The sequence below is a fragment of the Streptomyces vulcanius genome, from assembly GCF_042653945.1.
Lineage (GTDB): Bacteria > Actinomycetota > Actinomycetes > Streptomycetales > Streptomycetaceae > Streptomyces > Streptomyces mangrovi.
Genome location: NZ_JBHSFK010000055.1, coordinates 1 through 57671, shown reverse-complemented (window position 1 = coordinate 57671; position 57671 = coordinate 1). Strand labels below are relative to the sequence as shown.

General features: G+C 70.6%; 48 protein-coding genes and 3 pseudogenes (1 of these 51 running past the window's edge). 29 read left to right on the top strand and 22 right to left on the bottom strand.

Annotation, left to right across the window (positions count from 1 at the left end):
* The 4 genes in view from ACFPIH_RS49740 to cas7g are tightly spaced (at most 5 nt apart) and all read right to left on the bottom strand, a layout consistent with a single transcriptional unit that may run on beyond the window.
* A protein-coding gene (locus ACFPIH_RS49740) for a type I-G CRISPR-associated protein, Cas3-extension family (RefSeq protein ID WP_381185816.1) crosses the window boundary here: on the bottom strand, positions 1-49 show its beginning. It extends 986 nt beyond the left edge of the window; 49 of the gene's 1035 nt are visible here — the first part of the coding sequence; it begins with the start codon at positions 47-49; its stop codon lies off the left edge, out of view.
* Positions 46-3081 carry a type I-G CRISPR-associated helicase/endonuclease Cas3g gene (cas3g, locus tag ACFPIH_RS49735; protein ID WP_381185819.1) on the bottom strand — a complete coding sequence of 1012 codons (3036 nt, stop codon included), beginning with the start codon at positions 3079-3081 and terminating at the stop codon, positions 46-48. Before cas3g ends, ACFPIH_RS49740 begins: the two co-directional genes overlap by 4 nt.
* Positions 3078-4547, bottom strand: a complete 1470-nt coding sequence (gene csb2, locus ACFPIH_RS49730; protein WP_381185822.1) for a type I-G CRISPR-associated protein Csb2 — start codon at positions 4545-4547, stop codon at positions 3078-3080. Before csb2 ends, cas3g begins: the two co-directional genes overlap by 4 nt.
* Before the next feature lie 5 nt (positions 4548-4552).
* On the bottom strand, positions 4553-5674 hold the full coding sequence (cas7g, locus tag ACFPIH_RS49725; RefSeq protein WP_385879082.1) for a type I-G CRISPR-associated RAMP protein Csb1/Cas7g: 1122 nt from the start codon (positions 5672-5674) through the stop codon (positions 4553-4555).
* Between the two features lie 2848 nt (positions 5675-8522).
* Between cas7g and ACFPIH_RS49720 the strand changes: the two genes are divergently transcribed.
* Positions 8523-9218, top strand: a complete 696-nt coding sequence (locus tag ACFPIH_RS49720; RefSeq protein WP_381185828.1) for an HNH endonuclease — start codon at positions 8523-8525, stop codon at positions 9216-9218.
* A 126-nt stretch (positions 9219-9344) separates the two neighbouring features.
* Here the strand turns inward: ACFPIH_RS49720 and ACFPIH_RS49715 are convergent, their stop codons facing one another.
* On the bottom strand, positions 9345-10274 hold the full coding sequence (locus ACFPIH_RS49715) for a hypothetical protein (protein ID WP_381185830.1): 930 nt from the start codon (positions 10272-10274) through the stop codon (positions 9345-9347).
* 140 nt (positions 10275-10414) lie between these two features.
* On the opposite strand from ACFPIH_RS49715, the pseudogene ACFPIH_RS49710 reads away from it, so the two are divergent.
* The 4 genes and pseudogenes from ACFPIH_RS49710 to ACFPIH_RS49695 form a co-directional block, all read left to right on the top strand.
* A pseudogene (locus ACFPIH_RS49710) lies at positions 10415-11800 on the top strand (YifB family Mg chelatase-like AAA ATPase); the annotation flags it as partial.
* Positions 11797-12993: a DNA-processing protein DprA gene (gene dprA / locus ACFPIH_RS49705; protein ID WP_381185833.1), complete on the top strand. Its 1197-nt coding sequence runs from the start codon at positions 11797-11799 to the stop codon at positions 12991-12993. The pseudogene ACFPIH_RS49710 and the gene dprA, both read left to right, overlap by 4 nt.
* Positions 12994-13218: 225 nt before the next feature.
* Positions 13219-14061: an RNA polymerase sigma factor WhiG gene (whiG, locus tag ACFPIH_RS49700; protein WP_381185835.1), complete on the top strand. Its 843-nt coding sequence runs from the start codon at positions 13219-13221 to the stop codon at positions 14059-14061.
* Positions 14062-14155: 94 nt separating this feature from the next.
* Positions 14156-14713, top strand: a complete 558-nt coding sequence (locus ACFPIH_RS49695) for a TetR/AcrR family transcriptional regulator (protein WP_381185943.1) — start codon at positions 14156-14158, stop codon at positions 14711-14713.
* A gap of 115 nt (positions 14714-14828) precedes the next feature.
* On the opposite strand, the gene ACFPIH_RS49690 is transcribed toward ACFPIH_RS49695, so the two are convergent.
* Entirely contained in the window at positions 14829-15296 is a 468-nt protein-coding gene (locus ACFPIH_RS49690; RefSeq protein ID WP_381185837.1) for a murein hydrolase activator EnvC family protein, read from the bottom strand.
* Between the two features lie 270 nt (positions 15297-15566).
* On the opposite strand from ACFPIH_RS49690, the gene rpsB reads away from it, so the two are divergent.
* From rpsB to ACFPIH_RS49635, 11 genes are all read left to right on the top strand, one after another.
* On the top strand, positions 15567-16547 hold the full coding sequence (gene rpsB, locus ACFPIH_RS49685) for a 30S ribosomal protein S2 (RefSeq protein ID WP_381185839.1): 981 nt from the start codon (positions 15567-15569) through the stop codon (positions 16545-16547).
* A gap of 161 nt (positions 16548-16708) precedes the next feature.
* Entirely contained in the window at positions 16709-17545 is an 837-nt protein-coding gene (gene tsf, locus ACFPIH_RS49680) for a translation elongation factor Ts (RefSeq protein WP_381185842.1), read from the top strand.
* Between the two features lie 157 nt (positions 17546-17702).
* A complete protein-coding gene (gene pyrH, locus ACFPIH_RS49675; RefSeq protein ID WP_381185845.1) occupies positions 17703-18461 on the top strand; it encodes a UMP kinase in 759 nt (252 codons plus the stop codon).
* A gap of 146 nt (positions 18462-18607) precedes the next feature.
* Positions 18608-19165 carry a ribosome recycling factor gene (gene frr / locus ACFPIH_RS49670; RefSeq protein WP_381185848.1) on the top strand — a complete coding sequence of 186 codons (558 nt, stop codon included), beginning with the start codon at positions 18608-18610 and terminating at the stop codon, positions 19163-19165.
* Positions 19165-20427 carry a phosphatidate cytidylyltransferase gene (locus ACFPIH_RS49665; RefSeq protein ID WP_381185851.1) on the top strand — a complete coding sequence of 421 codons (1263 nt, stop codon included), beginning with the start codon at positions 19165-19167 and terminating at the stop codon, positions 20425-20427. The genes frr and ACFPIH_RS49665 overlap by 1 nt, the downstream gene beginning before the upstream one ends.
* A gap of 116 nt (positions 20428-20543) precedes the next feature.
* Positions 20544-20996: an SRPBCC family protein gene (locus tag ACFPIH_RS49660; RefSeq protein ID WP_381185854.1), complete on the top strand. Its 453-nt coding sequence runs from the start codon at positions 20544-20546 to the stop codon at positions 20994-20996.
* 58 nt (positions 20997-21054) lie between these two features.
* A complete protein-coding gene (gene rlmN, locus ACFPIH_RS49655; protein ID WP_381185857.1) occupies positions 21055-22161 on the top strand; it encodes a dual-specificity RNA methyltransferase RlmN in 1107 nt (368 codons plus the stop codon).
* Positions 22162-22381: 220 nt separating this feature from the next.
* Positions 22382-23467 carry a thiamine ABC transporter substrate-binding protein gene (locus ACFPIH_RS49650; RefSeq protein ID WP_381185860.1) on the top strand — a complete coding sequence of 362 codons (1086 nt, stop codon included), beginning with the start codon at positions 22382-22384 and terminating at the stop codon, positions 23465-23467.
* The gene (locus ACFPIH_RS49645) at positions 23443-25113 is read left to right on the top strand and encodes an ABC transporter permease (RefSeq protein ID WP_381185863.1); all 1671 of its coding nucleotides are present in this window, start codon (positions 23443-23445) and stop codon (positions 25111-25113) included. The genes ACFPIH_RS49650 and ACFPIH_RS49645 overlap by 25 nt, the downstream gene beginning before the upstream one ends.
* Positions 25113-26150 (top strand): ABC transporter ATP-binding protein, encoded by a 1038-nt coding sequence (locus ACFPIH_RS49640; protein WP_381185866.1) that lies wholly within the window; start codon positions 25113-25115, stop codon positions 26148-26150. Before ACFPIH_RS49645 ends, ACFPIH_RS49640 begins: the two co-directional genes overlap by 1 nt.
* 10 nt (positions 26151-26160) lie before the next feature.
* Positions 26161-26958 carry a maleylpyruvate isomerase N-terminal domain-containing protein gene (locus tag ACFPIH_RS49635; protein ID WP_381185869.1) on the top strand — a complete coding sequence of 266 codons (798 nt, stop codon included), beginning with the start codon at positions 26161-26163 and terminating at the stop codon, positions 26956-26958.
* Between the two features lie 47 nt (positions 26959-27005).
* Here ACFPIH_RS49635 and ACFPIH_RS49630 read toward each other — a convergent pair whose 3' ends face one another.
* The 7 genes from ACFPIH_RS49630 to ACFPIH_RS49600 form a co-directional block, all read right to left on the bottom strand.
* Positions 27006-27731: an LAETG motif-containing sortase-dependent surface protein gene (locus tag ACFPIH_RS49630; RefSeq protein ID WP_381185872.1), complete on the bottom strand. Its 726-nt coding sequence runs from the start codon at positions 27729-27731 to the stop codon at positions 27006-27008.
* Positions 27732-27893: 162 nt separating this feature from the next.
* Positions 27894-28538 carry an LOG family protein gene (locus ACFPIH_RS49625; RefSeq protein ID WP_385879080.1) on the bottom strand — a complete coding sequence of 215 codons (645 nt, stop codon included), beginning with the start codon at positions 28536-28538 and terminating at the stop codon, positions 27894-27896.
* Between the two features lie 560 nt (positions 28539-29098).
* Positions 29099-29518 carry a VOC family protein gene (locus tag ACFPIH_RS49620; protein WP_381185874.1) on the bottom strand — a complete coding sequence of 140 codons (420 nt, stop codon included), beginning with the start codon at positions 29516-29518 and terminating at the stop codon, positions 29099-29101.
* 100 nt (positions 29519-29618) lie between these two features.
* Positions 29619-30938, bottom strand: a complete 1320-nt coding sequence (locus tag ACFPIH_RS49615; RefSeq protein WP_381185877.1) for a hypothetical protein — start codon at positions 30936-30938, stop codon at positions 29619-29621.
* Positions 30920-31699 (bottom strand): ABC transporter ATP-binding protein, encoded by a 780-nt coding sequence (locus ACFPIH_RS49610; protein WP_381185880.1) that lies wholly within the window; start codon positions 31697-31699, stop codon positions 30920-30922. The genes ACFPIH_RS49615 and ACFPIH_RS49610 overlap by 19 nt, the downstream gene beginning before the upstream one ends.
* 200 nt (positions 31700-31899) lie before the next feature.
* Positions 31900-33282, bottom strand: coding sequence for an aspartate aminotransferase family protein (locus ACFPIH_RS49605; RefSeq protein WP_381185883.1), 1383 nt, complete (start codon positions 33280-33282; stop codon positions 31900-31902).
* Positions 33267-33785 carry an Lrp/AsnC family transcriptional regulator gene (locus ACFPIH_RS49600; protein ID WP_381185886.1) on the bottom strand — a complete coding sequence of 173 codons (519 nt, stop codon included), beginning with the start codon at positions 33783-33785 and terminating at the stop codon, positions 33267-33269. Before ACFPIH_RS49600 ends, ACFPIH_RS49605 begins: the two co-directional genes overlap by 16 nt.
* A 170-nt stretch (positions 33786-33955) precedes the next feature.
* Here ACFPIH_RS49600 and ACFPIH_RS49595 point away from each other — a divergent pair, with 170 nt between their 5' ends.
* The 6 genes from ACFPIH_RS49595 to ACFPIH_RS49570 all read left to right on the top strand — a co-directional run bounded on the left by ACFPIH_RS49595 (position 33956) and on the right by ACFPIH_RS49570 (position 40543).
* Positions 33956-35395 carry a gamma-aminobutyraldehyde dehydrogenase gene (locus ACFPIH_RS49595; protein WP_381185888.1) on the top strand — a complete coding sequence of 480 codons (1440 nt, stop codon included), beginning with the start codon at positions 33956-33958 and terminating at the stop codon, positions 35393-35395.
* Positions 35396-36613, top strand: a complete 1218-nt coding sequence (locus ACFPIH_RS49590) for a polyamine ABC transporter substrate-binding protein (protein ID WP_381185891.1) — start codon at positions 35396-35398, stop codon at positions 36611-36613.
* Positions 36614-36776: 163 nt separating this feature from the next.
* A complete protein-coding gene (locus tag ACFPIH_RS49585) occupies positions 36777-37697 on the top strand; it encodes an ABC transporter ATP-binding protein (RefSeq protein WP_381185894.1) in 921 nt (306 codons plus the stop codon).
* The gene (locus ACFPIH_RS49580; RefSeq protein ID WP_381185897.1) at positions 37697-38521 is read left to right on the top strand and encodes an ABC transporter permease; all 825 of its coding nucleotides are present in this window, start codon (positions 37697-37699) and stop codon (positions 38519-38521) included. The genes ACFPIH_RS49585 and ACFPIH_RS49580 overlap by 1 nt, the downstream gene beginning before the upstream one ends.
* Before the next feature lie 25 nt (positions 38522-38546).
* On the top strand, positions 38547-39881 hold the full coding sequence (locus ACFPIH_RS49575) for a sensor histidine kinase (protein ID WP_381185900.1): 1335 nt from the start codon (positions 38547-38549) through the stop codon (positions 39879-39881).
* Positions 39878-40543: a response regulator gene (locus ACFPIH_RS49570; protein ID WP_381185902.1), complete on the top strand. Its 666-nt coding sequence runs from the start codon at positions 39878-39880 to the stop codon at positions 40541-40543. The genes ACFPIH_RS49575 and ACFPIH_RS49570 overlap by 4 nt, the downstream gene beginning before the upstream one ends.
* A 7-nt stretch (positions 40544-40550) precedes the next feature.
* Here ACFPIH_RS49570 and ACFPIH_RS49565 read toward each other — a convergent pair whose 3' ends face one another.
* Positions 40551-41903 carry a sialidase family protein gene (locus ACFPIH_RS49565; RefSeq protein WP_381185905.1) on the bottom strand — a complete coding sequence of 451 codons (1353 nt, stop codon included), beginning with the start codon at positions 41901-41903 and terminating at the stop codon, positions 40551-40553.
* 415 nt (positions 41904-42318) lie between these two features.
* Between ACFPIH_RS49565 and ACFPIH_RS49560 the strand changes: the two are divergent.
* Positions 42319-42714: pseudogene (locus tag ACFPIH_RS49560) on the top strand (GtrA family protein); the annotation flags it as partial.
* A 137-nt stretch (positions 42715-42851) separates the two neighbouring features.
* Here ACFPIH_RS49560 and ACFPIH_RS49555 read toward each other — a convergent pair.
* Entirely contained in the window at positions 42852-43544 is a 693-nt protein-coding gene (locus ACFPIH_RS49555; RefSeq protein ID WP_381185908.1) for a TetR/AcrR family transcriptional regulator, read from the bottom strand.
* A 310-nt stretch (positions 43545-43854) separates the two neighbouring features.
* Here ACFPIH_RS49555 and ACFPIH_RS49550 point away from each other — a divergent pair, with 310 nt between their 5' ends.
* The 5 genes from ACFPIH_RS49550 to ACFPIH_RS49530 all read left to right on the top strand — a co-directional run bounded on the left by ACFPIH_RS49550 (position 43855) and on the right by ACFPIH_RS49530 (position 50197).
* Positions 43855-45495 carry a GMC oxidoreductase gene (locus ACFPIH_RS49550; protein ID WP_381185910.1) on the top strand — a complete coding sequence of 547 codons (1641 nt, stop codon included), beginning with the start codon at positions 43855-43857 and terminating at the stop codon, positions 45493-45495.
* Positions 45496-45689: 194 nt separating this feature from the next.
* Positions 45690-46169 carry a MarR family winged helix-turn-helix transcriptional regulator gene (locus tag ACFPIH_RS49545; protein WP_381185913.1) on the top strand — a complete coding sequence of 160 codons (480 nt, stop codon included), beginning with the start codon at positions 45690-45692 and terminating at the stop codon, positions 46167-46169.
* An 83-nt stretch (positions 46170-46252) separates the two neighbouring features.
* Positions 46253-47320 (top strand): alkene reductase, encoded by a 1068-nt coding sequence (locus ACFPIH_RS49540; RefSeq protein WP_381185917.1) that lies wholly within the window; start codon positions 46253-46255, stop codon positions 47318-47320.
* 161 nt (positions 47321-47481) lie between these two features.
* Complete coding sequence (locus tag ACFPIH_RS49535) at positions 47482-48315, top strand: GntR family transcriptional regulator (RefSeq protein ID WP_381185920.1); 834 nt, start codon at positions 47482-47484, stop codon at positions 48313-48315.
* Positions 48316-48463: 148 nt separating this feature from the next.
* Complete coding sequence (locus ACFPIH_RS49530; protein ID WP_381185923.1) at positions 48464-50197, top strand: glycosyltransferase 87 family protein; 1734 nt, start codon at positions 48464-48466, stop codon at positions 50195-50197.
* Between the two features lie 298 nt (positions 50198-50495).
* Here the strand turns inward: ACFPIH_RS49530 and ACFPIH_RS49525 are convergent, their stop codons facing one another.
* Positions 50496-51191 carry a LuxR C-terminal-related transcriptional regulator gene (locus tag ACFPIH_RS49525; protein ID WP_381185949.1) on the bottom strand — a complete coding sequence of 232 codons (696 nt, stop codon included), beginning with the start codon at positions 51189-51191 and terminating at the stop codon, positions 50496-50498.
* 141 nt (positions 51192-51332) lie between these two features.
* Here ACFPIH_RS49525 and ACFPIH_RS49520 point away from each other — a divergent pair, with 141 nt between their 5' ends.
* Positions 51333-52550, top strand: coding sequence for a 4-hydroxybenzoate 3-monooxygenase (locus ACFPIH_RS49520; RefSeq protein WP_381185925.1), 1218 nt, complete (start codon positions 51333-51335; stop codon positions 52548-52550).
* A gap of 8 nt (positions 52551-52558) precedes the next feature.
* Here ACFPIH_RS49520 and ACFPIH_RS49515 read toward each other — a convergent pair.
* The 6 genes and pseudogenes from ACFPIH_RS49515 to ACFPIH_RS49490 form a co-directional block, all read right to left on the bottom strand.
* Positions 52559-52725 (bottom strand): annotated as a pseudogene (locus tag ACFPIH_RS49515) (YceI family protein); the annotation flags it as partial.
* Positions 52713-53921, bottom strand: a complete 1209-nt coding sequence (locus ACFPIH_RS49510) for a hypothetical protein (protein WP_381185928.1) — start codon at positions 53919-53921, stop codon at positions 52713-52715. The pseudogene ACFPIH_RS49515 and the gene ACFPIH_RS49510, both read right to left, overlap by 13 nt.
* A 20-nt stretch (positions 53922-53941) precedes the next feature.
* Entirely contained in the window at positions 53942-54757 is an 816-nt protein-coding gene (locus tag ACFPIH_RS49505; RefSeq protein WP_381185931.1) for an IclR family transcriptional regulator, read from the bottom strand.
* A complete protein-coding gene (locus tag ACFPIH_RS49500; protein WP_381185934.1) occupies positions 54754-55470 on the bottom strand; it encodes an MBL fold metallo-hydrolase in 717 nt (238 codons plus the stop codon). The genes ACFPIH_RS49505 and ACFPIH_RS49500 overlap by 4 nt, the downstream gene beginning before the upstream one ends.
* On the bottom strand, positions 55461-56603 hold the full coding sequence (locus ACFPIH_RS49495; protein ID WP_381185937.1) for a M20 family metallopeptidase: 1143 nt from the start codon (positions 56601-56603) through the stop codon (positions 55461-55463). The genes ACFPIH_RS49500 and ACFPIH_RS49495 overlap by 10 nt, the downstream gene beginning before the upstream one ends.
* Positions 56600-57544: an ABC transporter permease gene (locus ACFPIH_RS49490; protein WP_381185940.1), complete on the bottom strand. Its 945-nt coding sequence runs from the start codon at positions 57542-57544 to the stop codon at positions 56600-56602. The genes ACFPIH_RS49495 and ACFPIH_RS49490 overlap by 4 nt, the downstream gene beginning before the upstream one ends.
* Between the last annotated feature and the right edge of the window lie 127 nt (positions 57545-57671).

Sequence of the window (57671 nt, the reverse complement as noted above, 5' to 3'; positions counted from 1 at the left end):
GCGGGTCGCTGCTGTTGAGAGCCGGGAGCTCTAGTTGGTGCGTGTTCAACTGCCCTCCTCGGAGACGGACATGTCGGCGAGCCGCACGATGCTCTCCAGCATTGCCGTGCCCCACGGGCCGTATTGGTCCGTCAGGGTGGCAAAGCGGTCGGGGCCGCCCCAGTCGACTCCCATGGCTGCGCTGCTTAGGGTGATCTGCTGCCCGTCGGGCATGGTGCACTCGACTTCGACGGGATCTGGATCAGCGACCGGCGGAAGCAAGGGGCGGCCACGGCCGTGGTGGGCCGCGACGAGGTGGATGATCAGGTTCTTGTCCAGCCCGGTGGCCATCTGAGGCTCGTTGTTCAGCCAGTGCTGGACGGCTGCAGCGCTGAGGGCCTCGTGGCGCAGGCCTGGACTCCAGTCGGCCAAGCGTGCGGCGGTCCGGCGCCCAGCGAGGTCAGCGGGGTCCAGGCCGGACTTTGCGAGCGGTTCGGGCAGGGCTTCGGCGAGCAGGGCGTCGCCTCCGCACAGCATGGTCTGGAATCGAGGGTGCTGCTTGCCGCAGTCGTGGGCCTGTCCGGCGATCGCCGTTGCGGCAATGGCTGGGTGAGGCAGGCCGGCGCGCTGAGCGAAGCTGGCCGCGCGGGCCCCGACAGCCTTGCCGTGCTGAGCCAGCCCGACAGGCCGGGTCAGCGAACTGGAGTCTGCCTCTTCGTCGCTCACTCCTGGGACGCGCTCCAGAAGGCCGCTCCGGGTGCGTGGAGGGATCAGCAGCAGGCGCAGGTCGTCGGCTGTGTCGCCTATCACTACATGTCCGACTCCGCGGCGAGTCGACGTAGACGTGTCCCACTGAGCGACGCCGCCCCGCAGGAGCACGAGTCGGCCGAGCAGGTACTGCGTGAAGCGATCGGTCCCGGTTGGTTCCGGAAGATCTGTGGGCAGCAAGTCGATGACAGCGGTGAGCAGATCGCGCACGACCTCAGTGGCGGGTTCCTGGTCGTCACCGGACTGCAGACGTCCGATTGCGCTACCAATAAGTGCGCGCAGCGTGGCCGCCTGGTCCGCTTGGCCTGTCAGGCTTGTGATGACTTCAGCGTCCAAACGGGTCGCTGCGATTGCCCCGCCAAGCAAGAAGTCGCCGAGATCCGGAACGACTACCGTGCTCGCGGCGCCCGTCCAACCGAATGCATCGTGGCCACCGACTGCGGAGGGAAGGACAACAGTGCAACCAGGCCGGATGTCGCCGGGAGAAAGAGCTGGGGTCCAGTCGCCCGGCCCGTTTAAGCGCAGAGCGGGCAGCAGCTGAGACCATGCCAGACTTCGCTTGCTTGGGGCTTGCTCGGGGTCGGGGGCACCTTCAAGGTCTCCACAGGCGTCGGCCTCGGCCTGACGTGTCAGGAATCGGCGCAGGCGGCGGACAGGCACCGTAACGGTCTCACCAGCGTGAGGCGGGGTTTGGGCCAGCCGCGATGCCCACACCTCCCAGGGAGGCGTGATGCCATCCTCCCAAGGAAGATCGGCTCTCCAGACCACCTGCACGTCTGCAGGGGAGGTATCCAGACCATGGAGGAATGGGGCCGGAACCTGATCGGGCACCGGAGCGGGGTCGGTGCGAGCCCACGAGTCGAGCACGGTCCGGTGCACAACTGGGATACGCGGGCTCGGCGCGGTCAACGCCGAGAGATCGATGTCGGTCCGCAGTTTGGGGAGAGTGGAAGGGTTGAGAAGCAGGCCATTGGCCAGTGCTAGCTGCAGCTCTTCCGTAGCCCCAGGCCGGTCAAGGACGAGGGTGTGGGAGGCGAGCCAGTCCCAGGTGTAGGCGGCGGCTTCTCCGTAGACGGGGATGGTCCGGGTGTCGTCAGGCGCATGAGTCCTGACGACAACGGCCGGGGCCAGGGCGAGATCGCCGGTGCGGTCCAAGCGGCCTAGACGTTGGAGTACGGCATCCCATGCGGCGGCCTCGATGCACATGCCGGCCACGCTGACATCGAGGCCAACTTCGATGGTCTGGGTTGCCACGACGACCAGCGGCCTGGGCCGGTCGGGGGCAACTCCGTTCAGCAGTTCCGAAAGGGGCCCATCAACGAGGTTGGACCGCTCCGTGTCTCGGCAGCGCCCAGTGAGCAACAGCACGTCCAGGTCGTCGCGGGCTGACAGCGTTTGAAAGGCGGCGCGGGCCGACGCGATGGTGTTGGCAACGACGGCCATCACGGGGCGTTCGATGATGGGCAGCAGAGCGTCCACTGCGGCGCTGGCCCCGTGGGCGAACGCTTCGGTGGAGGTCTTGGCCCATGCGGACACGTCGAGCAAGGTCACGTGGCGATTGGCATGCAGTCGTCTTCCTGCCACCGGATGGCCGCGGTCTTCTGGGCCGACTCCCAAACGCGGTCGACCTGAGTCGTCGGCTGTGGCGGAAAGGCTGACGACCTTCAGCGCACGGGCAGCGAAATACGGATCGGTGGCGGTGGCCTGGTAGGCGGCGCAGTCACGGGCTGTGGTGAGCAGTGCCTGCGACAGGTGTGCTTCGTCGAGAGCCAGCAGTGCATCGAAGCCGGTCAGAGCGGCATCAATGGGGCGCATCCGTGGCGTGGTGTGATAGCCGCGGAACAACAGTCGGCTGCCGTACTGGTCCACCGTGCTGACCACCACGGCCGGCTGCGCGGGGCTGCGCAACCAACGGGCCGCCCAGTCCACACCGCCGCGCATCCGCACCACGCTGAGCGGCTCGTCGGCCCCGCCCAACTGCGACAGCGCGGCGGCGACGCGTTCGCACACGCTCCCTGGCTCGGCCTCCCTGAGAACGTCAGCCAGGCGCTCGGCGTGCTCGTGGGCCTGGTCGACCACCAGACGACGATCCACGGCGAAGAAGAGGCGTAGCGGTATCGTGCGGTCGCTGCCCTGGGCGGCCTGCCAGGCCAGGAGGAAGACCCAGATGTCGATCAAAGAAGTCTTGCCCAACGCGGTGGGTACATCCAGGTCTGGCCAGTCCGCTCCAGCGGCGACCGCCCGCATATATGCCTCCTGCCAGGGAAATGGCAGGTAGCCGAAGGCTTCGTGCACGAAGGCGGGGAACTCGTCGAGACCGATTGGGTCGCTCATGAGGCGATCTCCGTCCTGGCAGGGCCGGGCAGGCACAGGCCCAGGCCGAAGGTCTTCTTGCTCCCCAGCACTACCGGCCCGTCCAGCGGTCGCGCGAAGTGCAGCCGTACATGGCAGCTCGGCAGCGGCGGTTCGCCCGCCTTACGGCGCAGCTGGTGGCCGGCGAAATCCCGTGTGCCTGGCAGTAGTCCCCCTCGGCGGACCACCTCGACGTGCTCCGGGACCGGTAGTCCGGCCATACGGCAACTCTTTACCACCGAGTCGTCCAGCCCCCGGCCGCCGCGCTTGGGAAAGTGGTCGAGGACCATCGGTAGCGCCGTGGTCCAGATGCGTGACGGCCTCGTCCAGTTGTGGGGTTGCACTGTCTTCAGCATGGATGCCGTCGGCTTGACGTACGACAGGTTCAGCGGAGCACCCATCTTGGGCACGGTCAACTTGCGCAGGCCACCGTCGAAGTGGAGCAAAATGCCGAGCAGAGCTCGCCTGTGCAGCACTGGGAGGTCGTGCGGCAGGGCGATGGCCACGCCTCGCAGCATGCCGTCAGCGTGCGTGTGCCCGACGAACGGCAATCCCAGGTAGGCGCACAACCGGCCCTGATCGTTCTTGTCCTTGTGCCCATGTACCTGTGGCATCGCACGCACGTCGTGGCCGGCTTTCTCCAACCTGCTCATCACCGCAGCCCGAAGCGCGGCCGTGACCGCGAGGGTGTAGCCGGGATCCACTGCAATACCCGGTGAGAAGGCGAACGTCACCAAGTCCCTGTAGGGTCCTCGGTCCTGTCCCGACTCCGTGGGAGACTCACTGCTGCGCACTCGGTAGCGCAGCGATTGGGCATGCTGCCAGGCTGGCTGCTGGGCTTCGAAGGCGGCACGCAACCGCTGCAGGTATCCCGGATAAGGCACTCGCAGCGTGCTTCCCACCTTCACCGGATCGTCCGGCTGGAGTGGCTGCCACTCCTTGAAGTCCGCGTCCCCTTCGCCCTGGTCCTCATGTGCAGGCGAAGTCTGGGTGCCGAGCAGAGCGTGACCCGTGGCACGCCCGAAATACGGCACTCGGGTAGCGATGGCTTCCAGCACCGTCCGCACACTCGGCGGCGGCTCCACTTCCCACACGAACGCCACTTCAGGGTGCCGAAGTACACGCTGCGGCCAGCTCTTCGGGGAGCCGCCGTTTGTCCGGCCCGGCAACGCGGCATGACCGGGCTCCTTCGCCACCGCATTCGTCGGCACCCAGGCGTTCCGTGCGGTCACCGCCTCTGTTGTCTGCGCCGGTACTCGGATCCACGGAGCAGGCTGACACTCCAGCCAACGCAAAGCCGCCTCTTCCACCGGATCATCAAGATCAGCGACGGACACCAGGGCACAGAACAACCGAGCAGGGTGCGGTGGCCACTCGGCTCGTCCAGGCTGCGGTCCCGACGCCTGGTACAGCGGCTCCAGTAGGTGAACTCGTACAGTGAACGGCACGACTGCTACTCGCTCTCTGCCTCACCGATGCCGGTCACCTCGAACGACCGGCGGATCGCCTCTTGCAGGCCTGCGGCCGGTTGAAGTTCAACGGGCTTCTTGGGCCAGTCGAGTCCGGCCTGTTCCGCGCGGGTCACCGCGACCTCGAAGAGAGCGCGTGCCTGCTCTGGAGATGCCAGCTCCAGCGATTCCGTAGCCGGGCGGCCGTCCACTCCGCGGCCCACCCACTCGATTCGCTCCGATACGACCATCAGATCGCAGCCAGAACGCAGGTGGAGCGCCGGGGCCGAGAATGCCAACCGATCCCCCAGCAGCGCGATTGCCCCTACAAGTGCCCGCCCTGCCGCGCAGAAGTCTGGGCTGTGATCGCCGAAGCGGAGGCTCGCCAGCTGGGCCATGCTCAGCGTCGCTGTGCGTTGCACAGCCTTGGCCACAACCCCACCGTGTCCCTCGGACGGCGGAATCATTCCGTGCCCCAGCTCAGACAGTTTCGCCTGTGACTTGTCTTTAGTCTTCTTCGCGCCCTCAGTGAACTGCCAGCCGGAGGAGGTCACCTGGACCACCTCACCAGGCAGGTTCAACGGATCCATCCGACCTGCCGCTCGCTTTCCCGCCAGCGGGGCCACCCCGATCATCTCCGAGGAGTACGCGCGGGGGATCTTGACCTGGATCCGGCGCTTGCGGTGTGAGTCCCAAACGCCGTACACCAAGTCGCTGGGCACCCAGCGGAGGTAGGCGCTCACGTCCTTGGCGCTAGCCGACTGCAGTCCAGCGCCCGCTTCGGTCTTGTCGAATGGCTGGTCCTCGGCGTCCATTGCGTCACGGAAGTAGGCATCCCTGGATCGGTGAGGTGCTTCCAAGCTCGTCACCCGCACGCCCACACCAGCCGCCTTCGTACTCAGCGCCAAGTGCGGGATGAAAGTCTCCTCACGCTCGATTGCTGCGAGTAGAGCCGTCTCACATCGATTCGCTTGGGACTGCCGCTGGTCCAGTAGCACGACGTCCGTCTGCTGCCCGTCCACCCAACGCGGCTCCACCAGGTACCCGGCTGCGTCCGTGGCCTTAACCTTCACGGTGGGCGGGAAGATCGGTGAGCCGGAGCCACCTAGCGGCTCATATTCCGCCACCACTCGCACGGCCCCATCCCCCGACTGCAAGCTCGCCGCAGCCCGCAGCCGCTCGTACAACGCCTCCACAACCCCTCCTCGACGCCGAACATTCAGGTAGCAAGGATTGAAGCACCTGTCACTGACAATCCATCATGAGAACGATGAGTAGGTATGGTTCGGTCCTCATAGGTCCCCTGGGGGACATAGGGTGTACTGCAGGCCATTGCCCACCTCGCTGGCATTGGTCCTCCGTATCCCGGACTGCGGCACCATTGCGGCACCTGCTCCCGGAACGCCCGCACGTCCCCCGCCAGTGTCTCCGCAGCCATGGCTGCGGCATCATTGCGGGTACGTCGAGTTCCCGCGCTGCTATAACGCCATGGACGTATCTCCGCAGCCCGCCCGCTGCGGCATCATTGCGGATACCTGATCGGTGACCGGCAGGCCACGCAGGCTGAGCGTCTCCGCGGCTGACGGCTGCGGCACCATGGCGGTTACCGGATGAAAGAACTCGCGAGCCGTAACGCTCCTCTCTCCGCAGCCTGCCGACTGCGGCAACATTGCGGACCTGTCTTGTCGACGGCGATCACCCGCACGTATCGGGTGTCTCCGCAGCCGGCAGTTGCGGACCATGGCAGTAAGTGGATGGGTGGGGGTATCGCGGCTAGTGTCTCCGCAGCTCAGGACTGCGGCACTATTGCGCCAAGCAGGCACTGCAGGGCAGCGTGGACTCCCCGATCGTGTCTCCGCAGCCCCCGGCTGCGGCACTATTGCGGCCAGGCTCGCTACAAGCCGACCGGATTTGCTGGCACGGATTCCTCCGCAGCCCTCGACAGCGGCACCATGACAGCGGTTGGATTGGAACGATCATGCAGAGGCCGAGTCGCTACCTCTCCGCAGTCAGCGGCTGCGGCACCATTGCGGCTTCAGGATCGGCTCGGCGTGCTTGCGATCCAGGAAGGTTTCTCCGCAGCCAAAGCTACGGTTTGTGGCCTGCAGACGTCTCTCCGCGGCCGACAGTTGCGGCACCATTGCGACCCGTTCTGCCGCGCGACGATCTCGTCGCAATCGAGCGCCGCCGCGGCCCACGGCTGCGGCCCCATTGCGGCCATGGTCAGGCCCGCTACGTGCTGGTCGTCCTCGTGACTCCGCAGTCCTGCGGCTGCGGCTCCATTCTGGTTACTTGATCGGTGACCGGCGGGCCATGCAGGCCGAGCGTCTCTGCAGCCTCTGGCAGCAGCACCATTGCGGCTCGGTGAAGTAGACCGGTCGGCCGAGGATGGTGACTGCCTCTCCGCAGCCCACAGCTGCGGCACCGTTGTGGTGGTCTGGGCGCCCAGCTCTATGACCACGAGAACCTAGTGTCCCCCGCAGCTGGCGCTGCTGCATCATTCCGGTATTGCCTAGTAGATGTCGATCATGTCGCCACTCGCGGGCACCTCCGCAGCCTGATGCTGCGGCACCATTGTGGCTGTTCACACCAGTGCCGCTGGTAGTCGGGCCAGAGGCAGCCTCTCCGTAGCCCGCGGCTGCGGCATCATCGCGGTTCCCGTACTGCCGTGTCGAAGGCAAGGTGTACGCCAGTATGTCCGCAGCCACGGTTGCGGCACATGAGGCACGAGCCCCTCAGCCGCATAGATGCCAGCTTTGTAGTATCTCCGTATCTGTAGGCTGCGGCACCGTTGGAGCTACGCGGGGCAGGCTGGGACCAAGAAAGAACCGACCGTCTCTCCGCAGTCCACGGGCTGCGGCACCATTGCGGCCACTTGCGTAGGCACGTTGGGCAGCCGGCCATGCCAGCGCCGCCGCAGCCGACCGCTGCGGCACCATTGCGGCAACTTCAGGCAGTCTTCGGTGGTCAGGCCGACGGCTGTGTCTCCGCAGTCCATGGCTGCGGCACCATTGCGGCACAACCGGCACTACCAAGCTGTCCTCGTGGAAGGATGTCTCCCCGACTCGAAGACTGGCCCCCATTTCGGCCCCTTATAGTCCCGATAATCGCAAGTCGCCCATCTGTCATCTCCGCAGCCCACAGCTGCGGCACCATTGGGGCAACACGCCGTTCAGCGTCATGCTGCCGTCGGCGAGGAGCGTCTCCGCAGCCAGCTGGCTGCGGCACCATTCCGGCCCGTAGTCGTTGAGCGGGATCGTGACCGTTTTGGGGCATCTCCGCAGCAACGGCTGGGGCGGCATCATTGCGACTCGATGACGGCGAAGTCGATGTCCGCCTGGGTGTTCTTGTCTCCGCAGCCCACAGCCGCGGCACCATGATGGCGACTATGCGGCAAACGAGGTTGTGTTCTCCGAACACCGTCTCCGCAGCGCGAGGCTGTGGCACCATTTCGGCACGGCCGAAGGTGCTTCGAAGGTCATCAAGGCGTCAGCATGTCCCCGCAGCCTACGGCTGCGGCACCACTGCGGCTACAGGACTGGAACGGCGGTCTGGCAGACGCTAACCGGGCCTCTCCGTAGTGCACGCTGCGGCACCATCCCGGCACGCCGTCCTGGGGGCCACCGACATCGGTCCAGGGGTGTCTCCGCATCCCGGGATGCGGCCACATGACGGCCATCAGGTCCAGTTGGAGCGGGCCTACCCCACTACTAACCTTTCCGCAACGTGCGGTTTGCGGCACCATTGCGGCGACGGTCCGACCACGACGCCCCGGGACATCACCGCCCGCCTCTCCGTAGCACCGGCTGCGGCACCATTGCGGTTACGGCGAGGACATGATCGGCCCGGCCCCGCTACCCCTGAGGCACCTCCGCAGCCTGACGCTGCAGAATATTTCCGATCCGTCCGCCGTCCGACTGTCAGTGCCTCCTCGTACGATCCCCGTGATCGGCTAGAGAGGGGACGGGAGGTGTGATGGACAAGATCCGTCGCGGTGAGAGGGGCGAGCAGAAGACCTGGCAGTGGCTCATGGTCCTGACGGCGCAGCGGGGCCTGTGTGTCTACTGCGGTCGTTCCGCCGCTACCACGATTGACCATGAGAGGCCCATCGTCGCCGCCGGAGCGGACGTCTGGTGGAATTTCGTTCCAGCTTGTGAAGACTGCAATCGCTGGAAGAAAGGCCGTACTGCGAGGCGGTGGGTGGCCGACATGGATCTGCATCACAGGTATCCGGAGGCGGGCTTCGCGACCCGAGGTATGCCCCCCAGGGTGTACGCCGGCATCACAAGACGTGTGGAACGCGTACAGCGAGAGATCGCCGACATGGACCGGCGCGAGTGGTTCCAACTGCACTACGGGGACGAGAAGCACCGGAACAAGGCCGAGCTGTTCGACATCCTCGATCGTTGCAAGGCGAGGTTGCGAGGGTACCCCCACTATCCCTGGCGCACGCCGAAGCTAGGGACTTCGCGAGTGGTCTGTACGCGCTTGATCTGCTGCGGTTACCAGCATCCGAAGGCGAAGCATTTGGTGGCCTTCCTGGAAACCGAGGAGCGCGCCGCCTTCAAGCGAGCTGTGTTCAACGAGCGCATGCATGAGGGCGACGTGCTCGGCCGGCTCATCCGTGAGTACCTCGCGGCCAGAGAGCGCGACCGCGATAACGTGGCGTAGTCGTCCGGGCCAATGAAGGGCCCTATCCTCTGCCAGCGCGCTGCCCGCTGCCCGCTGCAGAAAAGAATTAGGGGGCCATCAGTCGGAGCCCGGCATCGGACCTCGCTGGACGTGCGCAGGGGACGGTCACAGGTATCCGGCTGCCTTGGAGCGCTCACGGCGGACAGTGGCGCCGACGGAGTACAGATTGGCGTCGGGGCGAACCTGGAGGATGTTCGCGACAGCCACGGAGTTGCTGACACCGGAGCGCAGCTGTTCGCGAGCGAGGTGCGCGATGCTCGGGGTTGTTTCGGAGTGTTCGCGGGTGTTGGAGCTGTTCAGGGGCACATCGGTCGGCCGCTGGGGTTCCTCGTTCCCATCCTGTTCGGTGACGATGTTCGGCTGTTCGGCAGCCGTGTTCGCCGGAGACGCAAACACCCTGTGTGGCGAGCCGGAGAGGTAGGTGTGGATCTGCTCGGCGGCGAGGCTTTCCACGGCAGCCCGGTCCTCCGCACGCGCAACCTGGCGGCGGACATCCGCGACGGCGAGAGCGGCGTTCGCCCGGGACATCTCCTGCTGTACCCACGCGGCGTCGGCCTCAGACAGATCCCGGTCGATGAAGCGCATGACCCCGAACCAGAGGGTCTTCGCGAACAGGCTCACCCCGGCTCCGACGACACCGAGGGCCGGGCTGCCCAGGGACAGGCCGTGCCAGAGAATCGCACCCATGGTCGCAGCCAGCAATGCCCAGCTGAGACGCTTGGAGAAGCTGCGCTTGGCGGGGGCAAGGCGGCTCAGCCACTCCAGGAGGATGTTGACGATCCAGGCCAAGTCGAAGACCACTGCGGCGGCGAACCCGATCCCACGCCCTAGCAGGACGCCGATGCTGTAGGTGGACCAGATGACGGAGACCAGTGTGAGAGCGAGGACCAGGCTCGCGGCGGCCCGCAGGGCAATCCGGTCCCAGTCGCGGGGCAGGACAGGGACGGTGACTGAGTGGCGCTCGGGGACATCGTGGGTCACACCGTCGATGGTGTGCGGCACATGGCGGACGTGCGTCTCAGTCCGAAACTTCACGAGAGTCCTCACTTGAGCTCGGTGCGATGCCGGCCAGAGTCAGATGTGCGCTGGCGTGACACCGGCTTGCGGCCGCAGGTCATGCCCAGTGGGGGAGTCCAGCGCCGCAGCCGGGCAGTTAGAAGAGTCTCAAACAAATATTCGACCTCGCCGTTGCCTGCGCGGTGCTCGGCGCGGCCGAGCGGATCGACCCGCGGGTCCTCGCCGACATCGTGATGATCGGAGAGCTGGGGCTTGACGGACGGGTGCGCCCGGTCCGGGGCATCCTGCCCGCCGTACTGGCCGCGGCCGACGCGGGCTACGAGCAGGTGGTCGTTCCGGAGTGCGCGGCGGCCGAGGCCTCGCTGGTGCCGGGCGTCTCCGTGCTCGGGGTGCGCAGCCTGCGCCAGCTGATCGCCGTCCTCGCGGACGAACCCGTGCCCGAGGAGGAACCCGTCGACCTGGGCCGCCCGGACCCGCTCCTCGCCGGCCTGCGGATGCCCGGCACGGGCGCGGCCACCGGCGTGCACAGCATCGGCGCCGCCCAGCACGACCAGGGGCACGACCTGGCGGACGTGGTGGGGCAGCGTTCGGCGCGGACGGCGGTGGAGGTGGCCGCGGCGGGAGGCCACCATCTGTTCCTGGAAGGTCCGCCGGGCGCGGGCAAGACCATGCTCGCGGAACGGCTGCCCGCCGTGCTGCCCCTGCTGACCAGGCAGGAGTCGCTGGAGGTCACGGCAGTGCACTCGGTGGCCGGGCTGCTCCCTCCGGGCAAGCCCCTGATCGACATCGCCCCCTACTGCGCCCCGCACCACTCGGCCACGATGCAGTCGCTGGTCGGCGGCGGCCCGGGGATCGCCCGGCCCGGTGCCGTCTCGCTCGCTCATCGGGGAGTGCTCTTTCTGGACGAGACTCCCGAGTTCAGCAGCCATACCCTCGACGCCCTTCGCCAGCCCCTGGAGGCCGGTCATGTCGTGATCGCCCGCAGTGCGGGAGTGGTGCGGTTCCCGGCGCGGTTCCTGATGGTGCTCGCGGCGAACCCGTGCCCCTGCGGCCGGTTCTCCCAACGGGACAGCCTGTGCGAGTGCGCCCCCTCGGCGATCCGTCGCTATCAGGCCCGGCTCTCCGGCCCCCTGCTCGACCGGGTCGACCTGCGGGTCGAGGTGGATCCGGTTGGCCGCCACGAACTCGCCCACCGGGGCCCCGGGGGTGAATCCACGGCGACGGTCGCGGACCGGGTCAGGGCGGCACGGGAGCGCGCGGCGGCACGGCTCGCGGGCACGCCGTGGCGGACGAACAGCGAGGTGCCGGGACGGGAGCTCCGCAGCCGCTGGCACGCGGTGTCCGGCGCGATGGACGAGGCCGAGCGGAACCTGGAGCGGGGCGTGCTGACCGCCCGGGGCCTCGACCGTGTCCTGCGCGTCGCCTGGACCGTCGCCGACCTCGTCGGCCACGACCGGCCCGACGCGGGGGACGTCGCCCTGGCCCTGCAACTGCGCACCGGTGTGCCGCGCGGTGTGCCGATGGCCCTCGGGGCCCTCACATGAACAGCACCGGCGAGCCGGACCAGGTCCGGCTCGCCCGGGTCTTCCTCACCCGTGTCATCGAGCCCGGCGACGAGGTCGGGGGCCGGTGGGTGCGGGAGTGGGGGGCCGTGGCGGTGGTGCGCGGGCTCAGCGGGGACGGGGAGGCGTTGCCCGGGGTGAGTGCGAAGCGGTGGGAGGGGCTGCGGGCCCGGGCCGGGCGGGCGGAGCCCGAGCGGGACCTGGAGGCGGCGGCTGCTGCCGGGGTGCGGTTCGTGTGCCCGGGGGACGTGGAGTGGCCCGGGACGCTGGACGACCTGGGGGACGCCCGGCCGCTGGGACTGTGGGTACGGGGGCTGCCCAGCCTGCGGATGTGGGCGCTGCGGTCCGTCGCCGTCGTCGGCGCCCGAGCCTGCACCGAATACGGCGCCCACATGGCCGCCACGCTCGCCGCAGGCCTCGCCGAACGGGGGTGGGTGGTCGTCTCCGGCGGGGCCTACGGGGTCGACGGCGCCGCACATCGCGGTGCGCTGGGCGCGGGCGGAGCCACCGTCGCCGTTCTCGCCTGCGGGGTCGACCGGCCCTACCCGAGCGGCCACACCGGGCTGATCAACAGGATCGCCGAACAGGGGCTGGTCGTCGGGGAACTGCCGCCGGGCGAGCATCCGACGCCGAGCCGCTTCATCCTGCGGAACCGGGTGATCGCCGCGCTCACCCGGGGCACGGTGGTCGTCGAGGCGGCCTATCGGAGTGGGTCGCTGGTCACCGCCCGGGCGGCGCAGAGGCTCGGCAGACACACCATGGGCGTGCCCGGGCCCGCCACCAGTGGGCTCTCCGCCGGGGTGCACGAGCTGTTGCGCGGGGAGGAAGCGGCGCTCGTCACCGATGCCTCCGAGGTCGTCGAGCTGGTCGGTGACATGGGTGAGCTCGCTCCGGAGCGGCGCGGGCCGGTGCTTCCGCGCGATCTGCTGGAGCCGGGCGCCCGGCGTGTGCTGGCCGCGCTGCCCGGCCGACGGGCCGCCGAGGCCGCGGAGATCGCCCGCGAGGCCGGGACCGCGCCGGACGACGCGATCGCGAGGCTGTACGAACTTAGAGCACTTGGTTACGTCGAACGACACGGCGACGGCTGGAAGTTGACACGCCAGGCGATGGTGTCCGTCCGAGGGGGCCGGCACCCCGGTCGGCCGAGTGAGTTCGGCCGTCCGGGGGACGACTAAGCCCTTGCGAATTCCCGTAGTTGACCCACACCGGCGGTCACCCGGAGCGACCGCGGCGCCTCGGCGGGGCGGTCAGAGGAACGTATCTGCGCACGACTGGGGGCACGCACTTCGCGCACCGCGACACTCCAGTCACGCTACGCTCACGAGGATTGCGTACAGAACGGCACCTCTGCACCACTCGCGACTTCCCGTACTTCACGGCAGAACGGCACAAGGCGACGAATGCCCCAGCACACCTCCGGGTCCGACCGGGCGGCGGTCCCCCCAGCCGCCCGGGACGGTGGCAGCGTGCGGCCGCCCGCTCCCTCGACGCTCGACGAGCTGTGGCGCTCGTACAAGACGACCGGGGACGAGCGGCTGCGGGAGCAGCTGATCCTGCACTACTCGCCGCTGGTGAAGTACGTGGCGGGGCGGGTGAGCGTCGGGCTGCCGCCGAACGTGGAGCAGGCCGACTTCGTCTCCTCGGGGGTCTTCGGGCTCATCGACGCGATCGAGAAGTTCGACATCGACCGGGAGATCAAGTTCGAGACGTACGCGATCACCCGGATCCGGGGCGCGATGATCGACGAGCTGCGCGCGCTGGACTGGATCCCGAGGTCGGTACGGCAGAAGGCGCGCAACGTCGAGCGGGCTTACGCGACCCTCGAGGCACGGCTGCGGCGGACGCCGAACGAGGGAGAGGTGGCCACCGAGCTGGGCATCGGGGTCGACGAACTCCACGCCGTGTTCAGCCAGTTGTCGCTGGCGAACGTGGTGGCGCTGGAGGAGCTGCTGCATGTGGGGGGTGAGGGCGGCGACCGGCTGAGTCTGATGGACACCCTGGAGGACACCGCCGCGGACAACCCCGTGGAGGTGGCCGAGGACCGGGAGCTGCGGCGGTTCCTCGCGCGGGCCATCAACACACTGCCCGACCGGGAGAAGACCGTCGTCACGCTGTACTACTACGAGGGACTGACGCTCGCCGAGATCGGGAACGTGCTGGGGGTGACCGAGAGCCGGGTCAGCCAGATCCACACCAAGTCCGTGCTCCAGCTGCGCGCGAAACTGGCGAGCTTCGGTCGTTGACCTGGCCGGATACGGAAAGTGCGGGTTCAGTCACTCCCGTCCGGGGGGTCGCGTCCGTAAAGTGGTGGGCGTGCCAAGGATTCGAGCGGCCTCCGTGGCCGAGCACCGGTCGATGCAGCGTGCCTCCCTGCTGGACGCGGCTCGCTCCCTGCTGTCCGAGGGCGGGACGGAGGCGTTGACCTTCCCCGCGCTCGCCGAGCGAACGGGGCTCGCGCGATCGTCCGTGTACGAGTACTTCCGGTCGCGGGCGGCCGTGGTCGAGGAGCTGTGCGCGGTCGACTTCCCCGTGTGGGCGGCGGAGGTCGAGGCGGCGATGGACGCGGCGGACGGCGGCGAGGCCAAGGTCGAGGCGTATGTGCGGCGGCAGCTGGCGCTGGTCGGGGACCGGCGGCACCGGGCTGTCGTGGCGATCTCGGCGAGCGAGCTGGACGCGGGGGCGCGGGAGAAGATCCGGGCGGCGCACGGCGGGCTGGTCGCGATGATCGTGGCGGCGTTGGGGGAGATGGGACACGCGGAGCCTCGGCTGGCGGCGATGCTGGTGCAGGGGGTTGTGGACGCGGCTGTGCGGAGGATTGAGCTGGGGGTGGCGGAGGAGCCGTCGGTTGTGACGGAGGCGGCCGTCGGGATGGTGCTGCGGGGGGTTCTGGGCTGAGGTCGGCTTCGGCCGGGCGGGGGTGGGAGTGCTTGCCCGCGCTCGCGGGGTGCCGCCTGCGCCCACCCGTGCCGCCTGGGGGTCCCCCCTCTGGGGGAGGCACGATGGCCCGCAGCTATGGCGGTAGGAGTCTTGATGGGCCTCGCCTCAGCAGGGTCAGTGGGTTCAGGTACGTTCTGCCGTTCAGCAGGCCCCAGTGCAGGCACGTTGTCGTGCAATGGGAACCCGTTGGTTCCACCACGCCCAGGGTCTGGCCCGCAGCCACCTCGTCGCCCTTCTTCACCAGCGCGCGTACCGGTTCGTAGGTCGTTCTGAGGGTGGTGCCGGTGAGTTGGACCGAGATCACTCCTCGGCCGGCCACCCGGCCCGCGTACGAGACCCGGCCGGGTGCCGCCGCACGCACCGGTGCGCCGGGCGGCGCCGCCAGATCCACGCCTCGGTGGCCGGGGGCGTACGGCGTGGGCGGGGGGTTCCAGGGGCGCAGCACCGGCGGGTGCGTTCCCACCGGCCAGGTGGCGGTGGGCGGGGGCAGGAGCAGGGACAACAGCAGGAAGAGGGACGGCAGCGTCGGCAGTGCGTACATGGGAGAAGCGTCCCGGAGCGCGGTGATCTCGGCCCGGGGCTGTGGACAACTCTCCGTCTGTGGACAGCGGCGTCACCCGCTGCCCCGCCGGTCCCGTACACTTCTTCTGGCGATCCGGGTCACCGGGTCGACTTCGCACGCCCCGACACCAGGCCCTCACCGGTCGGAGTCAGCGCCCCTCGGTCCCTCGTGGCACGGCGCATGCGGGCGTCAGGCGCGAGTGCCGTCCCGGTACCCGCGGCACAACCGAGAACACCAAGGAGAACGGCCATGGCCGTCGTCACGATGCGGGAGCTGCTGGAAAGCGGCGTCCACTTCGGTCACCAGACCCGTCGTTGGAACCCGAAGATGAAGCGGTTCATCTTCACGGAGCGCAACGGCATCTACATCATCGACCTGCTCCAGTCGCTGTCGTACATCGACCGCGCCTACGAGTTCGTCAAGGAGACCGTCGCCCACGGCGGCACGGTCATGTTCGTCGGCACGAAGAAGCAGGCGCAGGAGGCCATCGCCGAGCAGGCCACCCGCGTCGGCATGCCCTACGTCAACCAGCGCTGGCTGGGCGGCATGCTCACCAACTTCTCGACCGTCTACAAGCGTCTGCAGCGCCTCAAGGAACTCGAGCTCATCGACTTCGAGGACGTCGCCGCGTCCGGTCTCACCAAGAAGGAGCTTCTCGTGCTCTCGCGCGAGAAGGCCAAGCTGGAGAAGACCCTCGGTGGTATCCGCGAGATGTCCAAGGTTCCCAGCGCCGTCTGGATCGTGGACACCAAGAAGGAGCACATCGCGGTCGGTGAGGCCCGGAAGCTGAACATCCCGGTCGTCGCCATCCTCGACACCAACTGCGACCCCGACGAGGTCGACTACAAGATCCCGGGCAACGACGACGCGATCCGCTCCGTCACCCTGCTCACCCGCGTGATCGCCGACGCCGTCGCCGAGGGCCTCATCTCCCGTTCCGGCGTCGCCACCGGCGACAAGGGCGACAAGGCCGCCGGCGAGCCGCTGGCCGCGTGGGAGCGCGACCTGCTCGAGGGCGAGAAGAAGGCCGACGAGGCTCCTGCCGCTGAGGCCCCGGCCGCCGCCGAGGCCCCCGCTGCCGAGGCCCCCGCCGCCGAAGCCCCGGCCGCCGAAGCCCCGGCCGTCGAGGCCGAAGCCGCCGAGGCCCCGGCCGCGGACGAGGCTCCCGCCGCTGAGGCTCCCGCCACCGAGACCGTCGAGGCCCCGGCCGCGGACGCCGAGCAGGCCTGAGCCTGACCCGTCAGCGTGAGTGACGGCGGGAGCGGCGACATGAAGTCCGCTCCCGCCGTTCACCCGTAGGTCGGCGGATGGTCAGCGGTCACCGTGTACATGGGGAACGCAGACTCCGCAGATCTTCGATCTTCCAGACTTCGAGAAAGATTCACAGACTCATGGCGAACTACACCGCCGCCGACGTCAAGAAGCTCCGCGAGCTCACCGGCGCAGGCATGATGGACTGCAAGAAGGCGCTGGACGAGGCCGAGGGCAACGTCGACAAGGCCGTCGAGGCGCTCCGTATCAAGGGCCAGAAGGGCGTCGCCAAGCGCGAGGGCCGCTCCGCCGAGAACGGCGCCGTGGTCGCGATCATCGCCGACGACAACACCTCCGGCGTCCTGGTCGAGCTGAAGTGCGAGACGGACTTCGTCGCCAAGGGCGAGAAGTTCCAGTCCGTCGCCAACGCCATCGCCGAGCACGTCGCCAAGACCTCCCCGGCCGACCTCGAGGCGCTGCTCGCGTCCGAGATCGAGGCCGGCAAGACCGTCCAGGCGTACGTCGACGAGGCCAACGCCAACCTCGGCGAGAAGATCGTCCTGGACCGCTTCGCGCAGTTCTCCGGCGGCTTCGTCTCCGCGTACCTGCACCGCACGATGCCCGACCTGCCGCCGCAGATCGGTGTCCTGGTCGAGCTGGACAAGCCCAACGCCGAGGTCGCCAAGGGCGTCGCCCAGCACATCGCCGCCTTCGCGCCGAAGTACCTCGCCAAGGAGGACGTGCCGGCCGAGGTCGTCGAGTCCGAGCGCCGCATCGCCGAGGAGACCACCCGTGCCGAGGGCAAGCCCGAGGCCGCGATCGCCAAGATCGTCGAGGGTCGACTGAACGGCTTCTTCAAGGACGCCACGGTGCTCGGTCAGCCGTACGCGCTCGACAACAAGAAGTCGGTCCAGAAGGTCCTGGACGAGGCCGGTGTCACCCTGAAGCGCTTCTCGCGCATCAAGGTCGGCATCTGAGTCCGTACCGCGACGGACGCCCGGCCCCGGTAGGGTCGGCAGCAGCAGATCTGACGAGGAGGCCATTGCCGCGCATGGGTTGCCCACCACACCCCACCGGCAGTGGCCTTCTTCGTATGCGCAGCATGTGCACCACGTGAAAGAGGCGGGATCTCCCATGACCACCAAGGCCCAGAAGAGCGACGACGGCAAAGTACGCGGCCGGTTTCTGCTGAAGCTGTCCGGTGAGGCATTCTCCGGCGGCGGAGGCCTGGGCGTGGACCCCGACGTGGTGCACAAGATCGCCCGCGAGATCGCCGCCGTGGTGCGGGACGGCGCGCAGATCGCGGTCGTCATCGGCGGCGGCAACTTCTTCCGCGGCGCCGAACTCCAGCAGCGCGGCATGGACCGGGCCCGCTCCGACTACATGGGCATGCTCGGCACGGTCATGAACTGCCTCGCCCTCCAGGACTTCCTGGAGAACGAGGGCATCGACAGCCGCGTCCAGACCGCCATCACCATGGGCCAGGTCGCCGAGCCCTACATCCCGCTGCGCGCCGTGCGCCACCTGGAGAAGGGGCGCGTCGTGATCTTCGGCGCCGGTATGGGCATGCCGTACTTCTCCACCGACACCACCGCCGCCCAGCGCGCCCTGGAGATCGACGCCGAGGCGCTGCTGATGGGCAAGAACGGGGTGGACGGCGTCTACGACTCCGACCCCAAGACCAACCCCGAGGCCGTCAAGTTCGACGCCCTCGGCTACGGCGAGGTCATCACGCGCGATCTGAAGGTCGCCGACGCCACCGCCGTCACGCTGTGCCGCGACAACAAGCTTCCGATCCTCGTCTTCGAGCTTCTGCGGGAGGGCAATATCGCCCGCGCCGTCAAGGGTGAGAAGATCGGCACGCTTGTGGGTGAGCAGGACAGCCGGGCCTGACCGCAAACCCCCGACCGACCCTGGTCGGGGGATGGACAATGTCCTGACGGTCGGGAACCGTGCAGGAAGAAGACGCGACGCAGCCGGCCGCCGCCACCGACAGGGAACCGCAGCCGGGCCTTACTCAAGACACGCAGGAGCAAGTGGTGATCGAAGAGACCCTCCTCGAGGCCGAGGAGAAGATGGAGAAGGCCGTCGTGGTCGCCAAGGAGGACTTCGCCGCGATCCGCACCGGCCGTGCGCACCCGGCGATGTTCAACAAGATCGTGGCCGACTACTACGGCGCGCCTACGCCGATCAACCAGCTGGCTTCGTTCTCCGTGCCGGAGCCCCGCATGGCGGTAGTGACCCCGTTCGACAAGACGGCCCTGCGCAACATCGAGCAGGCCATCCGCGACTCCGACCTGGGCGTCAACCCGAGCAACGACGGCAACATCATCCGAGTGGTGTTCCCGGAGCTCACCGAGGAGCGCCGCCGGGACTACATCAAGGTCGCCAAGACCAAGGCGGAGGACGCCAAGGTGTCGATCCGCGCCGTGCGCCGCAAGGCCAAGGACGCGATCGACAAGCTCGTCAAGGACGGCGAGGTCGGCGAGGACGAGGGCCGGCGCGCGGAGAAGGAGCTCGACGACACCACCGCGAAGTACGTCGCCCAGGTGGACGAGCTCCTCAAGCACAAGGAAGCCGAGCTGCTCGAAGTCTGATGAACGACTCTTCCTGGGGCTCTCCGCCGCGAGCCGGGTCGCATGCCGGGGCACAGTCCGGGCCGCACTCCGGGGCATCGTCCGGGTACTGGGGGCCCACCGAGCAGGGGCCTGTACAGGGGGCTGCCCCGGCGGGTCCCGCGTACGATGCGCCTGAGGCGCAGCAGACTCGCCCCATGCCCATCGTCCCCGACGTACCCGCACACGGCGGAAACCAGGATGACGACCGGGGGGCCACTCGGCCGGGCGGCCCCCCGTTCCGCGACGACACGTACCGCGACGAGGAGTTTCGTCACGAAGCGTTTCGTCACGAGGCGTACGGCAACGAGGCGCCTCGTGCGGAGACGTTCCGCCACGACACCCCGTCGGCACAGCCCCATGCGGCGGTGCCGCAGAATCCGGAGCCCATGCCCGACGCCCCGCAGCCGGCGCCCGCACCTCAGAAGAAGAGTGCGGGCCGAGACCTGGGTGCGGCCATAGGGGTCGCGATCGGGCTCGGAGTCGTGATCGTCGCGTCGCTGCTCGTCGTCAAGGCCGTGTTCGTCGGGGTGATAGCGGTCGCCGTCGTCGTCGGCCTCTGGGAGCTGACCAGCAGGCTGCAGGAGCGCAAGGGCATCAAGGCGCCGCTCGTGCCGCTCGCGGTCGGCGGTGCGGCGATGGTCGTCGCCGGGTACGCCCGGGGGCCCGACGGCGCCTGGGTCGCCACGGCGCTGACCGGCCTCGCGGTCCTGGTCTGGCGGATGACGGAACCGCCGGAGGGATACCTCAAGGACGTCACGGCCGGTGTCTTCGCCGTTTTCTACGTGCCGTTCCTCGCCACGTTCGTCGCGCTGATGCTCACCGCGGACGACGGTGCGCAGCGCGTTCTGACGTTCCTGCTGCTCACGGTCGTCAGCGACACCGGCGCGTACGCCGTCGGCTGGCGCTTCGGCCGGCACAAGCTCGCCCCGCGCATCAGCCCCGGCAAGACCCGCGAGGGCCTGCTGGGCGCGCTGTCGTTCGCGATGGTCGTGGGCGCGCTGTGCATGCAGTTCCTGATCGACGACGGCACCTGGTGGCAGGGTCTGCTGCTCGGCCTCGCGGTCGCCGCGAGCGCCACGCTGGGCGACCTCGGCGAGTCCATGATCAAGCGCGACCTCGGCATCAAGGACATGGGCACCCTGCTCCCGGGCCATGGCGGCATCATGGACCGGCTGGACAGCCTTCTGCCTACGGCGCCGGTGGTGTGGGCGCTGTTCGTGTTGTTCGTCGGGTCCGCCTGACAGACGTAAGCCGGTGGGCCCCGTCCTGTTCCAGGGCGGGGCCCACTGGCGTGGAAGCCCGGGTGGCGTGGTGGGAGCATGGCAGGCAGAGCACCTCGTGGAAGGGGGCGGGCACCATGTCCGGCTTCCGTGAAACGATCGTCGTCGACCGCAGTCCCGAGGACGTGTGGGCGTACGCCGTCGACCCCGCCCGGCTGCCCGAGTGGCAGGCCAGTGCGGTCTCGGCCGAACCGCTCGACGACGGGCCGCCCCATGTCGGCTCCCGGCTGCGCGTCACCCGGCACGTCGGCCGCCGGGAGGTACCGACGACGATGGAGTACACCGAGTACGACCCCCCGCACGCCTGGGCCATGCAGGGCGTCGACGGCCCCGTCCGCGGCCGGTTCCACGGCGAGATCACCCCGCTCGACGAAGGCCGCCGCTCCCGCGTGACCATGGAACTCGACTTCGAGGGCAAGGGCATCGGCAAGGTCCTCGTCTCCCTGGTCGTCCGCTCCCAGGCCCGCAGGGAACTGCCGGTCAACGAGCGGATGCTGAAGCGACGGCTGGAGCACGAGGGGACGGCCTAGGACAGGTCCCAACCGTCGGGCGGGGGCACCCGGGTGGATCTGCGACACTGGTACGGCCATGCCTAAGCCCGGAGAATTGACGTTCATAGCCCCCCGCGGAGCCAAGAAGCCGCCGCGGCATCTTGCCGATCTTTCGCCTGTCGAGCGGAAGGAGGCCGTCGCGGAGATCGGTGAGAAGCCGTTCCGTGCCAAGCAGCTGTCGCAGCACTACTTCGCGCGGTACGCGCACGACCCGGCGGAGTGGACGGACATTCCCGCCGGGTCGCGCGACAAGCTGCGCGATGCGCTGCTGCCCGAGCTGATGACCGTCGTACGGCATCTGTCGACCGACGAGGGCACCACCCGCAAGACGCTGTGGCGGCTGTTCGACGGCACGCTCGTGGAGTCGGTGCTGATGCGCTACCCGGACCGGGTGACGATGTGCATCAGCTCGCAGGCGGGGTGCGGGATGAACTGCCCGTTCTGTGCCACCGGGCAGGCCGGGCTGGACCGGAATCTGTCGACGGCCGAGATCGTGCACCAGATCGTCGACGGGATGCGCGCGCTGCGGGACGGGGATGTCCCGGGCGGGCCGGCGCGGCTGTCGAACATCGTCTTCATGGGGATGGGCGAGCCGCTCGCCAACTACAAGCGGGTCGTCACCGCCATCCGCGCGCTCACCGATCCCGCGCCGGACGGACTGGGGCTTTCGCAGCGCGGGATCACGGTGTCGACCGTGGGGCTCGTGCCCGCCATCCACCGGTTCGCCGACGAGGGCTTCAAGTGCCGGCTCGCGATCTCCCTGCACGCGCCGGACGACGAGCTGCGCGACACCCTCGTCCCCGTGAACACGCGGTGGAAGGTGCGCGAGGTGCTCGACGCCGGGTTCGACTACGTGGAGAGGTCCGGGCGGCGGCTGTCGATCGAGTACGCGCTGATCAGGGACATCAACGACCAGGCGTGGCGTGGGGACCGGCTCGGGCGGCTGCTCAAGGGCAAGCCCGTGCACGTCAATCTCATCCCGCTGAACCCGACGCCCGGCTCCAAGTGGACCGCCTCCCGGCCCGAGGACGAGAAGGCGTTCGTCGAGGCCATCGCCGCCCACGGGGTACCGGTGACCGTCCGGGACACCCGCGGTCAGGAGATCGACGGGGCCTGTGGACAGCTCGCGGCCACCGAGAGGTAGTCTGACCTCAGGACCAGTACATCCATAGATCTGTACATCTTCATATTCCGACAGGGGAGCGCCACAGCGCTGAGAGTGCGGCACCAGGCCGCAGACCCTCTGAACCTTGCCCAGGTCATTCTGGGTAGGAAGTTCGGTCACCGCTCAAGCTGTTGTGCCCCGCCCGGGGAGTCCGGGCGGGGCCGCGTCTCTTCCTGGTCAACTCCAGGAGGACAATCCAGTGCACACCAAGACGTTCGTGGCCGTGGCCGCGGGGCTCGGCCTCGTCGCGCTGTCCGCGTGCGGATCGTCGAACGATTCCACCACCGACGCGGGCTCCAAGAGCTCCAAGACCGTCACCCTCGTCAGCCACGACTCGTGGGCCGTCTCCAAGAACGTGCTCGCCGACTTCGAGAAGTCGTCCGGGTACAAGGTCAAGGTCCTCACGGACGGCGACGCCGGGCAGGCCGTCAACAAGGCCATCCTCACCAAGGACAACCCCCAGGGCGACGTCTTCTTCGGCGTCGACAACACCCTTCTGTCCCGCGCCCTCGACAACGGCCTGTTCCAGCCGTACGAGGCCAAGGGGCTCGACCAGGTCGGCAGCGCGTACCAGCTCGACGCCGGCAAGCACCGGGTGACCCCCATCGACTACGGCGACATCTGCGTCAACTACGACAAGAAGTACTTCGCCGACCACAAGCTGGCCCCGCCCACGTCCTACGACGATCTGATCAAGCCCGCCTACAAGAACCTCCTCGTCACGGAGAACGCCGCCACCTCCTCGCCCGGCCTCGGCTTCCTGCTCGGCACGGCGGCCAAGTACGGCGACGGCGGCTGGGAGGGCTACTGGAAGAAGCTCAAGGCCAACGGCGTGAAGGTGGTCGACGGCTGGGAGCAGGCCTACAACGAGGAGTTCAGCGGATCGGCCGGGGGCAAGAAGGCCAAGGCCGACCGGCCGCTCGTCGTGTCGTACGCCTCCTCCCCGCCCGCCGAGGTGATCTACGGCGACCCGAAGCCCAGCACGGCCCCGACCGGGGTCGCCGACGGCACCTGCTTCCGGCAGATCGAGTTCGCCGGGCTGCTCAGCAACGCGCGCAACAGCGCGGGCGGCAAGGCGCTGATCGACTTCCTGATCGGCAAGGAGTTCCAGGAGGACATGCCGCTCAACATGTTCGTCTACCCGGTGATCGAGGGCGCCGCCGTGCCCGCCGAGTTCACCGAGTACGGTCCCGCCGCCAAGGATCCCGAGACCATGGACCCGGCGAAGATCGCCGCCGACCGCGACCAGTGGGTCAAGTCGTGGACCTCGCTCGTACTCAAGTAGCCACCCGCCGGCACGGGCCCGGGAACGCGGCGCGGCTGGGGCTCCTCGTCCTGCCCGTCGCGTTCTTCGGGATCTTCTTCGCCTACCCCGTCGCCGCGATCGTCGCGCGCGGGCTGAAGATCGACGGGGTGTGGCGGCTCGGGCGGCTGTGGGAGGTGGTGGCGCAGTCCGACATCCGGCACGTGCTGTGGTTCACCACCTGGCAGGCGCTCGCCTCCACCGCGCTCACGCTGCTGGTCGCGCTCCCGGGGGCGTATGTCCTCGCGCGGCTGGACTTCCCGGGCAGGCAGGTGCTGCGGGCCGTGGTCACCGTGCCGTTCGTGCTGCCGACGGTCGTCGTCGGGACGGCGTTCCTCGCGCTCGTCGGGCGCGGCGGGCTCCTCGACGAGCTGTGGGGCGTACGCCTTGACACCACCGTGTGGGCGATCCTGCTGGCGCATGTCTTCTTCAACTACGCGGTCGTGGTGCGGACCGTGGGCGGGCTGTGGGCGCAGCTCGATCCCCGGCAGGAGGAGGCCGCGCGGATGCTGGGCGCGTCACGGCTGAGGGCCTGGACGTCCGTCACGCTGCCCGCGCTCGGGCCCGCCGTGGCCGCCGCCGCGCTGATGGTGTTCCTGTTCACCTTCACCTCCTTCGGTGTGGTGCAGATCCTCGGCGGGCCCACCTTCTCCACCCTCGAAGTGGAGATCTACCGGCAGACCACCGAGACCTTCGACCTGTCCACGGCCGCCGTGCTGACCATCGTCCAGTTCGTGGCCGTCGGCGCGATCCTCGCCGTCCACGCGTGGACCGTACGGCGGCGGGAGGCCGCGCTGCGGCTGGTCGACGCGGGCGTCACGGCGCGGCGACCGCGCGGGGCCGGGCAGTGGGCGCTGCTGGCCGGGGTGCTGGCGAGCATCGCCGTGCTGCTGGTGCTGCCGCTCGCGGTACTGGTGCGGCGCTCCCTCGACGCGCCGGACTTCGCCTACTACCGGGCGCTGACCAGTGACGACGGCAATGTCTTCCTCGTCCCGCCGATCGAGGCGATCGGCAACTCCCTGGAGTACGCCCTTGCCGCCACCGGAATCGCGGTGGTGATCGGCGGGCTCGCCGCGACCGCCCTCGCCCGGCGGGACGCGGGCCGGCTCGTGCGCGGCTTCGACGCGCTGCTGATGCTGCCGCTGGGAGTGTCGGCGGTGACCGTCGGCTTCGGGTTCCTGATCGCTCTCGACGAGCCGCCGCTGAACCTGCGCAGCAGCTGGATCCTCGTTCCGCTCGCCCAGGCGCTGGTCGGGGTCCCCTTCGTCGTACGGACCATGCTGCCCGTGCTGCGGGCGGTGGACGGGCGGCTGCGGGAGGCGGCGGCGGTGCTGGGGGCGTCGCCGTGGCGGGTGTGGCGGGAGGTGGACCTGCCGATGGTGCGGCGGGCGCTGCTCGTCGCGGCGGGGTTCGCCTTCGCCGTGTCGCTGGGGGAGTTCGGGGCGACGGTGTTCATCGCGCGGCCCGACAACCCGACGCTGCCGGTCGCGGTGGCGAAGCTGCTCGGGCGGGCCGGGGAGCTCAACTACGGGCAGGCGATGGCTCTGTCGACGATTCTGATGCTGGTGTGCGCGGTGGCCCTGCTGGTGCTCGAGCGGCTGCGGACCGACCGGACGGGGGAGTTCTGATGCCGCTTCTCGAACTGGACTGCGCCACCGTGCGCTTCGGCGGGCGGGCCGTGCTCGACGCCGTCGATCTGGGCGTCGCCGAGCACGAGGTGGTGTGTGTGCTCGGGCCCAGCGGCAGCGGCAAGTCGACGTTGTTGCGGGCGGTCGCCGGGCTGCAAGTCATGGACTCCGGGCGGGTGTTGCTCGACGGGCGCGACCAGGCGCGGGTGCCCGCGCACAAACGGGAGCTCGGGCTGATGTTCCAGGACCATCAGCTGTTCCCGCAGCGGGACGTGGGCGGCAATGTCGCCTTCGGGCTGCGTATGCGCGGGGTCGCCAGAGCACAACAGGGAGAGCGCGTACGGGAGTTGCTGGAGCTCGTCGGGCTGCCGGGCGCCGAGCGGCGGGCCGTCGCCGCGCTGTCCGGCGGTGAGCAGCAGCGGGTCGCGCTGGCCCGCGCCCTCGCGCCCCGGCCCCGGCTGCTGATGCTCGACGAGCCGCTCGGACAGCTCGACCGCTCGCTGCGGGAGCGGCTGGTCGTCGAACTGCGGGAGCTGTTCGGGCGGTTGGGCACCACCGTGCTCGCCGTCACCCACGACCAGGGTGAGGCGTTCGCGCTGGCCGACCGGGTGGTGGTGATGCGGGACGGGCGGATCGCCCAGTCCGGTACGCCACTTGAGGTGTGGCAGCGCCCCGCGGACGCCTTCGTGGCCCGCTTCCTCGGCTTCGACAACGTGGTGGAGGCGACCGTGACCGACGGGGTCGCGATCACCCCGTGGGGCAAGGTGCCGGTGCCGGACGGCTCCCCGCAGGGCCCGCGCGCGCTGCTGGTGAGGCCCGCCGGCGTACGCCTGGCCGCCCCCGACGAGGGCCTGCGCTGCACGGTCGCCGCCCGCACCTTCAAGGGCACCCATGTCGCCGTCCAGCTCCAGCCGCAGAGCGCGCCGAGGCTGGAGGCGGCCTGCGCGCTGCGGGACGCGCCGGAGGTGGGGGACACGGTCGGGGTGGCCTTCGACGCGGCGGAAATCGTCGTGCTGGATGGCCCGGTACAGCCCTAGGGTGCTCGGCATGACCCTTCTCGCGCATGACCGGTACTGCGACGAAATCGCCGACCAGGTGGGCAGGTTGAGGACGCTCGTGACCTCCGGGACGGACCTGTCGGCCACCGTGCCGACCTGCCCGGACTGGACGCTGGAGCAGCTGGTGCGGCATCAAGGGGGAGCCCTGCGCTGGGTGGAGGCCCTGGTCAGGACCCGGGGCCAGCAGATGCTCCCGGACGGGGACGTGCCCGGCCACGCCGGTCCGGACGGCGAGGGGGACCCGGCCGCGCTGGATGCCTGGCTCGCGGAGACCGGCCGTATGCTCGTCGGCACGCTGCGGGAGGCGGGGCCCGACACCAAGGTGTGGTCGTGGGCGGAGCGGTCCGACTCCGGCTTCTGGGCCCGTCGGATGACCCACGAGATCACCGTCCACCGCGCGGACGCCGAACTCGCCGCGGGAGTGCCGTACGACGTGGCGGCGGACGTGGCCGCCGACGCGGTGGACGAGTGGCTGGAGATCGTGGAGCTGGCCCAGCGCCGGCGGATGACCGAGCGGGCGGACCGGCTGCGGGGGCCGTACCGCAGCATTCATCTGCACGCCACGGACGCGCCCGACGGGATCGAGGCCGAGTGGCTCGTCGAGATCGGCGAGGAGGGGGTCGGCTGGCGGCGGGGGCACGAGAAGGCGACGGTCGCGCTGCGCGGGCCGCTCACCTCCGTCATGCTCGCCTTCTACCGCCGGCTGCCGGTGGACGCCCCGGGCCTGGAGGTCCTGGGTGAGCGCGCGGTGCTGGAGGAATGGCTGGACACGACGGTCTTCGGCTGACGCGTGAGTGGCCCACCCCCGGGTGGGGGCGGGCCACTCACCGCGGGTCAGCGGTTGCTGGAGCCGCGGCGGCGCATGCCGAAGAACACCGCGCCGCCGCCGATGACGACGAGCAGGGCGGCGAGGCCGGCGATCAGACCGGTGCTGGAGCCGGCGCCGGTCTCGGCGAGGTTGGACTCCTGGACAGCGGGCGACGGGGCGTTGTCGCTCGAGGCCGGCGCGGGCGTGGAGTCGCTGCCGCTGTCGTCGGAGGTGCTGGTCGGGGCCGGCGAGGTGGACTCGTCGGACGGGGTGGAGGCGTCGTCGGTCGGGGTCTGCGAGTCCGACGCAGGGGCGGACGGGGTGACCGTCTCGACGTCGGTCGTGCAGGCCGCGGACGGGGTGGTCAGGTTGGGCTCGATGTCGGCGTCGACGAGGGTCTTCTTGCCCTTGGTGGCCGTGATGTGGATCCGGTAGACGGCGTTCGGCTCCCAGTCCTCGGAGAAGGTGACGACGGCACCGTCCTTGGTGCCCTCGACCGTCTCCTCACCGACCTTGCGCAGGTCGGCGCCGTTGTTCTCGAGGAAGACGCTTATGACCGCGGGGACGCCGGTCACGTCGGTGTCTTTGACGGTGATGACGCCCTTGGCGCCGTCGCAGGCAGCAGCGGCGGAGAAGTCACCTATCTCGCAGGCCAGCGCGGTGCCGGAGGCACTGAACGCGAGGGCGGCGGAGGCGGCGATGACACCGAGGACGCGCACCGGACGGGCGGCGGTACGGCGGGAAAGGGACACGTTTGTCCTTACGGGGTGCGCAACTGCGGGGGGTTGAGGGGAAGATGGCGCCCCCGGTGACGCGGAGGGTGACACCATCCCCAGCAGGCTCACAGGTCTATAAGCGTTCCATAAGCAGTGTCAATGCGAGGACGCATCCTGGACCTTGACTTTACCTCCTCGTTAACCACCGAGACGTTTCAATGCCTCCGGCGCCTCCTCGATCCGGTCAACGAGGGCGATACGGGACTCCATCGACCGCTCTCGGGCGAGTGACCGCAAGAGCGGCCAGGCGGGCAGCCGTTCGGTCCAGTGCTCCCGGTCCACGAGCACCATCGGCGTCGGCTCACCGCGCGACCGGTAGTAGTTCGGCGTCGCGTTGTCGAAGATCTCCTGTACGGTCCCGGCGGCGCCCGGCAGGAACACCACACCGGCGTTGCAGCGGGCCAGCAGGCCGTCCTCGCGGGTGGCGTTGGAGAAGTACTTGGCGAGGTGCGCGGCGAACGGGTTCGGCGGCTCGTGGCCGTAGAACCAGGTGGGGATGCCCACGGACGGGCTGCCGCCGGGCCACCGGCCGCGCACCTCGAAGGCGGCCCGCGCCCAGTCGGTGATCGACGGGGTGAAACCGGGCGCCTTCGCGAGGATGTCCAGGGCCTTGGTCAGCATCTCGTCGTCGAACGGGGCGGCGTACGCGCCGAGGTTGGCCGCCTCCATCGCGCCGGGTCCGCCGCCGGTCGCCACCATGAGCCCCGCGCGGGCGAGTTCACGGCCGAGCCGGGCGGCGCCGGCGTACGCCTCCGTGCCGCGCGCCATCGCGTGGCCGCCCATGACGCCCACCACCCGGGCACCGGCGAGGAGTTCGTCCAGGGCGTCGGAGACGGCGTCGTCGTGGATCGCGCGGAGCATCGAGCCGAATATGTCGCCGTCGGACTTGGTCTGCTGGAACCACGCGTAGGTCCGGGCGTCGGGGGTCGCCGGGTAGCCCTCGTCCTCGTCGAGGGAGGCGAACAACTCGTCCGGGGTGTAGACGTAGCCGCGGTACGGGTCGAAGGACAGGCCCGGTACGGGCGGCAGGACCAGCGCGCCGGAGGCCCGGGACTTGGCGGCGGCCTCCGGGGTCATCGGGCAGCCGAGGAAGACGGCTCCCGAGGTGTCCAGGGCGCGGAGGGCGTCCGTACGGTCCGTCAGGTCGACGGACTGGACGCGGAAGTGGGAGAGCGTGCCGTGGTCGCGGACCACCTCGTCGAACTCGGCGAGGCACTCGATCTCACGGTCGTGGTGACGGCCGTGTTCATGGCCGTGTTCATGGCCGTGGGAACCGTCGAACGGCTGGGCGGGTGTCGTCGGATGCACCCGCCCATGCTAGGCACCCGTGGGTCGGGGGTGTGTCAGCTCTCGACGGCCGACGGATCCATCCAGATGACCTCCCAGGTGTGGCCGTCGAGGTCGTTGAACGAGCGGCCGTACATGAAGCCCATGTCCTGCGTCTGGCCGGCGGTCGAGCCGCCGAGGGCGAGGGCGCGGTCGACCAGCTCGTCGACCTTCTCGCGGCTCTCCGCGCTCAGGGCGATCAGGACCTCGCTGGTCTTCGTGGCGTCCGCGATCTCCTTCTTGGTGAAGGTCGCGTAGAACGGCTTCGTGAGCAGCATCGCGACGATCGTGTCGCTGATCACGACCGAGGCCGCGTTGTCGTCGCTGAACTGGGGGTTGAGCGTGTAGCCGAGCTCCGTGAAAAACTTCTTCGAGGCGTCGAGGTCGTTCACGGGGAGGTTGACGAAGATCATCTGCTGGTGGGCGGGGGTGGTCATCGGGGTCTCCCATCGGGTGGTGTCGTGCTGTTCGGTGGGGTAGACCGGGGGGCCGCGCGGAAGTCATCGGTGGCCGTGGATCTTTTTTCGTACGGCTGTGTCAGCGGCTGAGGGGGAGCGCGGCGAGCTCGGCCACCACCAGGGTCAGCGGGACGAACAGGGTGAGGAGCGCGCCGGTGCGCAGTGCGGCGGCCGTGCGCAGGGTGCGACCGGGGGCGCCCAGGCGGAGCAGCGCGGCGGTGGTGCCGGCGCGGGCCTGCCTCGCCTCCACGGCGGCGGTGAGGAGCGTGGCCACCGTGCAGCCGGCGACGACCACGGCGCCGAGGGTGGTGAGGGGGCCGGAGGAGGGGTCGTTCGTGTCGTACAGGGCGGCCACCGTGTACGCGCCCGACGCCACCGCGCAGACCACGCCCAGGGGGCGGCCGACGCGGGACGCCTCCTCCATCAGGCCGCGCCCCGCGAGGAGGCGGAGGGCGCCGGGGCGGACTGCTTGCAGCAGACGGCCGCAGAGGTGGGTGAGGCCGGGGCCGGCCAGGGCGAGGCCGAGGGCGGTGAGGATCCAGCCGAGGAGGACGGCGGTGGGGGCGGTGGGAAGGCCGGTGGGGAGGGTGACGGTGCCTCCGGCGGGGGTGGGCGCTGTTCGGCTGGCGTAGCCCTCCACGGCGAGGCCGGTGGCCAGGAGGGCGGCTCCCCAGGGGAGGGCGGTGGGGTTGGGGCGGTGCGGCTGTGTTTCTGGCGCGCTGTCGGCCGGGGCGGTGGGCTCGCTCGTCTGCGCTTGCGGGGTGCCTCCCCCAGAGGGGGGACCCCCAGCGCCCACCCGTGCCGCCCGGGGGTCCCCCGATGCCTTTCGGGCACTGGGGGAGGCACGATTGCCCGCGGGCCGGGGGGCCGTCCTGTCTGCCAGGCGGGCGTCTCTCGGGCGGAGCATCAGGGCGACGCCGGTCGATGCCGTCACCGGGACCAGGGCGAGCAGGGTCAGGGCGGCCGGGAGGGGGAGGGGGTGGTCGGCTGCCAGGAAGTCCTCCGCGGCGCCGTCGAAGGGCATGCCCGTCAGGTCGCCGCGGAGATGGAGGAAGAGGAGGAGGGAGAGGGCGGAGCCGAGGAGGGTCGAGAGGGCTGTCGTCATCGCCGATACGGCCATCAGGCGGGCCGGGCCCAGGCCGATCGCCGCCAGGCCGGGGCGGGGGCGGGTGCCCGGGTCGGTGCGGGCGACGGCGAGGGCGAGGTGGACCGTCGCCGCGAGGGGGACCGCGCACCAGATGAGGCGGAGGACGGAGGCCGTCGAGGACTCCGGGTGGGCCAGGGCGTGGCCGAGGGTGGAGAGCAGGAGGAACCCGGTGGCCGCCGAGGCGGTCGCCACCGCGAGGCGGCGCAGCTGGACGGCCGGGTGGGCGCTGCGGGTCAGACGGAGAGCGAGCATGCGGTCCCCTGGCTTTCCGCTTGGCCTTCCGGTTCGTTTTCCCCTGGGCCTTCCGGCTCGACGACCGGCGGGAGGTGGACGGTGTTGACGCGGCGGCCGTCCAGGAGCTCCACCTTGCGGTCGGCGAGGGCCGCCGTCTCCGCCTCGTGGGTGGCCAGGACGACGGTGATGCCGTGGGAGCGGGCGGCCGTGGTCAGGGTGCGCAGGACATGGGCACGGTCGGCGCGGTGCAGGGGGGCCGTCGGCTCGTCGGCGAAGAGGATGGAGGGGGCGGGGGCCAGCGCACGTGTGATGCAGACCCGCTGGCGTTCCGCCTGGGTGAGCTCGTGCGGGCGGCTGTGGGCCCTGTCGCCGACGTCGAGGCGCTCCAGCCACTCCATCGCGGCGGCCTTGGCCCGGCGGCGGCTGGTGCCCCGCAGCATCAGGGGGAGGGCCGCGTTCTCCCAGACGTTCAGCTCAGGGACCAGCACCGGGACCGGGTCGATCCAGCCGAAGCGGTTCCGGCGCAGCCGCTCGCGGGCCGCCGGACCCATGGTGTGGACGGGCATGCTGTTGAACCAGACCTCGCCGTGCTGGGCGGGCACCAGTCCGGACAGACAGTGCAGCAGGGTCGTCTTGCCGCTGCCGCGCGGGCCGCTGACGGCGAGGATCTCGCTCTCCCGTACGCCCAGCGAGACACCGCCGAGCGCGGGGGAGCCGTCGCGGTGCGTGAAGTGCAGGGAGCGTGCCCAGAGCACGTTGTTGTCCGGCGGGGCCTCCATTGGCGTACACCTCGGTTCAGATCCGTGAGTTCCTTGCCGGTCCCCCGTCCGGGGGAACGAAGGGGGAACGAAGGCAGGGCCGATCGGTCACGAGCACGCTAAGGAGGTCGCGGCGGGCATCCGCACAGCACACGGCCCCGGGCCGCCGTTTCTCACTCGAACGGCGGCCCGGGGCCGGTGTTGATCACAGATTCAGCTGATCACAGCTTCGTCCACGCCTCCGTCAGCGTCGCACGCAGGATCTCCTCGATCTCGTCGAAGGTGCCCTGGTCGGAGATCAGCGGCGGGGCGAGCTGGACGACCGGGTCGCCGCGGTCGTCGGCACGGCAGTACAGGCCGTTGTCGAAGAGGGCCTTGGACAGGAAGCCGTACAGGACGCGCTCGGTCTCCTCGGCGTCGAAGGACTCCTTCGTCGCCTTGTCCTTGACGAGTTCGATGCCGTAGAAGAAGCCGTTGCCGCGGACGTCGCCGACGATCGGCAGGTCGTGCAGCTTCTCCAGCGTCGCGCGGAACGCGCCCTCGTTGTCGAGGACGTGCTGGTTGAGGCCCTCGCGCTCGAACAGGTCGAGGTTGGCGAGGCCGACCGCCGCGGAGACCGGGTGGCCGCCGAAGGTGTAGCCGTGCAGGAAGGTGTTGTCACCCTTGTAGAACGGCTCGGCGAGCCGGTCGGAGATGACGCAGGCGCCGATGGGGGAGTAGCCCGAGGTCATGCCCTTGGCGCAGGTGATCATGTCCGGGACGTAGTCGAACTTGTCGCAGGCGAACATCGTGCCGAGGCGGCCGAAGGCGCAGATGACCTCGTCGGAGACGAGCAGGACGTCGTACTGGTCGCAGATCTCGCGGACGCGCCGGAAGTAGCCGGGCGGCGGCGGGAAGCAGCCGCCGGCGTTCTGCACCGGCTCCAGGAAGACCGCGGCGACCGTGTCCGGGCCCTCGAAGAGGATCTGCTGCTCGATCTGGTCGGCGGCCCAGCGGCCGAAGGCCTCGGGGTCGTCGCCGAAGATCGGCGCGCGGTAGATGTTGGTGTTCGGGACCTTGTGGGCGCCGGGGACCAGCGGCTCGAAGGGAGCCTTGAGGGCCGGCAGGCCGGTGATCGACAGGGCGCCCTGCGGGGTGCCGTGGTAGGCGACCGCGCGGGAGATGACCTTGTACTTGGTGGGCTTGCCGGTCAGCTTGAAGTACTGCTTGGCGAGCTTCCAGGCGGTCTCGACGGCCTCGCCGCCGCCGGTGGTGAAGAAGACCTTGTTGAGGTCGCCCGGCGCGTGGTGGGCGAGACGTTCCGCCAGCTCGACGGCCTTGGGGTGGGCGTAGGACCACACCGGGAAGAACGCCAGCTCCTGGGCCTGCTTGAAGGCGGTCTCGGCGAGTTCCGTGCGGCCGTGGCCGGCCTGGACCACGAACAGACCCGCGAGACCGTCGAGGTAGCGCTTGCCCTTGTCGTCGTAGATGTAGGTGCCCTCGCCCCGGACGATGGTCGGAACCGGGGCGTTCTCGTACGACGACATGCGGGTGAAGTGCATCCACAGGTGGTCGTAGGCGGTCCTGCTGAGGTCCTTCTGGCTCACGGTTATCGGGTTCCCCACATGTAGGTCTGCTTCTTGAGCTTCAGATAAACGAAACTCTCGGTGGAGCGCACGCCGGGCAGCGCCCGTATGCGTTTGTTGATGACGTCCAGCAGGTGGTCGTCGTCCTCGCAGACGATCTCGGCGAGGATGTCGAACGAGCCCGCGGTCATCACCACGTACTCGACCTCCGCCATGTCGCTCAGCGCGTCGGCCACCGGGTCCAGGTCGCCGTCGACGTTGATCCCGACCATCGCCTGCCTGCGGAAACCCACGGTGAGCGGGTCCGTGACGGCGACGATCTGCATCACGCCCTGGTCGAGCAGCTTCTGGACGCGCTGGCGCACGGCCGCCTCGGAGAGGCCGACGGCCTTGCCGATCGCGGCGTAGGGCCGGCGGCCGTCCTCCTGGAGCTGCTCGATGATGCCGAGGCTGACGGCATCCAGGTGAGGGGTGCCGGTGTTCCTGGACTCGCGGGCGTCCCTGTGCTCTGCGCTTCGACTGGCCACGCGCTCACTGTGCACGACGTCTCGACAGTTCCGCAAGGCTGATGCGATGAAATTCGTTGTTTACGTGAGTGAGACCTGCGGATTTCGCAGCCATGATGCGATCAGGGGTGTTGAAAACGTCGGAGCAAGGATTAGTGTGGGTGTCTCAGCCAGTGGACATTCGGCAACCTTGGAGGGCCGGTCAAGTGAGCACCGAACTGCGTCGTCTGCGCAATTACATCGACGGTGAGTTCCGGGACGCCGCCGACGGACGGACCACCGAGGTGGTCAACCCCGTCACCGGCGAGGCGTACGCGACCGCGCCGCTGTCCGGCCCCGCGGACGTGGACGCCGCGATGGCGGCAGCCGCCGCGGCCTTCCCGGGCTGGCGCGACACCACCCCCGCCGCGCGCCAGAAGGCCCTGCTGAAGATCGCGGACGCGTTCGAGGACCGCGCCGAGGAACTCATCGCGGCCGAGGTGGAGAACACGGGCAAGCCGATCGGGCTGACCCGCTCCGAGGAGATCCCGCCGATGGTCGACCAGATCCGCTTCTTCGCGGGTGCGGCCCGGATGCTGGAGGGGCGCAGCGCCGGCGAGTACATGGACGGGATGACGTCCATCGTGCGCCGCGAGCCGGTGGGCGTCTGCGCGCAGGTCGCGCCGTGGAACTACCCGATGATGATGGCCGTATGGAAGTTCGCCCCGGCGCTCGCGGCCGGCAACACGGTGGTGCTGAAGCCGTCGGACACGACCCCCGCCTCCACCGTCCTGATCGCCGACATCCTCGGCTCGATCCTCCCCAAGGGCGTCTTCAACGTCGTCACCGGCGACCGTGACACCGGCCGGCTGATGGTCGAGCACCCGACTCCGGCGATGGCCTCCATCACCGGTTCGGTGCGGGCGGGCATGTCCGTCGCCGAGTCGGCGTCCAGGGATCTGAAGCGGGTCCATCTGGAGCTGGGCGGCAAGGCGCCCGTCGTCGTGTTCGAGGACACCGACATCCCCAAGGCCGTCGAGGACATCTCCGTCGCGGGCTACTTCAACGCCGGCCAGGACTGTACGGCGGCCACCCGGGTCCTCGTCCAGGAGGCGATCCACGACGAGTTCGTGGCGGCGCTGGCGAAGGCTGCGGCGGAGACGAAGACGGGCCGGCCCGACGACGAGGACGTCCTGTACGGGCCGTTGAACAACCCCAACCAGCTGAAGCAGGTCTCCGGCTTCATCGAGCGCCTCCCCGCCCACGCCAAGGTCGAGGCGGGCGGCCAACGGGTCGGCGAGCAGGGCTACTTCTACGCGGCGACCGTCGTCTCCGGCCTCAAGCAGGACGACGAGATCATCCAGAACGAGGTCTTCGGACCGGTCATCACCGTCCAGTCCTTCACGGACGAGGACCAGGCGGTGGAGTGGGCCAACGGCGTCGACTACGCCCTCGCGTCCTCGGTGTGGACCAAGGACCACGGACGGGCGATGCGGATGTCGAAGAAGCTCGACTTCGGGTGCGTGTGGATCAACACCCACATCCCCCTCGTCGCGGAGATGCCGCACGGCGGCTTCAAGAAGTCCGGCTACGGCAAGGACCTCTCGGCCTACGGCTTCGACGACTACACGCGCATCAAGCATGTGATGACATCCCTGGAGGCGTAGTTGGCGGGTTCCAGCCGTGAGGGGCGTGCCGCGCGCACGCCCCTCGCCTCACGCCGTTCCCTGCTGCGCGCCCTCGGCGGCACCGCCGCGCTCGGCGGCCTCGGCGCTCTCGCCGGATGCGGGGTGCGCCCCGCGTACGTGGCGGCCGGGGAGCGCGCCGGCGTCGATCACTCCGCCGAGGACAAGCGGCTGACCTGGGCGAACTGGCCGCTCTACATCGACACGGACGACGACGACGCGAAGAAGCGGCCCACGCTGGAGGCCTTCGGGAAGCGCACCGGTATCTCCGTCGACTACGTCGAGGAGATCAACGACAACGACGAGTTCTTCGGCAAGATCAGCCCCGCGCTGATGAACCACCAGCAGACCGGGCGCGATCTGATCGTCATCAGCGACTGGATGTGCGCCCGGTTCGTACGCCTCGGCTGGGTCCAGGAGATGGACCGGGCCCGCCAGCCGAACGTCACCCGTCACCTGGACCCCCTCCTTCGCTCACCGGCCTTCGACCCCGGCCGCGGGTACACCGTGCCCTGGCAGTCCGGCATCACCGGCATCGCCTACAACCGCCGCGGGCTGGGCCGTGAGATACGCGGTGTCGCCGACCTCTGGGCCGGGGACCTGAAGGGCAGGGTCACCCTCCTCTCCGGCCTCGACGAGGCGTTCGCGCTGCTGATGCAGGGCAACGGCGTCGACGTCACCCGGTGGACCGCCGACGACTTCCACACCGTGTGCGACCAGGTGGAGAAGGAGGTCAGGTCGGGCCAGATCCGCCGCTTCACCGGCAACGACTACACCAAGGACCTGGTCAGCGGGGACGTCCTGGCCTGTCAGGCGTACTCCGGTGACGTCATCCAGCTCCAGGCGGACAACCCCGACATCCGCTTCGTCGTGCCCGAGGAGGGCGCCGAGCTGTGGTCGGACTCCCTGATGGTCCCCGACCTCGCCCGGCACAAGGCCAACGCCGAGCGCCTGATCGACTACTACTACGACCCCGAGGTCGCCGCCGAACTCGCGTCCTGGGTGAACTACGTCTGCCCGGTCCCGGCCGCACAGGCGGTCCTCGCCGACTCCGACGACGAGGACACGGCGGCCCTCGCCGACAACCCGCTGATCTTCCCCGACACCGCGATGCGCAGCCGCCTCGCCATCGCCCGCGACATCACGTCCCGGGAGCGGGTGGAGTTCACGAAGCGGTGGAACGTGATCGTGGGGTTGTGAACCCTGACGGCGCCGAAAGGGCGATACCGCCCGATGGTACTGCGGTACCAGTGACCAGCGGTGATTGTGACCTGCGGGTCCACGGGTCGTCGCGTGGCCGCTCCTAGCCTCGAACCAGTGACCCGGCCGGATGCCGGGCCGGGCAGAAGCGGGGAGCAGCACCGTGATCGAAGTTCGTGAGCTGACCAAGCGGTACGGGGACAGGACGGCGGTGGACGCCCTGAGCTTCACCGCCCCGCCGGGCCAGGTCACCGGGTTCCTGGGGCCCAACGGGGCGGGCAAGTCCACCACCATGCGGATGATCGTGGGTCTGGACGCGCCGACCAGCGGTACGGCTCTGGTCAACGGCAAGCCTTATGCCCAACACCGCGCGCCCTTGCAGGAGTTGGGAGTGCTGCTGGAGGCGAAGGCGGTGCATCCGGGCCGCAGCGCGTTCAACCACCTGATGGCGCTGGCGTACACGCACGGCGTGCCACGGCGGCGGGTGGAGGAAGTCATCGGTCTTGCCGGGCTGCACGCCGTGGCGCACAAGCGGGTCGGGGCGTTCTCGCTGGGGATGGGGCAGCGGCTGGGTATCGCCGCAGCGCTCCTGGGCGATCCCGCGGTGGTGATGCTGGACGAGCCGGTCAACGGGCTGGACCCGGAAGGCGTGCGGTGGGTACGGGAGTTGCTGCGCGGGCTGGCCGCCGAAGGCCGGACGGTGATGCTGTCCTCGCACCTGATGAGCGAGATGGCGCAGACCGCCGACCGTCTGGTGGTCGTCGGACGGGGGCGGCTGCTGGCCGAGACGACCGTGGACGCGCTGGTCGAGGAGAGCGAGGACAGGGGGGTGCGGGTGGCCACCGGCGAGCCCGCGCGGCTGCGTTCGCTGCTGGCGGCGCCGGGAGTCACCGTGACCTCGGCGGGTGCCGAGCGACTGGTCGTCTCCGGGCTGGACACGCGGCGGATCGGGCAGGTGGCCGCCGAGCATCGGGTGCCGCTGTACGAACTTGTCACCGAGTCGGTGTCCCTGGAGGAGGCGTTCATGAATCTGACCCAGGATGCGGTGGAGTACCACAGCAGCGACGCCGGGAGGGCCGCCTGATGACCGCGAGCACCATCACGGCTACCACGCCGGAGCGTCCGGCGTACCGCGTGACCGGTCGGCGGGTGGTCCGTTCGGAGTGGGCCAAGTTCTGGTCGCTGCGCTCCAGTTGGATCACGCTGGGGGTGGCCGTGCTGTTCCTGGTGGTGATCGGGGTGATCGCCGCCGCCCTCTACAGCCCGAGCGGCCCGCTGGGCGGGAAGGACGCGGCATCCGGTGCGGCACTGACCCTGGCACTGGCCGGCACCAACCTCGCGGCACTGGCTGTCGGTGCGCTCGGTGTTCTGCTGTCGGCCGGTGAATACAGCACGGGGATGGTCCGCTCGACGTTCGCCGCCGTGCCCGGCCGGCTGCCCGTGCTGTGGGCGAAGTGCGCGGTGTACGGCCCGATCGCGTTCGTCACGTCCACCGTGGGGGCCCTGGTCTCGTTCCTGCTCGGGAGCGCCGCGCTGCACGGCGAGAAGATCGCGCTGTCCCTCGGGGACGCCGGGGTCTTCCGTTGCCTGGTGGGTGCGGGCCTGTACCTGCGCCTGGTCGGTGTGTACGGCGTGACGGTCGGCCTGCTGGTGCGCAACAACGCCGGAGGCATCGCGATCCTGGCCGGTGTGGTGCTCGTGCTGCCCGGTCTGACCGGGCTGCTGCCCAGTTCCCTGGGCGACACCGCCGGCCGCTACCTGCCCAGCAACGCCGGCCAGTCGGTGATGACCCTGCACGAGTCCGGCGACTCCCTGGTCGGCCCCGGGGCGGGCGTGGCGGCACTGGTGGTGTGGGCCGTACTGCTGCTGGCCGGTGCGGCCCACCGGCTGCGCCGCAGTGACGTCTGAGGACCCCGCCGCGAGGAGGGAGGCGATGGACCGCACGATGACAGCGCGATCGGCCCGGGCCGGGACGGCTTCACCCTGGCCCGGGCCGGACGCCGTCCGGGCGCACCCCGTGATGCGACTGCTGCTGCGGGTGCTGAGCCGTCTGCGGGCGGCCGACCGGCGGCGTCCGTGGCTGCTCGACAGCACCGTGGTCGTCCTGGCCGCGGCAGCGGCGCCGCCGGATCTGCTGGTGCACACCCCGGGGCATCCGGTGTCGCGCCCGGTGGGAGCCGGCCTGCCCGTCGGCGTGGTGCTGGCTGTCGCGGCGGTGCTGGTCGTGCCGCTGTGGTGGCGACGTCGCGCTCCCGGCACGGCCTTCTGCGTCAGTCTCCTCGTGTGTCCTGTGCTGTGGTCGCTGGGGCTGGGGCCCGCGGCCGCCGCCGTTCTGCTCATGGCCCTGTTCAACCTCGCCCTGCATGGTTCGATCCGGGCGATATGCTGGGCGCTGCCGGGGACCGTGGCCGGGTGGGTGCTGATCGTGGTCCTCGTGGTCCCCGCGGACAGTCCGGTGGCCTTCCTGGTCCTGTCCACCGGCACCGGTGTCGGTGCCGTCACTCTGGGCCTGACCTTCCGGATCGGCCGGCTGTATCTGTCCGCGCTGCGGGACCGTGCGGCGCGGCTGGAGATCGAGCGCGACCAGCGCGGCCGGTTGACCGCGGCGGCCGAGCGCTCCCGGATCGCCCGCGAGATGCACGACATCGTCGGCCATAACCTGTCGGTCATGGTGAATCTGGCCGATGGCGCCGCCGTGCTCGTCGCGCGCGACCCCGCACGGACCGAGCAGGCACTCCATCTGATCGGTGACACCGGCCGGCAGGCGATGGACGAGCTGCGTCGCGTGCTGGGGGTGCTGCGCGAGTCCCGTGAGCAGGAGGACACCCCCCGGTCCCCGCAGCCGGACGTCCGCGACCTGGAATCCCTCCTCGACAGGGTGCGTGCGGCAGGCCTGTCGGTGACCTACCGCACCGCAGGACCGGTCGACGAGTTGAGCCGCGGCGTGGGGCTCACGGTGTTCCGCGTGGTGCAGGAGGCCCTGACCAACACCCTCAAACACGTCGGCCCCGGCGCAACGGCCGAGGTCACGGTCGCGGTCGAGGGCCGCCGGCTGCGCGTGTGTGTCACCGACACCGGTTCGCCGTCGCGGGAACGGCCCACCGCTGCCCGCGGGGACACCGGGCACGGTCTGATCGGCATCCGCCAACGGGCCGCGCTCTACGACGGCGCCGTCACCATCGGACCGCGTGACGACAACCAGGGCTGGATCGTGGAAGTCCTGATGGATCCGTCCGCCTCGGCCACGTTCGGAGAGTCCACGTCATGACCACCGTGTTGATCGCCGATGACCAGCCCCTGCCCCGCATGGGCTTCCGGATGCTGCTGGACGGCACACCCGGCATGACGGTCGTCGGTGAGGCCGACAACGGGACGCAGGCCGTCCGTATGGCAGCCGATCTACGTCCTGATGTGGTCCTGATGGATGTCCGGATGCCCGGTGTCGACGGCATCGAGGCGACCCGCCGGATCGTGGCGGCCGGCGCCCGCACCCGCGTGCTCATCCTGACCACCTTCGATCTCGACGAGTACGCCTACGCCGGCCTGCGCGCCGGGGCCAGCGGGTTCCTGCTCAAGGACGTCCGGGCGGCAGAACTCCTCGCCGGGATCCAGGCGGTCGCGACCGGTGACGCCGTCGTGTCCCCCCGGTTGACCCGGCGCCTGCTCGACGCCCACGCCCACCACTTCCTGGCGCCCGGCGCCCGGCGTCACACGGACGCGCGGCTGACCGCGCTCAGCGAACGCGAACACGAGGTGCTCGTGGCCATCGGCACGGGGTGGACCAACGCGGAGATCGCCGACCGTCTGGTGCTGACCGAGTCCACCGTGAAGAAGCACGTCGGCCGGGTCATGGCCAAGATCGGCGCCCGCGACCGCATCCAGGCAGTCATCATCGCCTACGACGCGGGACTGGTCACCCCAAGGCCCTGAGGGCCTGTCAGTGTGCCGCCTTCGCGGCGGGGCGCTTGTACAGCTTCAGCGGCACCCGGCTGAGGTTGGAATCCAGGGAGGAGCCGTTCCGCCCGTCGGCCCACGTGACGTACACATAACTGCCGGCCAGGGTGATCCCCGACCACCGGTCACCGGGAGGGCCCATCTCCCCGACCGGCTCGGTCACATGGTTGACCTGCACCGGGGCGCTGAACGAGCGCCCGTGGTCGAACGAGACGACCGAGAACGCGTCGCCCGTGGTGGTCCGCCACATGACACCCAGATCGCCGTTCGCGCCGAAGTCGATCGCCGGCCGCTGGGCGTTCGGGGTGGAGATCACGGCCGGCCCGGTCCAGGTCCTGCCGGCGTCCGGGGTGACGTAGACCTCCAGGGTGTTGGAGTCCCGCGGCACCATGACGGCGAACCGGCCGCGGTGGGAGGGATCGGCAGCCACCCACGGGACGGGGTCGGCGGCAGCGCCCAGCCCCGGAGTCGGCACCAGAGACCCGGTGCCCGCCGGAACAGGGGTTCCCCGGCCGTCGTTCACCGTCGTGTTCGTCCACGTCCGGCCGTCGTCGCGACTGACGTGGAAGTTCACCGGACTGCCTGCCTCCTGGGAGGCGGACACGAGGATCCCGCCGTACACGGCGATCTCGCGTCCCGGGTAGCCGCACACGAGCGGGATGCCCGGGGCCACCTCGATGCAGGGCATCGGGCCCGGGATCACCTGCGGCCGGCTGAAGGTCCTGCCGCCGTCGGCGCTGACGGAGATCGCGCTCGGGTACTCCCACACCTTGCCGGCGACCGCGTAGACCTTGCCCGTCGCGGCATCCACCCGCATCTTGGGGGCACCGCCGAGCAGCAGCGGCGTGGTCACCGGATCGGTCCAGGTCCGGCCGCCGTCCGTCGACTTCGAGACCTGGTTGTGGTTCAGCAGGTTCGCTTCCAGACCCGAGCTGACCTGGTTGTTGTCTACGTACACGGTTCCCTTCGCGTCGAAGGCCACGCTCGGCTCGCCGCACTTGGGCGCTGCGTCACCCAGCGGCCACGGCACCCGGGTCCAGGTGTCGCCCTTGTCGTTCGAATAGGCCAGGAAACACCCGCCGTCGACCGGCTCCAGCCCCGGCGACGGCGGGAAGATCGTCGAGACGAACACCAGGTTGTTCGGGTTTCTCGGATTGACGGCGACCGTCGGCTGGCCCTCTTTGGTGGCCTGCATGTCGGTGACGTCGACCTCGTGAATCGCCGCGAGGCCTGCGTCGTCCTGCGCCGCCATGGCGGCGGGTGATTCACCCAGCAGGAACAGCGCGGAGAGCGCTGCCGCGCTTAATTTCGTGGACGTACTTCTGAACAGTGCCATGGCTATCCTTTATGGTCATGTCCTGTAGAACAGCATTCTTTTTGGTCCCGGTTCAGCGACGGAGGAAATTGCGACACCGTCCCTGCATTCGGATCCCTGGGCGATGCACTGCGATTACGGCCCAATCAGACTAAGAGGTCCACTGCCGTGTCCGTGGGACCACGGGAGACAAATGGCTTGGCGGGGTGGTACTGCGGTACCACTCAGCCCAGGTAAATCCGGAAATGCTGCCGAAATGGTCGAATTGGCGACGGCGATGCTTACCGGCCGACTCCACCTGTGAGCGCGTCTACTGCGCATGCAGTAGGGGCGTACCGGCGGCCACACGAAGACGGACGGGGGCCGCGCGGACAGCCTGGAAGGGTTCCCCGAGTTCGGATGTGGAGACCCTTCTGTGGCTTTCTTTCTTGATCGGTTGGGTCCACTGGCTTCCTTCGCCCGGTTCGCACTGTGCGGCGGCGGTGTCGGAGTCGCGGCCGGCCCGGCCGTGGCACTGCTTGCCGGGCTGATGCCCTGGGCGGTGGCGAACGCACTCGTCACCATCGCCTCCACTCTCCTGTGCACAGAGCTCCACGCACGATTCACCTTCGGGACCGGCCGGCGCGCCGGATGGCGCCGGCACTGGCAGTCCGCAGGGTCGGCCTCGGTCGCCTACGGGGTGACCTGCACCGCGATGTTCATCCTTCACGTGGCGCGGCCGTCGGCCGGGACGGCGAGCGAGCAGGCCGTCTACCTCGGTGCCTCTGGGCTCGCGGGAATCGGACGTTTCCTGGTGCTGCGTCTGTTCGTCTTCGCCGGCGGCCGGAACCAGACCGGAGTCAGTCGGGTCATGCCTCTGCCTCTGCCTCTGCCTCTGCCGGGGCGAGGTCGGGAGCGGGTAGCCCTTGCGGCTCGACCAGTGTGTGAAGGGCTTGGCCGGGCGGGGTCGGCGTGGGGTGGGGGGCTCGGTTATGGGCCGCGGTGTGGACCTGTGGCCGGGAGGCGGGGGAGGCGTCTGCGGCCGGGAGCCGTGGAGGGCTCGGAGTCGAGGAACTCGGTCATGACGTGCAGGGCGTGAGCGAGGGTTTCGCCGAGTGGCGGGCCGTCGGGCCGGTCGGGTTGCAGGGCCCAGTCCTCCACCGCGATGCGCAGCGCGGCGTTCAGCATGCCCGCCTCCAGGCGGACCGCGAGGTCGTGCTCGGACCGGTCGGTGCCGTCGGCGATCGCTCCGGCGAAGACGGCTTCCGCGTCGAAGTGCGTCTCCAGCCAGATGGCGCGCAGCCCGGGCTCGTCACGGCTCAGGCGTACGAGGTCGCGCAGGGCCACCACCCGCTGCGCGTCGATCACGCCGGGATCCTCGGGGCTCGGCATGGCCTCGGTGAGTGAGGCGCCGCCCCGCCAGTAGTCCCGCAGGCGCTCGGTCACCGTGTCCAGGCCCGCCGTGAGCAGGGGGCGCGCGCACTCCTCCTTGGAGCGGAAGTACCGCCACAGGGTGCGCGTGGACACTCCGGCGGCCGAGGCGATCTCCTCCGCGGTGGTCGCGGCCACGCCCTGGGCGACGAAGAGCCGTACCGCCTCGTCGGCGATCTCCATGCGCGTCGCCTCGCGGCGCCGCTCCGTCAAGGGCGGTCGCCCCGTGCGGCTACCGGGCTGACCGCCCATGCACCCCTCCTCGACACAGTTGAGCTGATCTTAGTTCATGGCACACCGCGACTTTGTGGCACGGTGCGACACATGGTGCTACGGTGACCGCGCATCGCCTTCGTCATGGGCACGTCAAGCACGCCAATTCCCCTTGCCCGCGGCCGAGTTGGACCCACAGGCCGCCGCGTCCTTGTTCCAGCTCCGGGCCGACGGAGTGCGCATCGCATCAGCTCGGCCACCGCTCCACCCCAGTCAGTGATGAGTCCGTCCCCCCAGTCAGGCCCTCGTGAGCCCGTGGCCGCGAGTGGCCCCACCCGACGGGAGTCTCATGTCCGACAACACATCCCCCCGCCCCGCTTCCGGTGTGAGCCGCCGTCAGGTGCTCGGCGCGGCAGCCCTCGGTGCGGCGGCGCTCGGCGGATCCGTGGCCGGCGCCGGACAGGCATCGGCATCGGCCTCGGCGCCCGCGTCCGCCGCCTCCGCCCCGGCCGTGACCGAGCGCCGGGTACGGGCCGTGGTCGTGGGCACCGGTTTCGGCGGCGGTGTGACCGCGCTGCGGCTGGCCCAGGCCGGGGTGTCCACCCTGGTCCTGGAGCGCGGCCGGCGCTGGCGCACCGGTCCGAACGCCACCACCTTCTGCCGCTTCGCCACCATGGACAACCGCTCCGCCTGGCTGACCGACCACAGCGTCGTCGGCGGCGACACGACGCCGGTCTGGACGCCGTACACCGGCGTTCTCGAAGCCGTCACCGGCAACGGCATGACCGCGATGTGCGGGGCCGCGGTCGGCGGCGGCTCGATCATGTACCACGGCATGACCCTCCAGCCGACCAAGGCGAACTTCGCCACCTCGATCCCGGTCGCGGCGGGTCTCTACGACGACCTGGACCGGTGGGCGTACCCCACCGTCGCCCGGATGCTGGGCATCTCCACCATCCCCTACGACGTCCTCGCCGCCGATCCGTACAAGTCCTCCCGTCTGTTCCGGGAGGTCGCGCCCAAGGCGGGGCTGACCCCGTTCGAGGTGCCGCTGCCCATCGACTGGAGCTACGCCCGCGGCGAGCTGACCGGCCAGTACGAGGCGACCTACACCACCGGCGACATCGCCTTCGGCGTCAACAACGGCGGCAAGCAGTCCATCGACGTCACCTACCTCGCCCAGGCGGAGTCCACCGGCCTGGTCGAGGTGGCGCCGCTGCACGTCGTCCGCGACCTCGCGATGGACGCGAACCGGCGCTGGGTGCTGTCCGTGGACCGCATCGACACCGGCGGCACCGTGCGTGAGCGGATCCGCGTCACTGCCGACGCCGTCTTCCTCAACGCCGGTTCCCCCGGCACCACCCGGCTCCTGGTCAGGTCCCGCGCCAAGGGGCTGATCCCCGACCTGCCCGACGCCATCGGCACCCGGTGGGGCAACAACGGCGACCGGATCTGGGCCTGGATCAACCCCGACGGCGACGCCGGAACCCGGCAGGGCGGCCCGGCCTGCGTCGGCGGCAGCGACCCCGCGAGCGCCATCCCGCTGACCGTCGTCCACGCCGGATCCCCCGTCCAGCAGCCCGGCGTCACGGCGCTGACCGTCGTCGGCTTCGGCATCGTCGACGGCGCGGGCACCTGGGCCTACGACGCCGACGCCGACGACGCCGTACTCACCTGGCCCGCCGACGCGGACGCGGCGCTGCAACAGCTGATCGCCGCCCGGATGAGGGCCATCGCCGCGGCGGGCGGCGGTCTGATGATCGACACGGACGCGGGCGGGCCCTCCACCTGGCATGCCCTCGGCGGCGTCCCCATGGGCGAGGCCGTCGACCTCGCCGGCCGCGTCCTGGGCCACAAGGGCCTCTACGTCCTGGACGGCGCCCGCATCCCGGGCTCCACCGGTGCCTGCAACCCCTCCATGACCATCGCCGCCCTCGCCGAACACAGCATGCGGGCCATCGTGCGCCAGGACCTCGGGCGGGTCTTCTGAGAATCGGCGTTCTCTTGGCTGGCCAATACAATGGTGGGTGACGTGACGTCCCCGGCGTGAGCGCCGGGGACGTGCCCCTTCCGTCGAAAGGATCGACAGCCATGCCGCGGGAATCCGACTCGGTACGGGATTCGGTGCAGGGTTCGGCACACGGGAGGGAAGAAGGTGTGGTGCCGACCGTTGCCGGGGCTCCGATGAGCGAGGCACTCTTCCGTGCGGCCCGTGTGCACCGGATCATGGCCGGCAGCCTGCTGCGCGACACCGGCCTCTACCCGGGCCAGGAGTTGCTGATGATGCAGCTGTGGGAGCGCGGCGAACAGCGCCAGGCCGACCTGATCAAGACGCTCGGCCTGGATCCGTCGACCGTCACCAAGATGCTCCAGCGCCTGGAACAGGCCGGGTTCGTGACCCGCAAGCCCTCCGCGCACGACCGCCGGGCCGTAGTGGTGGACGCCACCCGTGCCGGTCAGGCCCTGCGGGACCGGGTCGGGCAGGCGTGGCGCGACCTGGAGGAGGTCACCGCGGCGGGCTTCACCGAGGCGGAGTGCCGGCAGGCCATGCGGGTGCTGACGCGGATCGAGGCGAACCTCTCGAACCGGGGGCCGGTCGCCTCCACCGGCGACACCTCCACCGACCCCGCCGACGGCGCTTCCACCGGCACCTCCATGGCCTGAAGTCGCCTTCTCGAACGGGTTTCGTTGGTCGGCCAATGTACAATCGGATCCAATTGATTGGTCGACCATATTCTGGAGCCCCCGTGACCACCTCGTTCGATCCGCTCGACCTCGCCGGCGTCACCCTGGACAACCGCGTCGTGATGGCTCCGATGACGCGCAGCCGCGCCTACGGCGCCGGCCACTCGCCGACCGAGGCGACGGCCGTCTACTACTCCCAGCGGGCGTCGGCGGGCCTGATCGTCACCGAGGGCATCCAGCCCAGCGTGGTGGGACAGGGCTACCCCGACACCCCCGGCCTGCACAGCTCCGAGCAGGTGGCAGCGTGGCGCCGGGTGACCGACGCCGTGCACGAGGCCGGCGGCGTGATGTTCGCCCAGCTCATGCACACGGGCCGGATCGGACACCCCAGTCTGCTGCCCGACGGCCTGGTCCCGGTGGCCCCCTCGGCGGTGGCCGCGCAGACCCAGATCTTCACCCAGGAGGGCGCGCAGGACTGCGTCATCCCGAAGGAACTCACCCCCGCCGAGATCGAGCGGACCATCGCCGACTTCGTCGCAGCCGCCCGCAACGCCGTGGCCGCGGGCTTCGACGGGGTGGAGATCCACGGAGCCAACGGCTACCTGATCCACCAGTTCCTCTCGGACAACGTCAACCTCCGCACGGACGACTGGGGTGGCACGTCCAAGGGCCGTATCCGCTTCGGCGTGGAGGTCGCCACGGCGGTGGCCGACGCGATCGGCTCCCACCGTGTCGGCTTCCGTATCTCGCCCGGCAATCCCTACAACGACATCGCCGAGAGCGACCTGCCGGGCCTCTACGGCGAACTCCTGACGGCGCTCTCCCCGCTCGGCCTGGCCTACCTCCACCTCATGGAGAGCCCGGACCGCGCGCTGACGCTCCGACTGCGCAAGCAGTGGCAGGGGACGTTCGTCCTGAACCCCTTCACCCGCCCGAACCCCACCGGCCCGGAGTCGCTGGACCTCGTCGAGGACGGCACCGCCGACGCCGTTGCCTTCGGCGCCCTCTTCCTCGCCAACCCCGACCTGCCGCTCCGGCTCCGGCAGGGCGGCCCGTTCAACTCGCCCGACCCCGCGACGTTCTACGGCGGCGACGAGCACGGCTACACCGACTACCCGACCCTCGGCTGAGCGCCCGGCGGCCACGCTCCGGGCGCATGCGCTTCGGCAGGTGGATGTGGATACAGTGGGCGGGCCGGCGCGGCGGTGACGGCCCGTCAGCCGATGCGGTATCGGCCCTGGCCCGGCGTCTTCGGTCTCCCATTGGATACACCTCTGGGTAGACTCCGGTCGTGAACGGGACCACGAGCGAATCGTCGGAAGAGCCGGAACCGAGCGGGCCGGTGCGCGAGGCGGTCGGCTCTCCCGTGTCCGGCGCGCGTGCGGAGGCGGCTCCCGGTGGACGCCGGATGGCTCTCGACGTGCACGGCCGGCTGCGGGCCATGATCCTCAGCGGCGAACTGCCTCCGGGCTCGGCACTTCTCCAGGCGGAGATGGCCCGCAGACTGGGTGTCAGCCGGACCCCCATGCGCGAGGCGTTCCGGCTTCTCCAGGAAGAGGGCCTGATCGACGCCAAGCCCGATCAGCGGGCCCGGGTGCGCGGGATCGACCCCGAGGAGCTGGACGGTGTGTACGGCACCCGCATCATGCTGGAAGCGCTGGCCGTGACCGCCTCGGCGAAGACGCTCACCGGCGCGGACCTCGACCGCATGGGCGAGATGCTGCAGCGGATGAAGGACCTCGCGGACGTCGGGGACCTCGCGCACGGCGCAGACGAGAAGGGCCCGGACGACTGGTCCGCCGCGCACCGTGAGTTCCACCGCGTGGCCACCCGGGGCGTCGGAGCGCAGCTGCACCGCACGCTCTCCTCGCTCGCCGAGCACAGCGAGCGCTACATCCGGCTCGCCCGATTCGGCGTACCGGGGTCCCAGGCGCGGGCGCACCGGGAGCACGAGGAGCTGCTGACGGCGCTGAAGGCGAACGACGAGGCCGAGGCCGCCAGGGTGGTCGCCGTTCATCTGGCGCGTACGGCCCTCGGTGTCATGGCCGACGTCGCCCCGGAGTACGAGCCCGTCACCACCCGCTCGGCAGTCAGGATGGTGGGCGGCGGTACCTCCTCGCCGTAGCGGCGGACGGAGCGAGCGGGGAGTGTGCCCCCGTCGGCCGAAAGGCCGACCGGCCTGATCCGGGGCGGGGGAGGGGTGGCCGTTCGGCCGAAGTGCCGGTGGGTGTCCCGGCGTGAGGGTGGAACTCCCCTCCCCCAGGAGCACGTTGATGCCACCCCGGACCCCTCTCCTCACCCGGCCGCCCACGGCCGTGGACCCGGCAGACGGCGTACGTACGGTCCCGCCCACCGGGCCGGCCGGCCGACGCCCCGTACGTCGATACGCCGCGACCTTCCGGCGGCCCGGCCTGTACTGCGCGACCTTCCGGCGGCCCGGCCTGTACTGGGTGGCCTGCGCGGTGTTCGCCCTGCTGCTGGCCCTCACCACGAGCCTCACCCCGCACCGGATCTGGGGCGCCTGCGCGGCCGTCGGCTACACCGCGGCGGCCGTTCTCGCCCACCGCGCACGCCGTGCCGCGAGCCCCGGCGCGCTGACCGCCGCCCTCGCCGGAGCGGTCGCCGTGCCCCTCGCCGTACTGATCGTCTCGGGGTCGGCCCAGTCCGAGGTCCATGTCGTCCAGCACTCCGGCAGCCTGCTGCTCCACACCGGCAGCCCGTACCTGTCCCACCCCGCCGGCGTCGACGACTACAACCCCTACCTGCCCGGCATGGCCCTGTTCGGGCTGCCGCACGCGCTCCTCGGGGCCACTCCGTCGGCGGACGCCCGGCTGTGGTTCGGCGCGGTCTTCCTGGGTGCCCTGCTGTACACCGCCCGGCGGGCCGACGGCGCCCCCGGCCGACCCGGCAGGCACTCCGCCTCCGCCCTCGACCCCACCTCCGGACCCGCCTCCGTCGTACCGCTGCTCGCGGCCTTCCCCGCCGTGGCCTTGCCGCTCGCGGTCGGCGGGGTCGATCTGCCGGTGATCGGGCTGATGTGCCTCGGGCTGGCGCTGGCGGGCCGACGGGGCTCCGGGGTGGCGGCCGGTCTGGCGATGGGCGGGGCGGCGGCGCTGAAGTGGACCGCGTGGCCGCTGCTGCCGGTGGGGCTGGCGCTGCTCGCGGTCACGGCGGGACGCCGGGCGGCGGTACGGGCCATCGGTACGGCGCTGCTGGTGGCGGGCGTGGTCGTGGTGCCGGCGGCGTCGGCCGACCCGCACGCCTTCGTCGAGCAGGTGGTGCTCTTCCCCCTCGGCAGGGGCGGCGCTCCCTCGCCGGCGGCCAGCCCCCTTCCCGGGCAGTTGCTGGCCGCTCACGTTCCGGGTGGCTCGACGCTCGCCCTGTTCGCGCTCACGGCTGCCGCCCTCGCCATGGGCGTGTGGCTGGCGGTGCGTCCGCCCCGGACCGTCGTCGCGGCGGCCGACCGGCTCGCCGTGGGGCTGGGGCTGGCGATGTGCCTGATCCCGGCAACCCGCTTCGGATACCTCGCGTATCCGCTGGTCCTCGCGGCCTGGTTCCGCTGCCCGCTGATCCGGACGGCGCGTTTCCCCCACCCGCGTCCGACACCCGCACCGGGAGCCGCCGCGCCGGGAGCCACCGCACCGGGAGCCACCGCGCCCGGAGCCACGGTGACTGGAGCCGTCGCGCCGGGGGGTCCGGTGCAGGGTGGTCCCGTGTTGCAGAGTGCGATGTCGGGAGTCGCGGCGCCGGGAGCCGTCGTGCCGGGGGGTCCGGTGCAGGGAAGTCCCGTGCAGGGTGGTCCCGTGTCGCAGAGTGCGATGTCGGGAGTCGCCGCGCCTGGAGCCATCGTGTCGGGAGTCGCCGCGCCGGAAGGCGCCGAGCCGGGAGGTCCTGTGCCGCAAGGTGTGATCCCGGCAGGCGCCGGGCCGGGAGGTCCCGTGCCCGGAGCCGCCGCGCCAGAAGCCGCCGTGGGAACGCCCCGTGCCGAGGTCGCCTGCCGTGGCTGAGCCCCGGGACCCCCACTTCGTCCGGGTAACCGTTGCGGCCGTCGGGGCGACCCACTCGTGCCCGGGTAACCGTTGCGGCCGTCGGGGCGACCCACCGTGCCCGGGTCACCCTGGCGGCCGTCGCCGCGCTGACCGTGGCCCTGGGCCTGCCCGGGGCGGGGCCCGGCATGACACGCGAGCCACCTGCCCTTCCACCACGGCAGCCGGCGATCACATCGGCCGTGCCGACGGAGATGCGGCATTCCGACACCACACCCGGCCGGTCCGGCCGGTCCGGCCGGTCCGTGCCACCGCGAGGTCAGACCGCCGGCCGGACGAGCCCCGACTCGTAGGCGAAGGTCACGGCCTGGACGCGGGCGCGGGCGCCGATCTTGGTGAGGATGTTGCTGACGTGCGTCTTGACCGTGGTCGGGGCGATGGAGAGCCGCTCCGCGATCTCGGCGTTGGACCAGCCGGAGGCGACGGAGACGAGGACGTCGCGTTCGCGTCCGGTGAGGGTGGCGAGCCCGGAAGCCCGGTGGAGGGGCCGGGCGGGGAGCTGGCGGACGGCGTCGATGAGGGCTCGGGTCAGACCGGGGGTGACGACGGCGTCTCCGGCCGCCACCACACGGACGGCCGCGATCAGTTCGTCCGGGGCGGCGTCGTCGAGGAGGAACCCGCCGGCTCCGGCGCGCAGGGCGGCGTAGGCCTGGCTCTCCTGGCCCGCCGAGGTCAGCATCAGTACGCGGGGAGCGGATCGTTCGGCGTCGGCGAATCCGGGGCTGCGGGGGAGGAGCGGGGGCCGGGCGATCCGGCGGATCGTGTCGATGCCGGCCGCCGCCGGCAGGCGGCTGCCCAGGAGAACGATGTCGGGGCGGAGCGCGGTGCTCGCGCGGACCGCCTCGTCCCCGCCCGCCGCTTCCCCGACGACGGTCAGGTCGGGCTCGGCCGTCAGCAGTGTGCGCAGGGCGAGGCGTTGGAGGAACTGGTCGTTGACGACGAGTACGGAGACCATGCCTGTCTTCTCCATGCTGGGGCCGCTCTACTCTGTGAACGAAACCGTTTCGTTCACTATACCCCCGCCCTCGTCCATCGACCCGCGCGGCAGGTGGCGCCCGTGGGCGATCCTGGTCACACTGGCCGCGGAGGTGGTCAAGTGACCGTGGATGTATGGGAGTTGACGGACCCGCCGGAAGCCACGACGGTCGTGGTGATCGGTGCGGGGCCGGCCGGTCTGACCGTCGCCAACCTGCTGCGACGCAGCGGCATCGACTGTGTCGTCCTGGAACGCCAGTCCCGCGCGTATGTGGGGCAGCGGCAGCGGGCCGGCATCGTCGAAACCCGCGCCGTACGGATGTTCGAGTCCTGGGGTCTCGCCGACCGGGTCCTCGGCGGCGTCCCGTCCGAGGGCATCCTGGAGTTCCGGGTGGACGGCGAGCGTCACCTCGTCCGCGACTACGACCACGACGGCTCCGCGGGCCCGCCGGCCCGCATCTGCCCCCAGCAGGTGCTGGTCCAGAAACTCATCGCCGCCTACCTCGAGGACGGCGGCGACCTGCGCTTCGAAGCCGCCGACGTCTCGCTGCACGACCTGACCGGCGACCGCCCCACGGTCCGTTACCGCGCCGCCGACGGCACCCCGCGCTCCCTCACCTGCTCCTTCGTCGCGGGCTGCGACGGCGATCACGGCATCAGCCGCGCCGCCGTCCCCGCCGGCGCCCTCACCGCCCACGCCTACGACCACGGCATCGGCTGGCTCACCGTCCTCGCCGACGCCCCGCCCCCGGCCCACCCCCTCTTCGCCGTCAGCGAGCACGGCTTCGCCGCCCACTTCCCGCGCGGTCCGCACAGCAGCCGCTTCTACCTCCAGTGCCCGCCCGACGACGACCCCGGCGCCTGGCCCGACACCCGGGTCCGCGACGCCCTGCGCACCCGGCTCGCCGACCCTGCGCTCCCGTTCGGACCGATCACCGACCGCGAGGTCTTCCGGCTCCGCAGCCTTGTCCACGACCCGCTGCGGTACGGCCGTCTCTTCCTCGTCGGCGACGCCGCGCACATCGTCTCCCCGATGGGCGGCAAGGGCATGAACCTCGCCCTGTACGGCGCCGACCTGTTCGCGCGGGCGGTCCGGGACGTCGTCCGGAACGACGACGAGACCGCCCTGCGCGACTACTCACGACGCTGTCTGCGCCGGGTCTGGAACGACCAGGAGTTCTCCGACTGGCTGACCCGCACGCTCCACGACGCCGGCGACGACACCCTCCACGGCCCCTTCCGGCGCAACCTGGCCCGCGCCCGCCTCGACCGGCTGTTCACCTCCCCGGCCGCCGGCCGCGCCTTCGCGGAACTGATGACGGGGGTGGAGCCCGACTGACCGCGCCAGCCGGTCATGAGGTAGACGTCACTGCTCGCGAGCCGCACCGCCGTGCTGACGAACCGCATCCGCGGATCGTTCGCGGAGTCCAGGACCGTGACGGGCGGCGTCCGTCGAACCAGAGCCGGCTCCGGTACTCGGTGAAGGCACCGCGCACGGTCGTCACCAGGGCGTGCCCTTCAGCGCCACCGGGATGCGGTCCAGGACCGGGAACGGGACCAGGCCGTAGTGGTAGAAGTCCACGGCGTCCGCCCGGCCGGGGCCGGTGGCCGCCGCGGTCCTGGCCGCCAGGTGCTCGGCGGAGGTGGTGTCGGGCGCCCCCGGGCGCAGCACCGCGCGCAGGGAACAGGAGCCGGGGAGTACGGCCCGGTAGCCGGCGGTGTCGGCCGCGACCCGCTCGGCGTCCCGGGCGTAGGCCAGCACGGCGTAGCAGGGGACCACCGCGCCGACCGCGGCCGGGTCGACACCGATCCGCCAGGCCTCGTCGGCGGCGAGGGCGCCCGTCGGCAGGCCGTCCGCGTAGCCCTTGACCGCGCCGGTCAGATCGAGGAAGACCAGCTGGGACCCCTCCCCGGCCACGGCGTCGGCCACACTCGCGGCCAGCGAGGTGACCGTGCCGACGCGGGTACGGACGTACGCCTCGACCGGCCGGGGGAGCTCCCACGGCTGCGGATCGGCGCCGTCCAGCACCCGGCCGACCAGCCGCGCGGCCTCGGCACGCGCCGCGTCGGCGTCCGCGCCCGCGGCCTCGGCGCGCCGCACACAGTGGACGCAGAAGCACAGGCCCAGCAGGAAGTCCTCCAGCGGGCCCAGCGGGACGAAGCTGCGTTCGTGGTGGTAGCCGTGGCCGAAGGTGCCGTAGTGCAGGGACTCGGCGACCACCGCGTCCACACCCTGGCGGGCCACCGCGCGGGCCAGCGCCACGGCGTACGCCCGCACGTCGGGGTGGGCCGGGCACAGGTCGGCCGGGGCGGCCCGGTCGCCGAAGCAGTTCTGCTGGGTGACGTCGGGGTGGGCGAGGCCGAGGGTGGTGTTGTGCAGGAAGACCGTCCAGCCGTGCAGCGCGGCGCCCCGCTCGGCCGTCAGCCGCCGTACCTCCCGCAGCGGTTCCTCCTCGGCGCCCGACTGCACGGGCGGGGTGAGGCGCAGCCCGTCGAACAGGTCGGCCGGCGGCACGAAATGGACGCCGTCGCGGCGCAGGGTGACCCTGGCCGGACCGTGCGGGGTGACGTCGCGGGCACGGTGGTAGGCGGCGGCGACGGTGAGGGTGTCGCAGCCGTACGAGCCGAGCACGCGGTCCAGGACTGCGGCGGCGCCTTCGGCACGCAGGTCCTCGACGAACGCATAGGCGGACGCGGTGGACGTTTCCATGGTGAGGCTCCTCCAGGGAGTCAGTGACCGTTGTCCTTGTCCCGGGCCCGGGAGGAGCCGAGGACATGGGAGATCTCCAGGCCCGTCCGGACGACCATCGGGCCGACCTCGCGGACCCGCGCGGGAGTCATCCGGGTGGTGAGACCGGAGACGCTGACCGCCCCGATCGCCGCGTCGGTGTGGTCGAAGACGGGCGCGGCGACGCACCGCACCTCCGGCTCGTTCTCGCGGTCGTCGATGGCGTAGCCCTCCCGCCGGACCCGGTCGAGTTCGGCGCGCAGCCGCTGCGGGTCGGTCGTCGTGTGCGGGGTGACCGGCGGCATCCCGGCGGCGACCACGACCCGGAACTCCTCCTCGCCCAGCCAGGCGAGGATGGCCTTGCCGACGGCGGTGCGGTAGGCGGGCACCCGGCTGCCGACGCGGGAGGCCATCCGGACGTTGGTCTCGTTCTCCACCTTGTCGATGTAGACGACGTCCGGCGGTTCGTACACCACGAGATGGCAGGTCTCCCCGATGGCGTGCTGGAGCAGCCGCAGCGGCTCCGTCGCCACGGTCCGCAGGTCGAGCGAGGAGAGATACGCCTGGCCGAGCCGCAGCGTGCCGTGGCCGAGCCGGAACCACCCCGTCTCGCGGTCGCGGACCAGCAGGTCGGCGTCGATCAGGGGCGCGGCCAGCCGGAGCACCGTGCTCTTGTTGATGGCGAGTTCCTCGGCCAGCCGGGTGAGCGAGATGCCCCGCCCGGTGCCCGCGTGGTCGCGGATGTACTCCAGGACGGTGATGGCGCGACGCAGCGACGAGGACTGGTTGCGGCGGGCCGGCGCTGGTGATGTCGTCATGTCGTACTCCTCGGCAGCAGTCCGCGGGCGACGGTGTCACGGGCGGCGGCCAGGTGGCGCCCGGCGCGGGCGAGCGAGATCTCGTGGTGGCCGGGGAACAGCGCGTCGACGTCGAGTTCCGCCAGCAGGGTCAGACTGGCCGCGTACTCGGGCACCCGGCAGTCGTGCAGATTCTGCAGGGAGACGCGACCGCCCGTGAAGACGCAGTCCCCGGAGAACAGCGCCCGGTAGCCGGGAGTGCGCAGGTGGTAGCAGAGATGCCCGTCGGCGTGCCCGGGCGTCGCGACGGCGCGCAGCACCACCCCGCCGCCGAGGTCGATCTCCTCGCCGTCGCCGATGGCCCGGGCCGTGGGGCAGGGCGGGAAGGAGTAGTCGGGCGGGTAGACCCCGGCCGCCTTCCCCCGGTCCACGCTGAGCCCCCGCTCGTCCCCCGCCGCGATCCACGGCACCGCCTCCGCGCCGGCCAGCACCCGCAGCCCGGGCCACCGCGCGGCGAGGGCGGCGGCTCCGCCCGCGTGGTCGGCGTGACCGTGGGTGAGGAGGAGGCAGTCGGGTCGCGTGAGGTCGGCGAGCGGTGAGCGGCCGGCTCCCGCGTCGATCAGCGCGCTGCGACGGCTGCCCCGTACGAGATAGACATGGCAGTCCAGCGGATCGCTGAGATCGAACCCGGCCGCACCACTGGCGACGAGCGAGACATGATCGGTCAGCCGCACGACGGGCCGCCCATCCCGCGGATCGTTGCGACGACGACCCGCGCGGCCAGCGTCACCTCGGCGAGCTCGACCGACTCCGCCGCCGCGTGCGCGTCCGTCACCGAGCCGGGCCCGAAGACCACCGACGGGATCCCGGCCCGGGCGAGCTTGCTGGCGTCCGTCCCGAAGGGCATGCCCCGTACCTCGGACGGACGGCCGTGGCCGGCGAGGGCCCCGCACAGCGCGGTGACGACGTCCGCCCCGGCCGGGGTGTCCAGGGCCGGGTCCACCGTGAACGGCGGATCCACCTCCGCGCCCAGGCCGGCCAGTTCGTCCCGGTCGTCGCGCCAGACCGTGTCCAGGTCCTCGCCGGGGAGCGTCCTGCGGTCGACGTCCACCTCGCAGCTGCCGGGAATGGTGTTGGGGCCGGTGCCGCCCCGGATCCGGGTGACCGACCGGGTGGCCGGGCCGAGCAGCGGATGCGGCGGAACGGCCGGCGGGGCCGCCGCGAGATGCGCGATGACCGGTGCCATCAGCGCGATCGCGTTCACCGCCTCCTCGGGCCGCGAGCTGTGCCCGGCCCGTCCCGTCGTCCGCACGGTGTACCGGACGACTCCCTTGTGCGCGACCGCCGGCACCAGCCCGGTCGGCTCCCCGACGACCGCGCCGACCACCGGGCGGTCCATGAGGGTGTCCAGCAGATGCAGCACACCCCGGTAGGCGTGCTCCTCGTCGCAGACCCCGGCGAGCACGACCGTGCACGGCGGCGGCTCACCGGCGGCGAGTTCGGCGACCGCGAGCAGGAACGCGGCGAGCGGCCCCTTCGCGTCACAGGCACCCCGTCCGTACAGCCGCCCGCCCCGGATCTCCCCCTGGTACGGATCGACGGTCATGCCGTCCGTCTCTACCGTGTCCAGATGCGACTCCAGTACGACGGCGTCGGCGCCGCGGCCCGGCACGACGGCCACGACGTTGTGCCGACCTGGCAGCACCTCGTACAGCTCGGCCTGTACGGAGTGCCGGGCGAGCCAGTCCCGTACGTACTCCGCGACCGCCGTCTCGCCTCCGTCGCCCGCCCCGCCACGGGGGTTGACGGACGGGATCCGCACCAGATCGCGGAGCAGATCGCGCACGAGCCCATCCGGTTCGGTCATGTACGGCGCTCCCTCGCGTAGACCAGCAGCAGACCGATGATCAGCAGCCCGAGCACGACCTGCCGTACGCCCTCGGAGAGGTTCCAGGAGGTCAGCAGCGCCGTCAGCAGGGTGAGCAGCAGGGCGCCGCCGACCGTGCCGAGGAGATGGCCGCGCCCGCCGAGGATGGAGGTGCCGCCGAGCACCACGGAGGCGATCGACAGCAGCTGGTACGGATTGCCCATGGTCAGCGAGCTGGTGCCGGTGAAGCCGAGCAGCACCAGACCGGCCACCCCTGCCAGCAGCGCGCAGGCCGTGTACGCCGTGAACGCCGTCGTGACCAGCGGCACCCCGGACGCCCGGGCGGCGTCCTCACCGGCGCCGAGCGCGAAGGCGTACCGGCCGGTGCGGGAGAGGTGCAGCAGCCAGAACGCGGCGGCCGTGACCGCCAGCCACAGCGCGAACGCCCAGGGAACGCCGAGGAGGCGGCCGTTGGCGAGCGAGTCCAGCAGCGGCAGCCGCGCCGAGCTGGGCGAACCGTCCGTGTACACCAGCAGGGCGCCGGACAGGATCGTGCCGGTGGCGAGGGTCATCACCATCGGGGGCACACGCAGCCACACCACTCCGGCCGCGTTCACGGCGCCCACCAGCGCGCACAGCAGCAGCGCCACCGCGATGCCCGTGGCGCCGCCGCTGCCGGAGGCGACCTTGGCGCACACCACCGCCGACAGCGCCACCACGCCCGACACGGACAGATCGATACCGCTCATCATGACCACGAGCGTCTGGCCGACGGCGACGATGCCCAGGAACGACGCCGTCTGCACCAGGTAGCGGAAGCTGGAGACGCTGTCGAAGCCGTCCGCGAACAGGATCGCCGCGAGCCAGGTGACCCCGAGCACGCCGAACGCCCAGGCCGCGCGGCTGCCGCGCAGCGCGGCCACCGGTACAAGGCTGCTCATGCGGCCCTACCTTCTTGAGTGCGTCCCGAGAGTTCGCGACTCTGGGACTGCGCGGGTGGGGCAGGGATGGCTTTCATGCTGGCTGCCCTCGATGGCTCAGGCCGCTGGTCCCCCTGCCCCGCCACTT

Excerpts from the sequence above, each read along its gene's own strand:
- ACFPIH_RS49570 (WP_381185902.1), top strand. The coding sequence starts at position 39,878 with ATGACCACCGTGTTGATCGCCGATGACCAGCCCCTGCCCCGCATGGGC.
- cas3g (WP_381185819.1), bottom strand. The coding sequence starts at position 3,081 with ATGAGCGACCCAATCGGTCTCGACGAGTTCCCCGCCTTCGTGCACGAA.
- ACFPIH_RS49555 (WP_381185908.1), bottom strand. The coding sequence starts at position 43,544 with ATGGGCGGTCAGCCCGGTAGCCGCACGGGGCGACCGCCCTTGACGGAG.
- ACFPIH_RS49505 (WP_381185931.1), bottom strand. The coding sequence starts at position 54,757 with ATGACGACATCACCAGCGCCGGCCCGCCGCAACCAGTCCTCGTCGCTG.
- ACFPIH_RS49720 (WP_381185828.1), top strand. The coding sequence starts at position 8,523 with ATGGACAAGATCCGTCGCGGTGAGAGGGGCGAGCAGAAGACCTGGCAG.
- ACFPIH_RS49635 (WP_381185869.1), top strand. The coding sequence starts at position 26,161 with ATGACCCTTCTCGCGCATGACCGGTACTGCGACGAAATCGCCGACCAG.
- ACFPIH_RS49660 (WP_381185854.1), top strand. The coding sequence starts at position 20,544 with ATGTCCGGCTTCCGTGAAACGATCGTCGTCGACCGCAGTCCCGAGGAC.
- rpsB (WP_381185839.1), top strand. The coding sequence starts at position 15,567 with ATGGCCGTCGTCACGATGCGGGAGCTGCTGGAAAGCGGCGTCCACTTC.
- dprA (WP_381185833.1), top strand. The coding sequence starts at position 11,797 with ATGAACAGCACCGGCGAGCCGGACCAGGTCCGGCTCGCCCGGGTCTTC.
- ACFPIH_RS49610 (WP_381185880.1), bottom strand. The coding sequence starts at position 31,699 with ATGGAGGCCCCGCCGGACAACAACGTGCTCTGGGCACGCTCCCTGCAC.
- ACFPIH_RS49580 (WP_381185897.1), top strand. The coding sequence starts at position 37,697 with ATGACCGCGAGCACCATCACGGCTACCACGCCGGAGCGTCCGGCGTAC.
- ACFPIH_RS49640 (WP_381185866.1), top strand. The coding sequence starts at position 25,113 with ATGCCGCTTCTCGAACTGGACTGCGCCACCGTGCGCTTCGGCGGGCGG.
- pyrH (WP_381185845.1), top strand. The coding sequence starts at position 17,703 with ATGACCACCAAGGCCCAGAAGAGCGACGACGGCAAAGTACGCGGCCGG.
- ACFPIH_RS49530 (WP_381185923.1), top strand. The coding sequence starts at position 48,464 with ATGCCACCCCGGACCCCTCTCCTCACCCGGCCGCCCACGGCCGTGGAC.
- tsf (WP_381185842.1), top strand. The coding sequence starts at position 16,709 with ATGGCGAACTACACCGCCGCCGACGTCAAGAAGCTCCGCGAGCTCACC.
- ACFPIH_RS49490 (WP_381185940.1), bottom strand. The coding sequence starts at position 57,544 with ATGAGCAGCCTTGTACCGGTGGCCGCGCTGCGCGGCAGCCGCGCGGCC.
- ACFPIH_RS49565 (WP_381185905.1), bottom strand. The coding sequence starts at position 41,903 with ATGGCACTGTTCAGAAGTACGTCCACGAAATTAAGCGCGGCAGCGCTC.
- rlmN (WP_381185857.1), top strand. The coding sequence starts at position 21,055 with ATGCCTAAGCCCGGAGAATTGACGTTCATAGCCCCCCGCGGAGCCAAG.
- ACFPIH_RS49575 (WP_381185900.1), top strand. The coding sequence starts at position 38,547 with ATGGACCGCACGATGACAGCGCGATCGGCCCGGGCCGGGACGGCTTCA.
- ACFPIH_RS49525 (WP_381185949.1), bottom strand. The coding sequence starts at position 51,191 with ATGGTCTCCGTACTCGTCGTCAACGACCAGTTCCTCCAACGCCTCGCC.
- ACFPIH_RS49615 (WP_381185877.1), bottom strand. The coding sequence starts at position 30,938 with ATGCTCGCTCTCCGTCTGACCCGCAGCGCCCACCCGGCCGTCCAGCTG.
- ACFPIH_RS49625 (WP_385879080.1), bottom strand. The coding sequence starts at position 28,538 with ATGGGCGGCCACGCGATGGCGCGCGGCACGGAGGCGTACGCCGGCGCC.
- ACFPIH_RS49550 (WP_381185910.1), top strand. The coding sequence starts at position 43,855 with ATGTCCGACAACACATCCCCCCGCCCCGCTTCCGGTGTGAGCCGCCGT.
- ACFPIH_RS49620 (WP_381185874.1), bottom strand. The coding sequence starts at position 29,518 with ATGACCACCCCCGCCCACCAGCAGATGATCTTCGTCAACCTCCCCGTG.
- whiG (WP_381185835.1), top strand. The coding sequence starts at position 13,219 with ATGCCCCAGCACACCTCCGGGTCCGACCGGGCGGCGGTCCCCCCAGCC.
- ACFPIH_RS49545 (WP_381185913.1), top strand. The coding sequence starts at position 45,690 with ATGAGCGAGGCACTCTTCCGTGCGGCCCGTGTGCACCGGATCATGGCC.
- ACFPIH_RS49665 (WP_381185851.1), top strand. The coding sequence starts at position 19,165 with ATGAACGACTCTTCCTGGGGCTCTCCGCCGCGAGCCGGGTCGCATGCC.
- ACFPIH_RS49690 (WP_381185837.1), bottom strand. The coding sequence starts at position 15,296 with ATGTACGCACTGCCGACGCTGCCGTCCCTCTTCCTGCTGTTGTCCCTG.
- ACFPIH_RS49510 (WP_381185928.1), bottom strand. The coding sequence starts at position 53,921 with ATGGAAACGTCCACCGCGTCCGCCTATGCGTTCGTCGAGGACCTGCGT.
- ACFPIH_RS49495 (WP_381185937.1), bottom strand. The coding sequence starts at position 56,603 with ATGACCGAACCGGATGGGCTCGTGCGCGATCTGCTCCGCGATCTGGTG.